This is a genomic window from Salinispora sp. H7-4 (assembly GCF_013416675.1).
GTDB classification, from domain to species: Bacteria; Actinomycetota; Actinomycetes; order Mycobacteriales; family Micromonosporaceae; genus Micromonospora; species Micromonospora vitiensis.
Genome location: NZ_JABZED010000027.1, coordinates 1 through 56,335 on the forward strand (window position 1 = coordinate 1; position 56,335 = coordinate 56,335).

Genomic DNA, 56,335 nt, shown 5'->3' on the forward strand with positions numbered 1-56,335 from the left:
CGTGGCCTCCATGGTCATCGTTGCTCAGCAACGTCGATCATGGACGCCCTCGCCTCTCTTCGCTGTCCCCGTACCCCTTGGAATAGATCGTCTAGCCGGTATGCGGAAGGGGTCTCGGTAGCCGCCACGGTTCGCCACCTCCTGCTTTGCCAGTCTGGCAAGGATGTTTGCGCGCTCACGTTCTACTGCCGGAGGGTGGCACTTCCGTGTGATCCGGTAATCGGCAGAGGAACCTGTGATGACTGACGTGGACGCCATCTTCAACGTTGACTACTGGGACCAGCGATACAGCGAGGCCAAGCCGGTGTGGAGCGGCGACCCCAACCCCGTGCTCGTCGAGGAGGTCGCCCCCCTTGCCCCCGGTACGGCCCTGGAGGTGGGCTGTGGCGAGGGCGCGGACGCCATCTGGCTGGCCCGACACGGCTGGGAGGTCACCGGCGTGGACTTCTCCGCGCAGGCCCTCGCCCGCGCCGCCGAGCAGGTACCCGCCTCCCTGGCCGGGCGACTGCGGTGGGAGCGGGCGGACATTCGCGACTGGCAGCCCGACGACGGCCCCCGGTATGACCTGGTAGCCGCGTCCTACCTGCACTTCCCCGGGACGCTGCGGCGGCGGGTGTTCGCCACGCTGGCTGCCCGGGTGGTCCCGGGCGGCCACCTGTTGATCGTCGGGCACCACCCCAGCGACCTGGACACCGCCGTGCGCCGACTACAGGAACCCGACCTGCTCTACACGGCCGACGAGTTGGCGCAGGACCTGCCCGCCGGGGACTGGGAGGTGCGTACCCGGGCCGCCCGCCCGCGCGCCGCCACCACCCCCGACGGCACGCCGGTGACCATCCACGACACCGTGCTCACCGCCCGCCGCACCCGCTGACGTCGATAGCGCCGGGCCGGTGCCCGACCCGGTGCCCGACCCGGTGCCGTTTCCGGACCGGTGCTCTCCGCCGACAGTGGTGCGTTCTGTGTTCACTCAGGCGATCCTCAGCTTTCCCCCCGTAGCGTGTGCCGCATGAGATCGCCGTCACCGGCCGCGTGGATCCGGCGCGCCCTGCCCACCCGTCGGCGTGCGCTGGCCGCGGCGGCGGTGGTCGTCGTCCTGCTCGCCGCCGGAGTCGCCGGGGTTCTCCGGCCCGCCGAGCCGGACCTGCGCACCGAGGCGGCGCTGATCACCGTCCGGTCCGGGCCGACCGGCGACGAGCCGGTCGAGCTGGACACCACGCTGTATCTGCCCCCCGCCGCGGCCGCCGACGCCCCGGTGCCGGCGGTGCTGCTCGGGCACGGCTTCGGCGGCACCAAGGAGTCGGTCCGCGCCGACGCCGAGGAGTTCGCCGGCCGCGGGTACGCGGTGCTGACCTGGACCGCGCGGGGCTTCGGCCGCAGCGGCGGGCAGATCCACCTGGACCACCCGGACTACGAGGTCCGCGACGCCCAGCGCCTGCTGGACTGGCTGGCCGCCCGGCCGGAGGTCGTCACCGACGCCGCCGGGGATCCGCGGGTGGGCGTGGTCGGTGGCTCCTACGGCGGTGCGCTGGCGCTGCTGCTCGCTGCGCAGGACCAGCGGGTCGACGCGATCGTGCCGATGATCACCTGGAACGACCTCGCCCGCTCCTTCCTGCCGGAGCAGAGCGGCGAGGGGCCGGAACAGGGGGTGTTCAAGAAGGGCTGGGCCGGGCTCTTCTTCGGCAGCGGCGGCAACTCCGGCCCCGCCTCGGTCGGTGGCTCCGGCCCGGCCGGCGGCCTCGCCCCCGGTAGCGGTTCCGTCCCGGGCGGCTCCCTCCCGGAGAATGCGGCCACCACGGCCGGCGCCGTTGACCCGTCCTGCGGGCGGTTCGCCGCCGACGTGTGCGCCGCGTACCTGCGGATCGCCACCACCGGGCGGGCCGACCCGGCCGCCGTCGCCCTGCTGCGCCGCTCCAGCCCGGCCGGGAAGCTCGACCGGATCGAGGCGCCGACGCTACTGGTGCAGGGGGCGGCCGACACCCTCTTCCCGCTCGCCGAGGCGGATGCGAACGCCCGGGAAATCGCCGCGACCGGCACCCCGGTCCAGGTGGCCTGGTTCACCGGCGGGCACGACGGCGGCGACGGCCCGAAGACCGACTCCGACCGGGTACGGCACCTGACCGCGCGGTGGCTCGACCACTACGTCAAGGGCGAGGGCGCGGCCCCCGCCGACGACTTCACCTTCTCCCGGATCGCCGGGTTCGACGCCCTCGACCGGGGTCTGGTCGCCAGCGGCTTCCGCGCCACCGGCTACCCGGGCGTCGACGGCACCGGCCAGCAGCCGGTGTCGGTGAGCGGTCCCGCGCAGTCCATCGCCAACCCGCCGGCCGGTAACCCGGCCGCGATCTCGTCGGTGCCCTTCGCCGGGGAGCTCTCGTCGCTGCTCGACGGGGTCGCCGGTGACATCCCCGGCCAGCACGCCCGGTTCGAGTCCGCACCGCTGCCGGCGGCGGTGGACGTGGTCGGCGCGCCGACCGTCTCCATCCGGGCCGCGTCCCCGACCGGCACGGCCGTACTCTTCGTCAAGCTCTACGACGTCGCCGGTGACGGGTCAGCGACCCTGCCGAGCGGGCTGGTCGCGCCGATCCGGCTGGCGGGGCTACCGGCGGCCGTCGAGGACGCCGAACCGGTCACCGTCACCCTGCCGGCGATCGTCCGCCGGGTCGAGGCCGGGCACCGGCTGCGGGTCGTGGTGGCGACCTCCGACCAGGCGTACGCCACCCCGGTCGAACCGGCCGTCTACAGCGTGGCCCTGGCGAGCGGGGCGGTCACCCTGCCCACGGTCGCCAGCGAGCCGATCCCCACCGACGCCGTGGTCTGGCGCTGGGTACTCGCCGGGCTGCTCGCCACGATCGTGGTCGGGCTCGTCGTGGTCGTCGCCGTCCTCCGCCGCCGGCACCGGCGTCGGGAGAGCCGGGTCCACCCGGCGTACGCGGGCGTCCCGCTCGCCGTCCGGGAACTGCGCAAGGAGTACGCGGACGGCTTCGTCGCCGTCTCCAACGTCGACTTCGAGGTGCATCCCGGGCAGGTGGTGGGCCTGCTCGGCCCGAACGGAGCGGGCAAGACCACCACGCTGCGGGTGCTGATGGGGCTGACCCAGCCGACCGCCGGCGAGGTCTACGTGTTCGGGCACCGGCTGGTGCCGGGCGCCCCGGTGCTGTCCCGGATCGGCGCCCTGGTGGAGGGCCCCGGCTTCCTGCCGCACCTGTCCGGGCTGGACAACCTGAAGGCGTACTGGCGGGCGACCGGGCGGCCGTGGGTCGACGCGCACTTCGACGAGGCGTTGGAGACCGCCGGGCTGGGCACCTCGGTGCACCGGAAGGTCCGGACCTACAGCCACGGCATGCGGCAACGGCTGGCGATCGCGCAGGCGATGCTCGGCCTGCCGGAACTGCTGGTGCTCGACGAGCCGACCGACGGCCTGGACCCGCCGCAGATCGCCGAGATGCGTCGGGTCCTGCGGCGGTACGCCACCGGCGGCCGGGCGGTGCTGGTCTCCAGCCACCTGCTCGCCGAGGTGGAGCAGACCTGCACCCACGCGGTGGTGGTGACCAAGGGGCAGATCGTCGCGTCCGGCCCGGTCGAGGAGATCGTCGGCGAGTCGCCGAGCGTCCTGTTGGAGGTCACCGACCCGGTGGCCGCGCGGGAGGTGCTGGACCGGCTGGCGGGCGTCTCGGTGCTGCCCGACGGCGACGGGCAGCTCGTGGTGGACACCAACGGCACCGCCCGCAGCGAGGTGGTCGCCGAGCTGGTGCGGGCCGGCATCGGGGTGGACCGGGTGGTGCCCCGGCGGCGCCTGGAGGACGCGTTCCTGGCCCTGGTCGGCGAGAACTCTCGGGGAAGCGGGGATCGATGATGGCGCAGACGACGGTCGAGCCCGGCGCGGGCGACTCCGGCGGCACCCCGTCCGGTGCGGCGGCGGGCTACCGGCCCTTCGCCACGCTGCCGTTCGGGGCCGAGTTTCGGCGCCAGGCGTCGCGGCGGCGGACCCAGCTCGCGCTGGGTTTCATGGTGCTGCTGCCGCTGATCATCCTGATCGCGTTCCAGTTTGACTCGGGCGACGACGACAACGGGCGCGGCGAGTTCGGCAGCCTGGTCGAGTTCGCCACCTCCGGCGGACTGAACTTCACCCTCTTCGCCCTCTTCGTCTCCGCGTCGTTCCTGCTGGTGGTCGTGGTGGCGCTGTTCTGCGGCGACACGGTGGCCAGCGAGGCGAGCTGGGGCAGCCTGCGCTACCTGCTCGCCGTGCCGGTGCCGCGGGCCCGACTGCTCGCGGTGAAGCTGCTGGTGGCGCTCACCTACTCGGCGCTGGCGCTGCTCCTGCTCGCCGGCACCGCGCTGCTGCTCGGCACCCTGCGGTACGGGTGGGGGCCGCTGCGCAGCACGGTCGCCGCCCAGCTGGAGCCGGGGGAGGGGCTGCTGCGGCTGCTCGCGGTGCTCGGCTACCTGGCCGTCGTACTGCTGGTGGTGGCGGGTCTGGCCGTGCTGCTGTCGGTGTCGACGGACGCCGCGTTGGGTGCGGTCGGCGGGGCGGTGCTGCTCTGGATCCTGTCCAGCATCCTCGACCAGATCACCGCCCTCGGCGTGCTGCGGGCCTTCCTGCCGACCCACTACAGCACCGCCTGGCTGGGGCTGCTGTCGACACCGATCCAGACCGACGACGTGGTCCGGGGAGCGATCTCGGCGATCAGCTACGCGACGCTCTTCTGGGGCCTGGCCTTCTGGCGCTTCACCCGCAAGGACGTCGTGTCCTAACGGCACGCGGGTGCGGTCGGTCCACCGCGCTCAACTCCCAGCGGCAGGCGGTTGCGGTCGGTCCACCGCGCTCAGCGGTGCCATCGGCTGTTCGGGGTGGTGGCGGGCTGGCAGTCGGCGTGTCGGGACTGCCACTGCCGCAGCGCCTGCCGGATCAGCTGACCCTCGGCGTGGGCGGTGGTCGCCTCCCGGGTGAGTCGTTCCAGCTCGTCGGCGACGCGGTCAAGATAGGCGTACACCTGCTCGGGGTCCAGGCCGCCGCGCCAACGACGTCGGGCGAAGGTCGCGGCGCGAACCTGGGATGAGAACAGGCGTCGGGCGCGGTAGATCATGGCGATCACGTCCTCTCGGGTCGGGGATTGGGGGCGGCGCCGAGGCGGGCGGGGGCGACCGGCGCGTCCGCGCGTGGCGTACCGGCCGGAGCCCGGCACCCGCCCCGGGCCCTTTCCCACGTCGCGCACGTTCGCGAGCGGGCGTCTCGCGTTTAGGGCGTCGGTGACCAGAGCCAGCACGTCTGCTCTACCTCACCGCTCCGCCCCAGCAGCGCGGTGGCGGAAGCAACACCGGGGTACGTCTCGATGGGTGCGCTGTCACCTGCTCGGTCGCCCAGCCGCCGCTGGTCGTCGGCCTGGGTAGGCACACTGTTACCCCACTTCTTATCGCCCGTGTTCAATCCGCAGCTGACAGTAGCACACTTTACAAGCAATGCTGGTAAAGACAAGGTTGTTGACCATGATCGAAAATGCGAGTGGTCAGATGAGGTTATGCCTCATGCCGTCCCGCTTTGGAGAGTCATCCGGGATGACCTTCGCGCTCGGATCAAGGCGGGCATCCTCAAGCCTGGTGACAAGTTGCCGAGCACGCGGGAACTTGCCGACCAATATGAGACGAGTCCGGTCACTGTTCGCAAAGCGGTCGATATCCTCATTGAGTCTGGCGAGTTACTGGGTAGGCAGGGGATGGGCGTCTTCGTGGCCATTCCGCCAGCGAGTGATCGTTGAGGTGTTAGGTTCGGGCGGACCTCTCACGGCTGTCCATGACAAGTTTCGCTGATCCCGGTCGCCGCAGGGGCCTGTCATTGAGGTGACCGGTCAAGGGTGTAGTTGCTGACATGACGCGTTCCCAGGGGCGGAGTCAGGGTCCAGGGTCGCGTGTAGTTGCTAGCGGAGAGTTACGACGCGAGGAGCGCCCCGCATGTTCCCGCCGTGCCGCTGACTACATTCGTGTCGTGGATTCGATCACTGCTCAGATTCGGGCGGGTGAGCTTGCGCCGGGAGAGAAGCTGCCGACCTACGCGCAGCTTGCCGACCACTTCAAGATCAGTGTCACCACTGCCCAAACTGCGCTGCGCATACTTCGGGAGCGTGGACTGGTCGAGGGGCACCAGGGCAAGGGAACGTACGTCTCGGAACGTCCAGAGCTGGGGTAGTGCGGTCAGGTAGCACGCGTGATGTGGCCCTGCCTCGGACATCGGGTGGATTTCTCCGGGGGCGGTAGCCGATTTATCCCGCGAGCGGTGCCGGCGGACAGCCGGCACCGCACCTGGGCGGGGAAAGCGGCAATCAGGTCCTCCGCGCGAACCCGACCCATCGTGGTGGCGAGCCGAAATCGGCTCGCCTACTGCCGCTATGGCATTACCTGTCAGCGATGCGGATGAGGCCACCGACGGCTCCGATGTACGCGGCGCCGTCTGGCCCGATGGAAATCGGGGCGTAGTGATTGTTGACAAGTGGTCCGGCTCCGGCCAGCCTGCTCCATACCCGTTCGCCGGACCGTACGTCGATCGCGGTGAGGTACCACGCGTCCGGATGTCCAAGCCAGCGGCCGCCCGGGCGGAACGCCAGTTCGTCGGCGGAGGGGTGGGTGTAGGTGTACAGCAGTCCGTTGGCCAGCGAGACCTTGCTGACCACACTCGGAATCCGCTCGACCGTGTTGGACCAGTCGACGGAGCAGCTTCGGCCGGGGTAGTCGACGTGTATCCGGGTCAGACCCGGCGCCGTGTCGGGCTGCCTGGCCCCGGCCAGCCCTTTGAGTAGCGCCCGCCCGTCGAACTGGTATCCGTAGTTGTTCTCGACGATGATGTCACCGCCGACGGCGACGAGGCTGTTCTCGGTGGCGCTGGTGCTGGCGGGAAAGACCGGGTAGGCGCAGATCTCGGTCGGTCCGTGCTTGCCGCGGGCGAACACGAGTACTCGCATGGCCGGATCGGCGTTGTCGGTGATGGCCACGTAGCCCCCATCTGGGCCAGACGCCGGGCCGATCAGGGTGGGGGTGGTACCGCTGCTGTGGCTGAACTGGCCGGGCTTCTGTCGGCTCCCCCGGTCATAGGGGGCGCGCCAGGTGACCTCGGGCCGGCTGCTTGGGGTGGCGTCGAACCGGTAGAGCGCGTGGTCGCTGACGACAAAGACTCCGCCGGACTCGTCCACCGCGATGCTGTTGGCGATCTGCTCACCATCGAGGTTGTGCGTTTCGATACGACCGTTCGCCATGTCAAGAGTGCCGACGGTTCCGTCCTTGGCTGCGAACCAGAGCAGCCCCGACCAATCCGGCAGGGCCGAAACGATGCCACTGGTGCCGATGGCGGGGGTGAGGTCGTAGCTGTGCTGGCGTACGAGGCGGTCTCCCTGGACGGCGACGACCAGGATCTCGCCGGTGTTGGTGGGGATGATCGCCTGGTCGTGGTTGTCGAGGTAGAAGTATGCGCCGCCGACGGCATCGGTGGGGCTGGTGCTGGCCGCGCCGGGCAGGCTCAGGGCGGTGATCGCCTCGAGGGTGTCCGGGTTCAGTAGGAGCAGCCGAGGTGCCTGGCCCGGGGTGATGCAGACCGTGACGATCCGGCCCTTGGAGTCGAAGGTGACCGAAGCGCACACTCCACCCTGCAATCGGCTGCTCACCATTAGATCGCGTCCGGAAGGGCCGGGATTGTGGTAGGTGTCGGTCTGGTAGGCGTCGCCATGCATGTTGCTGGTGCCGTTTGCGGCCATGAAGGGATGTTGCGGTACCTCCGCGGTGTCGATCGGGTGGGCCGTGGCCGGCTGACCCGTGAATGGCCGTAGGCCAACGCCGCGGGGATCGACGGGGATGGGCAGGGCGCGTCCAGCCAAACTGTCAACTGTGGTCGTACCAGGTAGAGCTAGGCCGATTGCCGTCATGACGGAGACTAGGGTGAGACCTCGCTTACTTACCTTCATGCCCCCGATTGTCGATGAACTTCGATAAAAGGTGAAGAGTGGCGGTGTGTGGACGTGCTCGACGCCGACCTGGGCCGGGCCGTCGGCGGTTACTACGCGATCTACAACGCGGTACAGGGGCTGGGTATGGCAGCAGCCGGCCTGCTCGATGACGCACTCAGCGGCGTCCGTGTCCTCCACGTGCGGGCCGTCGCACTCCTGGCCGTCGGCGCGGTCGCGTACTTGGGACTGCGCTCGGTCCTGCAGCGAAACCCCGCCCTCGGACGGCGTTCCACCATGGACTGTGGGTCGATTCAGGGGCGGCAGCCGAGCTGCGTGTGAGAGCTGGAATCGACCGGTGTCGCTACACGGCGCGTGGTGGTTGCACTGCTGATTGGTTGGGTAAGCAACGGCGAGGTGCGTTTCGTGTCGCTCCGCCGTTGCCTGAGCTGGCAACGGGCCACCTGCCTCGGTGTACCGGAGGCGGGTGGCCCATTGTCGGTTGCTTCACCTGGTCGTGTGGTTCGTTGGTCACGACTTCCCGGGGCGATATTGGGCCGGGTGTCGTGGAGCAGTTAGGTCAGGAAGCGAAGCGGGTACGGCGGCGGCGTCCGATCAGGTAGCCCGCGCCGCCGAGGAGCAGGAGCGCGCCGCCGATGCCGGCCACGGTCGTTGTGTTGGCGCCGGTTACGGGAAGTCCGCCTCCCTCGCCGCCGGGGGCGCCCTGGCTGGCGGAGGGGGCGGGGGTTGGTGCATCAGTGGCCGTGGCGCTCGGGGTCGGTGTGGGGGTCGTGGTGGCGCTCGGTGTCGGTGTGGCCTGAGCGGCGCAGTCAAGCTCACGTGCGACGTACAGACCGTCGTTCAGGAAAGCCAGGTAGACGTCTATGCTTGTGGTATCCAACGCCTCTTGCGCGGCCTCCTTCACGTTGTCGCCGCCGGCCGCCATTTTCTGGTTCACCTTGAGCCGCAGCTCCGTTGACCAGGTGGTATATATGCCCGTCTTGAGGAAGGCGCGGAGGTCATCCGCACTGCCACTCAGCGCCTCCTGTAATCTACGATCCGTATCGACAAGCGAGTCGTCTTCTGCCACCTTCAGGAGCCGGTACGCCAAGCGCCGCATCTGGGCGTAGTTGGCGGTGTCCGGATCAATGGTGACGAGCTCGCGGACGTCCTGGTATACCGTGCGCTCGACCAGTTGGCAGGTCTCGTCCAGCCCAAGTGGCGGGGTCTGGGCCGCCGCCGGTGTTGCCGGAATGAAAAAGGCCAGCGCCATCAGGGCGCCAGCCAGGATTTTCCCACGCATGTGGTTCCCTCCCGTGACGTAGAACGCAGGGATATTACCCCAATGGATGGGAAGGGTGGGGGCAGGATACCGTGGTAGTCAATTTGTTGGACTGGTGTCGTTTGGTGGCATTTGGGTGCGGCCAAGGACGGTCCATGGGTAGAGATCACCCCGCGGGGGCATCAATCCGAGTCTGGGCACAGACCTCTCCCACCTGCTCGCTGCACGTTTGCGCAGCTGCGGAAAAGGTCATTCCGGACCAGTAGACGGGGTAAAGGCTGACCGCCTCTCCGTCGTTCGCCCGTATCACCGGGAAGTCGGTTTCGTAGGTCGCGCCATCGACCCGCCTGCCCTGAACGCGTAAAACCAGATGCTCCGCGCGTGTGTCCGTGGCCGGGTACCGCTTGACGTCCACCACGAGCGGCATCTCGTCGTTCGGTAGTTTTCCCTCAGAGGTGGTGAATTCGAGAATTGACCTGCAATTCGACCGACTTCCGGCAGTCTGGCACAGGTCGGCGAACCTGCCGTCCCGTGCCAGGGCTACGGCCTCCGAAAGTAGCTCCTCGGCCTCACCTAGCTGAATTTGGCGGGGTTTTTCCTGGTTCGCATCTACCGTGCACGCAACCGTGGCCGAGAGGGTCAGGAGGGCTGCGGTGCCGCCAAGTGTTAACGAATAGGCGGTTGTTCTCCTCATCTGGGCTCCTCCGCTGGTAGCTCCATCGACTATTGGTCGGGATCGCGGGGCTGGCGGGCGGCGAGCGCTGCCGATGTCGCGGCGGCGGAGAGGCACAGTAGTGGGACGGTGATTGTCCAGCGGGGGTCGAGTTCGGGTAGGGGTCCGTTGCCGGCGGCGATGGCCAGCGGGGTGAGCCCCGCGAGCGCGGCGAGGAGGCCGAGCAGGATACCGATCGTGGTGGCGCCGGTTGCTTCGGTGATGACGAGTCGTCGTAGTTGGTGGCGGCTTCCGCCGATCATGCGGAGGGTGTGGCGTTGGTGGTGTCGGTCGCCCTGGGCCAGGCTGGCGGTGTTCGCGAGGGAGATGAGCGCGTACCCGGCTATCACCAGGGCGATGATCAGGATCGCGGCGTTGTCGGTGCTCTGCCGGGGTTGCAAGGTCGCCAGATAGGTCTGCCGGTCGAGTAGGCGTGCGCCGGGTGGGGGCTGCCAGGCGTGTTGGTCGTCGGTGAGTAGGAGCATGTCCAGGGTGGGGTCAGGGGTGTGGCTGATGGCGAGTTCGGCTGGTAGCAGGACGCCTGCGATTCCGAGTTCACGCTGGTAGGTGGCGATCAGGCGGAGGTGGCGCGACTGGCCGTCGGCCAGTTCCAGCTGGTATGAGCTGCCGGTCGACCACCCGTGCTGTTTGGCGGTGCCGGTCCCGGCGGCGAACGTGTCGGCGGTGAGTGCGGTGAGGTCGCCGTCGTTGATGCCCAGGTCGAGCAGGGTGGGCAGGACGGTGGGGTCGATGCCGGCGGCGGGTACGGCGACGGGACCCTCGTAGCGGGATTCGTTGCGGGGCAGCACCGTGGTGGTGATCATCGCGGCGGCCTGGTCGGCGGGCAGATTCGCCGTGGCGGACAGGGGTAACCCGGCCGTGCCGGCGGGCACCACCACCTGGGCGGCGAGCAGCCGTTGGTCGGCCTGTCGGGCGGCTCCTTCGTCGAGGGTTCGGGGTGCGCCGAGCAGCGCGGTGGTCAAACCGACGGCGAGTAACGCCGGTGCGGCGATGGCTGCGGTCCGCAGTGGGGAGTGCCGCAGGTTCGCGGCGGCGAGTCGACCGACGTCCCGGCCGGCCAGTCGGGCGAGCAGCCCGGCGACCGGTACGAACAGCGGCGCCAGCCAGGGGCTGAGCACGGTGAGCGCGGGTACCACGAACAGCACGCTGGCGGTGGCCCCGGCACCGAGGAGTACCGCCCCTTTGCCGGCGGTGGCCACCAGCGCCGCCGCGGCGAGGGCGAGCAGGGACAGCCCGGCCACCAGGCGGCCGACCGGGCGGGCCCGCTTCGCCTCGGAAGTACCCGCTCGCAGCGCCTCCGCGGCGTCGATCCGTCCGGCAGCGCGGACGGCCGTTGCACTGGCGGTCAGGGCGAGGAGCACGGTCAGCAGGGCCGCCGCGGCCAGGATCGCCACGCCCGCGCCGCTGGCCCGTACGGCGGGAGCATCCGGAGGCAGAATCCCGGTCTGGATCAGCGCCGTCCTGATCGCCCAGGCTGTCGGCACGGCACCTACCACCCCCACCACGGCCAGCGGGGCGACCACCATCGCCGCGTCCCCCAGGACAAGCAGCCGCAGCCGCAGCCGGGAGACACCGAGCGCCCGCAGGACCGCCAGTACGGGGCCGCGCTGGCTGATCCACAGCGACAGCGTGGTGCCGAGCACCATAGCCGCGGAGGTCACCAGGACGAACAACAGCAGCGCGAGCAGGTTGACGCTCGCCTCGACCTGCTGCTCGCTGGTCGACGCCGGCCCGGGGCTGAAATCCTCCGCGCTGATCGCCCGGTAGCCGTCACCGAGCCGGGCATCGAGGGCGGAGCGGATCCGCATCGGATCGCTGCCGGATGCGGCGGTAACCAGGAGCGCGTCGGCGCGCGTGCTGCCGGGCAGCCGCGCGACCTGGTCATCGGCGAGCAGCAGGGTGGGCTCGGCGTCGGCGGAGCCACCGGCCGGGGGCACCACCACCGCGGACAGGCGCCGGGACGTCCGCCCGGACCCGTCCAGGGTCTCGACCTGGTCGCCCGGCCGCAGCCCCAACTGGTCGGCCGTGTGCGGGTCGAGGACGAGGTCCGAACCGGTCGGTGCCGTACCGGCCTCGATCCGGTAGCCGGCCGCCTCCGCCGCCGACCAGTTCCAGGCCCAGGTCCCCGCCCGGTCCCGTCCGGCCACGAGCGCCCCGTCGGCCACCACGGAAAGAGTGCGCCCCCGAAACTCCACGACCCGCCGTACGTCGGGCACGTCAGTGAGACGGGCAGCAAGGTCAGGCGCAACCGCCGGTGCCACGGCCCCGCTGTCGCTCGTGCGGACCACCACCGCCGTGACCTCACCCAAGCCCAGCGGGGACACCTTGGGGCGTTCGAGCAGCACCGCGATCAGCAGGCCGTTCGCGCCGAGAATGGCGGCGGTGACGAGGCAGGCGACCGCCACCGCCAAGACCCGGCCCGGGCGAAGCCGGACGTCCGCGGCGGTCAACCGCAGGCGGGCGCTCACCGCCCCACCAGGACCCGGTCGGAGATCTCACCGACGGTGGCACCCCGCAACTCGTCGACGAGCACCCCGTCCAGCAACAGCAGCACCCGATCGGCGGCCGCCGCCGCAGCGGCATCGTGAGTGACCATGACGACGGTGGTGCCGCGCGCGGCACACAGGCCACGCAACAGCTCCAGTACCTCCGCACCCGCCGACTGGTCGAGCGCCCCGGTCGGTTCGTCGGCGAACAACACCGTCGGCCGGGTGATCAGCGCGCGGGCGATCGCCACCCGCTGCTGCTGCCCGCCGGACAACTGCGCCGGCCGGTGCCCGGTCCGCTCTGCCAGCCCAACCAGGTCGAGAAGTTCGAGCGCGTCACCGCTGCGCACCCGACGGCCGGCGAGCCGCGCCGGCAGCAGCACGTTCTCCAGGGCGGTGAGCGAGTCGATGAGTTGGAAGTGCTGAAAAACGAAGCTGATCCGGTCCCGCCGCAGCCGGGTCAACGCCGACTCTGAAGCGTTGTCGATGCGCTGGTCCGCAATCTGCACCACGCCGCTACTCGGTCGGGTCAGGCCGGCCGCGCACATCAGCAGCGTGGATTTACCCGAGCCCGAGGGACCCATCAGGGCGGTGAAACTACCAGCGGCAAAGTCAGCGGTGACCGCACGCAGCGCCACCGTCCCCGCCCTCGGGTCACCGAAAACCTTGGTGACCTGATGCAACCGCACCGCAGGCGAGAGTTCGCTGACCATCGGCATGTCTCGCTTCGCTTTCCTTCAGGACGGGCGGGTACCCGGGTCGCTACCCCTGCTGGCGGCTCGAGCTATCCCGAACGGTCGCACCCCCGCGAGCAAGGCGACTCGACCAATGCGCCTGTCCCGGCCGTGACAGCAGCGGACCGTGTCCGACGTGGATGATGCTGTCGACCCTATCCACATGGGTACGTTTCGTCAGCCCCACCACGACCGGACGTACCTCGGAGCAGGCCCGGGTAGTGACCGCTGTTTCGGTCTCAATGCTCGAGACCCGGTGCGGGTTGTTCACGCGTCGGGTCGCGAGGACAAGCCCTGCGTCGGTGATGAGCGCTTCGATCAACCGACGATCGGCGATGCCGGCTCGCCGGGCCGCCGCCTCCGGCACGAGACCGGGTGACACGGGTTCGCCGCCGTCCACTCGTCGACGGCTGCGCTCAGCGCGGACACCCAGGTCTTCCAGACGACACGGTCGAGCCAGTTGTCGCCGTTAAAGTCGGCTGGCAACCAGGTCGTTCGGCGTGCGACCAGCGGCTCAGCTGGTGTGTGGGTTCTGCATCAGCGCAACGACCGCGCCCGCAGGGTCCTTGATCAGTGCGAACCCGCCCGGGCCGGTGCCATTGGGCTGCCGTACGACCTCGCCACCTTTCTCAGTCACCCGGGCCAGGCTCGCGGAAAGGTCGCTGACCGCGATGTAGGTGATCCACTGCGGCGGCAGGTCAGCGTTGCTGCTTTTGGCGTGGCAGATGCCAGCGACCGGGTTGCCATCCTGCGCAAGCATCATGTAGTCGTCGTAGGCGCCCATACTCAGCGGCTCCGGCTTCCAGCCGACCACATCCGCGTAGAAGTCACGGACGCCGTCCGCGTTCTGCACGGTGAGGTCGAAGCCCGCGATTGTGCCTACCTTGTCTTGGCTCGTCATGTGTTCATTCCTCTGGCTGTTGTGGTACGCACGTCAGCGCGTGTGCCTGGCCCACCACGCTGACCATTGCTCGGAGACCTGACCGAACGCGGTGTCGTCGAGGTTGTAGGTGTTGAGAATGGCCGTCGCGGATCCCGCTGGATCGGTCTGCGATGGTGCGTTTCCCGCGAGCACCAGCAGCCCTGGTCCCCAGGCGTCGATGGTCAGTCCGAGTTGATGGGTCGACCGAAACCAGACGGTGCCCGTTGTCCTGCCGCCAACGACGGTGGCGGTGTAGGGGCTGCCGGCTGGTGTTGCCGCCACGCCGGTCAGGCCTAGCCGGTCAACGACAGTGCTGGAGTGGATGTGCTGGTTGGAGAAGAAGAGAGTACGTCGAGTGCCGCTGGTGTGGTGGCTGAGTACGAAGCGCAGCTGTTGGAGGAACGAGATCCACCCCTCGGTGATGTCGTCGTAGTAGGCGTCCCATTCCGGGTCTCCCGACAGTGGCGCACGGGTGAGTGTGACGCGCACTCCGTCGGGCTGCGGGTGCACCTCGAAGCGGTCGCCGCCGTTGGCGACGAGCACGCGTCTCTGGTCATCTACGGTGACGTCGGTGAAGTAGATAGATTGAATTTCCTCGGCGATCTCGTCGGTATCCCAGCCGTGCCATCGGCGGAGGGTCTCGGTGTCCCGCAATGCTTGCCAAGCAGCGTCGAGGGTGGTGTAAACCGTAATTTCGATCTTTGGGGTATTCATTGAATCGTTGGTGCCTCCGTTGCCGGTGCCGGGTATCCGGCAGCAACCACTCGGTACGGACGGCCGCCCTCAGTGTCGTATGTGGTCGCCATCTGTGTGATGAGCGTGGTGACTTCCTCGGTGAACTGGTGTGCCGCGGCGGGGTCGGCGAACCGGACGTGTGTCTCGATTGTGAACGTGAGCAGGCGTTTGCCGGACTCCGTCGCCCGGACCTGCATGCGGGCGACGTCGCGCACCGCGGCGGCCGCAACTCCGACCAGGTGTTCGGCCGAGTGTTGGTCGGCGAGCGCACCGTCAGGCTCGGGCACGTTCTCGTCCACACCCATCAGGGTCGGGTTGACCACGAGCACGCCCGGCTTGGCGCGCATGATCCGCTCCGTGCAGCCGCGTCGCTGTCGTTCCTCGACCAGCTCGACGAGGCCGATCGCCTCAAGCGCGCGCAGGTGGTAGTTCACCCGTTGGCGGGGGATGCGCAGGCTTGCCGCGAGTTGTGTCGCTGAGGCCGGTACCCGCAGTCTTCCGAGTAGCTGCCGGCGTAGTGGTGGTAGCGCGGCGGCGACGCGGTCCGGCTCGTCCAGGTAGTTGATGCCGCCGGTCATCGATCGATCGTCCATTGGAAAAATTAGATTGTCAATCACTGGCACTCGCAGTCGCGTGCCTGCCCGAGTGGTGAAACCGGGGATAGCAGGCGCACAGGTGGGGCAGCTCGACAGTGTGCGGAGCGAACTGGTCGCTGGTGCCCGGCCACCGCCAACCCACCGGGAACGTCAGGAAGCAACCCACCGGGAACGTCAGGAAACGACCCGGCCACCGCCCGAGAACGGTCCCGGGCGATGCCAGCGTTCACGACCGTCCCGGCCGTCACGGTGAGTAGTGCGGTGGCCGTCGTCGTGGCGGGCCGGGTCGAGCGGTGGCTCGCCGCTACTGCGGGGTGAATCACATTTCGCCACAGGGTGGGACCGAGTGGTCATCGGCCGTCGTCGCCGGCTTACACTCGGCCGCACAACTGAATGCCTCATCCAGAGGGGCTGAGGGACACGGCCCGAAGACGCCCCGGCAACCACCCCACCTGATCACCCAGAGTGACTGGCGGGGCAGGTGCCAATTCCGGCCCCGCCGCAGAGTGCGACGCGGGGGCAGATGAGAGGAATCTCGAGATGACGTCCACCCTCGCCCCGTTCGGGATCGACCCCGCCGCCAGCCCGGCCCGCGCCCTGGTCTGCCGCGCCTGTTCGGCCCGGTACCCGCTCATCGCCCAGCACGCCTGTTACGAGTGCTTCGGCCCGCTGGAGGTCGACCACGACCCCGCCGCGCTGGCCGCCATCACCCGCGAGCAGATCGAGGCCGGCCCGCGCAACATCTGGAGGTACGCGCCGCTGCTGCCGGTCGGTCAGGACCCGTCCACCCGGGTCACCCTCGACCCGGGCTTCACTCCGCTGGTCGCGGCCCCGCGGCTGGCCGCCGAGGTGGGCCTCACCGCGCCGCTCTGGGTCAAGGACGACAGCGCCAACCCGACCCACTCGTTCAAGGACCGGGTGGTGTCGGTGGCGCTGACCGCCGCCCGGTCGTTGGGCTTCACCCGGTTCGCCTGCGCCTCCACCGGGAACCTGGCCAACTCGGTCGCCGCGCACGCCGCCCGCGCCGGCGCCCCGTCGGTGGTGTTCATCCCCAGTGACCTGGAGCAGGGCAAGGTGCTCACCACCGCCGTGTACGGCGGGGACCTGGTCGCGATCGACGGGTCGTACGACGACGTGAACCGGCTCTGCGGCGAACTGGTGGAGACCGACGAGTTCGAGGACACCGCCTTCGTCAACGTCAACGTGCGGCCCTACTACGCCGAGGGCTCGAAGACGCTCGGCTACGAGGTGGCCGAGCAGCTCGGCTGGCGGATCCCCGCCCAGGTGGTGATTCCGATGGCCTCCGGTGAGCTGCTGACGAAGGTCGACAAGGCGTTCGCCGAGCTGGTCGAGATTGGCCTGGTCGAGGCGCCGGCCGGCGGTTGGCGGGTGTTCGGGGCGCAGTCGGCGGGCTGTAGCCCGATTGCCGCCGCACTGCACGCCGACAGTGACACCATCAACCCGGTCAAGCCGACCGGCATCGCCAAGTCGTTGAACATCGGTGACCCGGCGGCCGGCCCGTACGCCCTGGAGTCGGTCCGCCGTACCGGCGGTTGGATGGCGGCGGCCGACGACGACGAGATCCGGGCCGGGATCCGACTGCTCGCCCGTACCGCCGGGGTCTTCGCCGAGACCGCCGGCGGGGTGACCGTGGCGGTGCTGCGAAAGCTCGTCGAGTCCGGCCGGCTCGACCCGACCGCCGAGACGGTGATTTTCAATACCGGTGAGGGGCTCAAGACCCTGGACGCGGTGGCGGATCAGGCGGGCCCGAGCCACCGGATCAAGGCGTCGCTGCGGGCGGCCCGGGACGCCGGACTGATGGGTTGATACGTCATCTACTGATTGATGAGGCCCGGACTGCGTGAAACCTGCCCGTGCGGGCTTGACGTCCGGTTTTTCATGGCGAAAAATAGCTAATGCGGGAGGGCTCTCGCCGGAGACTTGTTCTTTCGACCCAGCGCCAGCGGCGCTGTGTGGGAGTCCCTCCCGACCACCCCAAATTTCTGCTGCGGCAGCCCTGGATTCCTGCCTGGTTGCGAAGATCCGATCCGTCGATAAATGGCTGGACCGGCTAACGCCTCGTGGTGGAGGCTGCGGGCATGGGCATCACCATCACCCCCTTCGGCCCCGCCGACGACCGGGCGATCGCCGCGGCGGTCCAGATCGAGGCGGCCGCATCCGCCGTTGATCTGCCTGACTTTCCGCTCTTCTGCCCGCAGCGGTTCATCGGGTCCGTGCGGCATCCGATGCCGGGCGACGCGCCGGTGCACCTGCTGGCCCACCTCGACGGTACGGCCGCCGGCCTGGTCACCCTGGAGTTGCCGCAGCTGGACAACACCGAGAACGTCTTCGTCGACCTGACGGTGCATCCGGCCGCTCGGCGCCGGGGCGTCGGGCGGGCACTCTTCGACCGCGCGGTCGAGGTGGCCCGGGAACACCGGCGCAAGCGGCTGACCGCGATGACCCTGGACACGGTGGCGGCCGGTGCCGCCTTCGCCCGGACGCTCGGGGCGGACTCCGTGCTGGCCGACGTCCGCCGCCGGCTGGACCTCGACCAGCTCGACCCCGCGGCGCTGGCCCGCCTGCTGGCTGAGGCCCAGGACCGGGCCACCGACTACCAGCTGGTGTTCTGGCGGGGTCACACCCCGGCGGAGTACCAGGCCGATGTCGCCTACCTCGAGGGGCGCCTCATCGCCGACGCGCCGATGGGGGACCTGGCGTGGGAGCCGGAGCGGTACGACGTCGAGCGGGTCCGGGCCACCGACGTCGCCCTGGACGCGCGCGGCAAACGTCGCTACCACACCGGAGTACGGCACCGGGCTTCCGGCCGGCTCGTCGGGTGGACCATGCTCGACGTGGCGGCCACCGTCGACTGGCACGCGCTCCAGCAGATCACGATCGTGGACCCGGAGCACCGGGGGCACCGCCTCGGCCTGCTCGTCAAGCTCGAGAACCTGCGGTACCTGCGGTCCCACGAACCGGCGGTGCGGGTTATCAACACCTTCAACGCCGCCGCCAACGACCACATGATCGCCATCAACGAGCAGCTCGGGTTCCGGGTCGCGGACCACTGGACCAACTGGCAGTTGACGATCTGATCTGTGACGCGGCCCTACTGATCGTGCTGACATCTGTTGCATGATGTCGGGCATGACGGAGACCCCGCACCCCCTGTACGACAGGCACGCCGAGACCCTCGACCGGGCGCTGACCGCCATCTCGCAGCGCGGGTACTGGTCCGCCTACCCGGAGTCGCCCAGCCCGCGGGTGTACGGCGAGACCGCCGCCGACGACGGCAAGGCGGCCTTCGAGGCGTACCTCGGTCGTGACTTTCCCCTGGACCAGGCCGGCGCCGGGAGCACGGTCCAGACCGAGGTCAGCCCCTTCGGCGTCGACCTGGGAGTCGGCTACCCGCACGCGAGCGCCGACCACCTCACCGCCGCCGCCACCACGGCGCTGCCGTCGTGGCGGGACGCCGGGCCCCAGGCCCGGGTGGGCGTCTGTCTGGAGATCCTGGATCGGCTGCACCGCAACGTCTTCGAGCTGGCCAACGCGGTGCAGTTCACCAGCGGGCAGGCGTTCGTGATGGCCTTCCAGGCGGGCGGTGCGCACGCGCTGGACCGGGCGTTGGAGGCGCTCGCCTACGCGTACGCGGAGATGACCCGGCACCCGGGCACGGCCGGCTGGGAGAAGGCGGCGGGCAAGGGCGACCCGCTGCGGATGACCAAGACCTTCCACGTGGTGCCGCGGGGCGTCGCGCTGGTGATCGGCTGCAACACCTTCCCGACCTGGAACTCGTACCCGGGGCTCTTCGCCTCGCTGGTCACCGGCAACCCGGTGATCGTCAAGCCGCACCCGCGCGCGGTGCTGCCGCTCGCGATCACGGTGCGGTACGCCCGCCAGGTGCTCGCCGAGGCCGGTTTCGACCCGAACCTGGTGCAGCTCGCCCCCGAGGCACCGGGCGAGAAGCTCGCCTCCACGCTGGCCCAGCATCCGGCGGTACGGATCGTCGACTTCACCGGCTCCTCCGAGTACGGCGACTGGCTGGAGGCCAACGCCCGGCAGGCGCAGGTCTACACCGAGAAGGCCGGCTTGAACGCGGTGGTCATCGACTCCACCGACGACTTCGGCGGGATGTGCCGCAACCTGGGCTTCACGCTGACCCTCTACAGCGGCCAGATGTGCACCACCTCGCAGAACATCCTGATTCCCCGGGACGGCATCGAGACCGACCAGGGGCACAAGAGCTTCGCCGAGGTGGCGGCCGGTATCGCGGCGGCGGTAGGCAAGCTCACCGCCGATCCGGCGCGCAGCGTGGAGTTGACCGGCGCGATCGTCAACGACGGGGTGTTGGAGCGGCTGGACGAGGTGACCAAGGTCGGTGAGTCGGTGCTGGAGTCCCGTACCGTCACCCACCCGGCCTTCCCCGGTGCGGTGGTCCGGACGCCGACCATCGTCCGACTGCACGCCGACGACACCGCCACCTACACCCGGGAGTGGTTCGGCCCGATCTCGTTCGTGATCGGGACCGACTCGACCGAGCACAGCCTGGAGCTCCTGCGCACCACGGTGGGTGAGCAGGGCGCGTTGACCGCGGCGGTCTACTCGACTGAGGACGCGGTGCTGGACGCGGCCGAGGCGGCGGCGGTCGAGGTCGGGGTGCACCTGTCGGCGAACCTGACCGGAAGCGTCTTCGTGAACCAGTCGGCGGCCTTCTCCGACTTCCATGGCAGCGGCGCGAACCCGGCGGCCAACGCGGCTCTCACCGACGGTGCCTACGTCGCCAACCGGTTCCGCATTGTGCAGAGCCGTCGCCACGTCTGAGTAAGACCCACCCCTCGGGGCTGCGGGGCGCGCAGGCCCGGCTCCGGCCGGACGGCCCGGATCTGCACCAGCGGGCACTTCCGGGCGGACGACTCCTTCGCGGCGTTGTCCGCCCGGCAGCCCGGCAGCCCGGCAGCCCGGCAGCCCGGCAGCCCGGCGCTCCGACGCGACCTCAGCGGCGAAGGAGCTAGGGCTTGCGAGCGATGCCGGCCCAGTAGTAGGCGGCGTGCGGGTCGGTGGGCGGGCCGTCGTCGGGATGCCAGGCCGCCACCGGGACGATTCCCGGCTCCACCAGCTCCCAACCCGCGAAGAATCGGGCCACCTCGTCGCGGCTGCGGGGCACGAGGGTCATGCCGCTGTCAACGACAGCGTCCATGGCCGTCTTGACGGCTTCCGGGTTGAAGTCGCCGGTCGGGTGGGTGATCGCCACGTAGCTACCGGACGGCAGGGCGTCCATCAGTACGCGGATCTTGCGCCACGGGTCCTCGGCGTCCTCGAGCAGCATCAGGATCGCGATAACCGTCAGGGCGACTGGCCGGTTGAGGTCAAGTACCTCGCGTAGTTTCCGGTGGTTGACAATCAACTCCGGCTCACGCAGGTCGGCGTGGATGTACTCGCTGCGCCCCTGCTCAGTGCTGATCATCAGGGCTCGGGCGTGGGCCAGGACGATGGGGTCATTGTCGACATAGACCACCCGGGTATCCGGAGCGATCTCCTGGGCTACCTCGTGCAGATTCGGACTGGTGGGGATGCCGGTGCCGACGTCCAGGAACTGCCGCACGCCGGCCTGTCCGACCAGGTAGCGGGCCACCCGGTGGACAAATCGACGGTTCTCGGCGGCCATGGACCGCACGGTCGGGATCGCCGATATCAGGGCCTCGGCGACGGCCCGGTCAGCGGCGAAGTTGTCCTTACCCCCGAGCCAGTAGTCGTAGATCCGGGCGGAATGTGGCACACCGTTGTCTATCGCGGATGAATGGGGCTGCTGTTGATCTTCCGTAGCCGGGTTACTGCTGGGCACGGTCACCTCCTACTAAGGACGCTCGTGGAGCGGGCGGCGTTCAGCCTAGCCGGACATCGACGCCAGCGACATTCCCGGAGACCAGTGCGGCTGCGGTCCGGGCGGCACCGGGTGCACCCCCTGGCCGGGCCCGCCGATCGGTGTTCGGGTCGGTGGCCCGGACCCGTTCGGGGTCGTACCGGACCCGTTCGGGGTCGTACCGGACCCGTTCGGGGTCGTACCGGACCCGTTCGGGGTCATACCGCACGCGTTCGGTGTCGTACCGCGTCGTTCAGGCCGGGCGGCGCATCTGCAGCTCGGTGAGGGTCGGGATCGTCGGGTGCGGAAGGCGGCGGCCGGTGTCGACGAACCCCAACCGGCGGTACGCCCGGTAGGCCCGCTCGTTGCCGACCACGACCTCCAGCATCAGCTCCGGACGACCGCAGGCGCGGGACCAGTCGGCCACCGCGTCGATCAGGTCGGGGAGCAGTCCGCTGCGCCGCCAGGACGGGGTGATGTAAACGGCGAAGATGACGGTGAGCCCCGGTTCGTCCGGAGTCGCCGTGCCCCCGGCATGTCCGACCAGCCGGCCGCTCGGGTCCGCGACGAACTGCGCGTTGGTGCTGCCCGTCGCGGTGTACGCGATGCGCGCCGCGTAGTCGGCGTGGGGGCGGGCCGCCGCGTCGGCAAGCGTCTCCAGGAAGGCCAGCGGTGCGTCGGCGAGCATCTCCAGCCGCAGCGCCCGCATTCGGGCGGCGTCGGCTGGCCGGACCCGACGGACCCGCGCCCGCCGGGTCGATGCCGGCCCCGGGGCGGGATCGCTCGTCATGTCGGTTATCTATCATAACGATGCTCGACGATGGAACTCGCTCGCCGCATGTCCGATTTGTGGTCGTGCGCCGTCGTCACGCCTCGTGTAGCGTGCGATTTCGGTCACCGGTTCAGCGGCCGTCGCCGATCGTCGAACCGGTGCCACCCGCCGGCCGGCGTGCCGGCTCGGCCGGGGTGAGTGGAGTCGCGCAGAGTTAGGAAGTGCACCGTGGCACAGGGCACCGTGAAGTGGTTCAACGCCGAAAAGGGCTACGGCTTCATCGCCGTTGACGGGGGGCAGGACGTCTTCGTTCATTTCTCTGCTATCGAGATGGACGGCTACAAGGCGCTGGACGATGGCCAGCGGGTGGAGTTCGAGATCGCCCAGGGTCAGAAGGGCCCGCAGGCCGAACGGGTGCGCGTCGTCGCCTGAGCGGCCGGCGCTGCCTCGGGGGCGACCGGCGTAACGGTCGTCCCTCATATTGTCGCCGCCCAGCCGATCGGCTCGGGCTGGCGCGGCCCGCGTGTGGCTGGGTGACGTTGCTCCGCCGTGCGTGCCGCCCGCCGGCCCGCTGTGCCTGCCCGCCTGCCGCCCGTTGGGCCCCGGCTGCTGTTCGTTCGTGCCCGGCTCTCGCCGCACTGTCACCTTCCGAGCCCTACCTGAGGAAGAACGAGCCCTACCTGAGGAAGCAGGTGGGGCTCGTTGCCGTTGCTGCCGCATGGTCGGTGTACGAGGGGCTGGTGAGGGTCGTTCGGCGGCCGGTGGAAGTCGACTGCCCTGGGCGATCGTGCTTGCACTCGGCAAGGGGGAGTGCTAAACAGGTCATTGGCACTCGCATACCGTGAGTGCCAATGGTCGGGGCGGGAGGGCCACGGTTGCAGCGGCGTCGCAGGACGCGGGTGCGGCAGTTGGCCGGTCGTCGCGGGCTATCCGGCCCGGCCGACGGACGTCGCCGTCGCCAGGTGGCGACGTCTGAAGGTGCGTAACCAGGCGGCCCATCCGGGACACTCTCTCGGGTGGCCCGCGAGTGTCCAGGAGGACAACGCCGTATGGCCAAGATGATCGCGTTCGACGAGGAAGCTCGCCGCGGCCTCGAGCGGGGCATGAACCAGCTCGCTGACGCTGTGAAGGTGACCCTCGGCCCCAAGGGCCGTAACGTCGTGCTCGAGAAGAAGTGGGGCGCTCCCACCATCACCAACGATGGTGTGAGCATCGCCAAGGAGATCGAGCTCGAGGACCCGTACGAGAAGATCGGCGCTGAGCTGGTCAAGGAGGTCGCGAAGAAGACCGACGACGTCGCCGGTGACGGCACGACGACGGCGACCGTCCTGGCCCAGGCCATGGTCCGTGAGGGCCTGCGTAACGTGGCCGCCGGCGCCAACCCGATGGCCCTGAAGCGGGGCATCGAGACCGCGGTCGCCAGCGTCTCGGAGGAGCTGCTGAAGCTCGCCAAGGACGTCGAGACCAAGGAGCAGATCGCCTCCACCGCCTCCATCTCCGCTGGTGACCCCAGCGTCGGCGAGATCATCGCCGAGGCGATGGACAAGGTCGGCAAGGAAGGCGTCATCACCGTCGAGGAGAGCAACACCTTCGGCCTGGAGCTCGAGCTCACCGAGGGTATGCGCTTCGACAAGGGCTACATCTCCGCGTACTTCATGACCGACCCGGAGCGGATGGAGGCCGTCTTTGACGACCCCTACATCCTGATCGTCAACAGCAAGATCTCCTCGGTCAAGGACCTGCTCCCGATCCTGGAGAAGGTCATGCAGTCGGGCAAGCCGCTGCTGATCATCGCCGAGGACATCGAGGGCGAGGCCCTGGCGACCCTGGTCGTCAACAAGGTCCGGGGCACCTTCAAGTCCGTCGCCGTCAAGGCCCCGGGCTTCGGTGACCGCCGCAAGGCCATGCTCGGTGACATCGCCATCCTCACCGGTGGCCAGGTCATCAGCGAGGAGGTCGGCCTCAAGCTGGACGCCGTCAGCCTCGACATGGTGGGTCGTGCCCGCAAGGTCGTGGTGACCAAGGACGAGACCACGATCGTCGACGGTGCCGGCGACGCCGAGCAGATCCAGGGCCGGGTCAACCAGATCCGGGCCGAGATCGACAAGAGCGACTCCGACTACGACCGGGAGAAGCTGCAGGAGCGGCTGGCCAAGCTGGCCGGCGGCGTTGCGGTGATCAAGGTTGGCGCGGCCACCGAGGTCGAGCTGAAGGAGCGCAAGCACCGCATCGAGGACGCCGTTCGCAACGCGAAGGCTGCCGTCGAGGAGGGCATCGTCCCGGGTGGTGGCGTCGCGCTGGTGCAGGCCGGCAAGACCGCCTTCGACAAGCTCGACCTGACCGGTGACGAGGCGACCGGCGCCCAGATCGTCAAGATCGCGCTGGACGGCCCGCTGCGGCAGATCGCCGTCAACGCCGGCCTTGAGGGTGGCGTCGTCGTCGAGCACGTCCGTGGCATCGAGGCCGGCCACGGCCTGAACGCCGCGACCGGTGGCTACGTGGACCTGATGGCCGCGGGCATCATCGACCCGGCCAAGGTGACCCGTTCGGCGCTGCAGAACGCGTCGTCGATCGCGGCGCTCTTCCTCACCACCGAGGCCGTTGTGGCGGACAAGCCGGAGAAGACCCCGGCTGCCCCGGCTGGCCCGGGCGGCGGGGAAATGGACTTCTGAGTCCAGTTTCGCGAGACCGGAGGGGCGGGCCGCTCAGCGGCCCGCCCCTTTGCGCGGCTACGTTGGCAACGGCCGTTGGTTGCGCCGCTTCTGCGTCTGGTCGTACGGCTGGGGTGCCGGGACCGGCTCGTCCACGACCGGCACCGGTTCGTCGGCGGGCGGCTCATCGGCGCCGTCCATCTCCGCCTGCTGCTCGGCATCGCCGACGTCGAGGCGGTCATAGGGCAACGGCGGCCCGGGCTGTTCGTCGTCCGTCGTCATGTGGGCCTCCTCCACCGAAACGGTAGGGGCCGTTGCCGGCTAATGGGGGCGAATGACGCTATCGGATGATCTATCCCATTCGTCGGTTATTGCTCCCCGAGGCTCCGCCGGTACCCGAAGAAGACCCGCTCGATCCAGGCACCTGCGCTGCCCGAGTAGAACCGAACCGGCCCCACCCAGCCGATCTGCGCCTGGATGATCCCCGCGGCCCGTTGATCGGCGAGGCAGCGACGCAGCAGCACCCCACCGATCCCGGACCCGGCCGCGGCCGGCGCGGTGCCCATCGGGCCGAACCAACCCGGCCGGGATGAACCCCAGGCGGCGAAGCCGAGAAGGTCGCCGTCGCGTTCGGCGAGGTGGCAGCCGGCCCGGTCCCGGCCGATCGACTCGGCCACCTCCGCGGCCCAGGTGCCGTCGAAGGTCCCCGACACGAACGCCGTCAGCGCCGGCAGATCCGCCGGCTCCGCCCGCCGTACCGTCACCCCCAGACCGGCCAGCCGCTGCTCCGCCGGTGCCGTCGTCCGTAGCGCCGGGCTCTCGGCGCCGCAGAGGTCGGCGGTCATGTTCCAGGCCGTACTGTCCCGGGCGTACCCGAGCGCCTCCGCCGCACAGATCGCCGGCGTGTAGCGCACATCAATACCGGGCCAGGCATAGTACGGCGGGTTGCCCGCCAGCCGTACCTCCCTCGCCCCGAGCCCGGCGAACTGTTGCTCGGCGCGCGACACCAGCGCCCGCGCCACCCCCCGCCGGCGGTGCGCCGGCCCCACCGCGACCAGGTCCACATGCGCGGCCGGGCTGCCCGGCGTGGAGAGCGAGCCGAGCAGTACGCCGATGAGCCGGTCCTCCCGGTAGGCGCCCAGCGCGACGACGGGGCGGCTGGTAACCGCCCGCGGCCAGAGCGTCGCCACGATGGCCCCCGCCTCGGCGGCGTCGTCCGGCAGATCCAGGGACCGGCCGCACAGCTCGATCACGGTCGGCAGCTGCTCCGGCGTCAGCTCGGTGACCAACAGATCCATGGACGCTGACCCTAGGCCACCGGAACACTGTTGTTAAGAAAGTTCCCCGCCGCCCGCCCGCCCGCCGACGCGACCCGCCTGCCGCCGCGACCCGCCTTCGCCTACCGGGCGGCCGGAGCGGGCCGGCCCAGCCGTCAGAAGCCCCGGCCTACGTACGACGCTCAGCCGCGGGCGGCGCGGACCGCGGCGTACGCGTCCACCAGGCCGGCGCCTGCGACATGCGCCTCGTCGCCGCACCGGTCGCCACTGACCCGGACCGCGGTGGCGGTCTCGGTCAGGATCTGGCGCGTCCGAGGTAGATCGCCGATCAACGCCGGATTCGCCGACCACATCAGCGCCGCCACCCCGGCCACCTGCGGAGTCGCCATCGACGTGCCGCTGAGCGCGCCGTACCCGCCACCCGGCAGCGCGCTGAGCACGTCGGCGCCCGGGGCGACCAGGTCCGGTTTGGCGACACCGCCGGGCCCCGGGCCGCGCGAGGAGAAGTCGGCCACCCGTCGCCGCTGGTCAACCGCGCCGACAGTCAGGACATCCGGGTGGAAAGCCGGGGAATCCTCGATTGAGCGGCAGCGGGGCCCGGTGTTGCCGGCGGCGACCACCATGAGGATCCCCGCAGCGGACAGGGCGGCAACGGCCGGCTGCAGCGCCCCGGAATCACAGCCCTCCAGCGCGGGGCAGCCCCATGAATTGGTGAGGATCTCCGGCGCGCGGTGTGGGCGACCGTCGCGGAACGGATCCCCGCCGATAGGGAAGGGCGCCAGCATGAACTGGAGGCAGTCCAGATAGAGCGCGGGGTTGCCGAGGTTACGGTCCAGATTGACGCAGCCGGTCCAGGTGGCGCCGGGGGCGACCCCGGCCCCGTCCCGCCCCACCGCGCTGCCGAGGGTGTGGGTGCCGTGCCCGCCCCGGTCCCGCGGGGCCGAGGTGGCGTTCCAGGGGTCGAACCACGAGTCGTCCCCGCCGCGGAAGCCGGCCGCCAGCCCCGGATGGGTGCCATCCACCCCCGAGTCGGAGCTGCCCACGGTCACCCCCGTACCGGTGATCCCCAGCTCCGACCAGACCCGGTCGGCGCCGATCAGCCGGATGTTCCAGGCCACGCCCGGCGGCGGCGCGGCGTCTCCCCGGGTGATGGGGGCGGGCGCGGGCAGGGGGCGGACCCGCTGGCTGACCAGCACCCGATCCACCTCGGAACGGCCTGCCAGCCAGGCCCGCACCAGCGGCCCGCCGTCGACCTCGATCGCGTTGACCAGGTAGTAGGGCGTGTGGTCCAGCCGGAAGCGGCGCAGCTCCCGGCGCAGGCCGGCCTGCGTCCGCTCGGCGGTCTCCACCAGCCGCCGGTAGACCTCGGCGGCCCGGCGATCACGACCGGCCCGCCCGGTGGCGGCGGGTACGTCGCTCAGGTCGGCCTGCTCCCGGAGCACCACGAAGAGCCGTTCACCGTGCAGCCCGGGCTGCCCTGGCCCGACGGCCACCGCCCCGGTCGCCACCAGCAGGGTGGCCGCCGCCACCCCGGCCACCGTCCGACTGGGTCGGGCGCCCGGACGTCGGACGAGCACCACCCCGTACCCGAGGGCGAGCAGGACCGCGACGGTGCAGCCGGCACCGGCAGCGACCGCCACCCAGAAGGGCACGTCCCGGGCGGTGGCCAGCACCAGGCTGACCTCCTCCGGGTCGGCCCAGGCGAGCGGGCCGAAGACGCTCAGCCCCACCAACCCCGCGGTGGCGGGCCCGACGCCGGTCGCGCTCCGCCGGGCGGCGGCGGCCAACGCCGCCAGCGCGAACCCGGCCGGCGGCAGCGTCAGCAGCAGCGGCAGCTGGGCGCCGGACTGCCCGACTCCCGCCCCGAGCAGCAGCAGAACGACGCCGGCCACCAGACCGTCTACCAGCACCAGCCGGCCCGGTCGGTGCGGAGTGTCGGCGCTGCGGCGGGACCAGAACGCGGCGGGCAGGAGCGCGGCTGCCAACCCACCGACGGCCGCGGCGGCGAGCGCGGCGAGCAGCGTCTCCAGCAGCCCACCGAGCGCACCAACCCAGACCCACGGCAACAGCAGGGCCAGCCCGCCCGTGAGCCCCAGCAGCGTCACCGGGGTGGGGCGTGGGGCGCGCCGTCGGTGCCAGCCCGGCTCGCCCTCCGGGCCCCTCGGCGCGATCCGGTGACTGACCAGCCGGTGGATGACCAGGGCGGCCAGCCCGGCCGTGCCGGCGAGCGTCGCCAGATACGCCTCGTGCTGCACCGGTGGCAGCACCCGCGGCAGGCTCAGCGCGCCGAACACCAGCAGCCCCACCAGCCAGAGCTGGCCGACGGTGCGAACCACCCGGGAGCGGGGCAGCAGGGCGAGCAGCAGGGTGGGGATGCCGGCCAGGACCACCACCGCGACGGTGGTCACCGGCCAGAGCCAGACCAGCCGGTCCACGCCGACCAGGAGGAGGAGTTGGTCGGTCAACCAGCCGCCGAGTTGGGTGACCACGGTGAGGCCGACGATCCACAGGCCGAGGAAGACGGCGGCGACCACCGGCACCGGGCTGCCCCGCGGTGGGCCGGCCGGGCTCGGGAGGGGGTGGGCTGGCCAGGGTCCGGGCTGCACCGGCACACCGTACGACGGTGAACCACCGTCGGTCGGCGGTGGGACGGAGTGTCCCGGAATGCGCTACTGCCCTGGCCGAGACGGGGAGGGCTACCGTGGAGGCGTGCGAGACCCGAATGTGTCCCGAGCGACGGCCAGCCAGCTCTCTCCGCAACGGCGCACCGCCGACCTGCGCAGCCTGGCGGTCGAGCACTTCGATGTCCTGATCATTGGCGGCGGAGTCACCGGCGCTGGCGCCGCTCTGGACGCCGCCTCCCGTGGCCTGAAGGTCGCCCTCGTCGAGGCGCGCGACTACGCGGCCGGCACCTCCAGCCGGTCCAGCAAGCTGATCCACGGTGGCCTGCGCTACCTCGAACAGCTCGAGTTCGGCCTGGTCCACGAGGCGCTCACCGAGCGGGGCCTGCTGGCCACCCGGCTCGCGCCGCACCTGGTCCGCCCGGTGCCGTTTCTGGTCCCGCTGCCCGGCGGCGGGCTCCGGGACCTGCCGGCCCGGATGCTGCGCCGCTCCTACTACGGCGCGGGGGTGGCGGCGTACGACGCCTTCGCCGGTGTCTTCGGCGGCGGCCGAGGCATGCCGCTGCACCGGCACCTGACCCGGGAGGGGGCCCGCCGGACCTTCCCGAGCCTCAAGGCGGAGGAGCTGGCCGGCGCGATCCGCTACTACGACGGCCAGGTCGACGACGCCCGGCTGGTGGTCACCCTCGCCCGGACCGCGGCCAGCCTCGGCGCGACCGTGGTTAACAGCGCCCGCGCCGTCGGTCTGATCCGGCAGGCCCGCGAGGTGACCGGGGTTCGGGTTCGGGACCTGGAGGCGCCGGCCGACTCCCCGGACGCCGAGTTCGAGGTACGGGCCCGCACCGTGATCGCGGCGACCGGGGTGTGGAGCGACGACATGTCGCGGATGCTCGACGATGTCGGGCTACGCCCCCGGGTTCGGGTCCGGGCCTCGAAAGGCGTGCACCTGGTGGTGCCCCGATCGGCGATCACCGGCGAGACCGGGCTGATCCTGCGGACCGCCACCAGCGTGCTCTTCGTCATTCCCTGGGGTGGGCACTGGATCATCGGTACGACCGACACCGACTGGCGGCTGGACCGCTCCCACCCCGCGGCCTCCGCCCGGGACATCGAGTACCTGCTGGCACAGGTCAACACCATCCTGGACCGGCCGCTGACCACCGCCGACATCGAAGGCGTGTACGCGGGTCTGCGACCGTTGCTGGCCGGCGAGGCGGACTCCACCTCCAAGCTGTCCCGGGAACACGCGGTGATCGAGCCGATGCTCGGGCTGCTGCTGGTCGCCGGGGGCAAGTACACGACGTACCGGGTGATGGCCGCGGACGTGGTGAACCGGGCGGCCCGCCGGCTCGGCGCGGCGCCGCGGTCGCGTACGGCCGACCTGCCGTTGCTCGGTGCCGACGGCTACTCGGCGATGTGGCGGGACCGGGCGGACCTGGCCCGCCGGCACGGGGCGCCGGTCGGCGTGGTCGAGCATCTGCTGGAGCGGTACGGCAGCCTCGCCCTGGAGCTGTTGGCCCTGATTGACGCCGATCCGTTGCTCGGCTCGCCGTTGGCCGGCGCGCCGGAGTACCTGGCCGCCGAGGTGACCTACGCGACCCGGGCCGAGGGGGCGCTGCACCTGGAGGATGTGCTGGACCGGCGGACCCGGATCTCCATCGAGACCGCGCACCGTGGTCTGGAGTCGGCCGAGCACACGGCGGAACTGATGGGCGCGGTGCTGGGCTGGGACGCCGCGACCCGGGCCCGGGAGGTGGCGCACTACCGGGCGCGGGTGGCGGCGGAGCGCAACTCGCAGCTGATGCCGGATGACGCGACGGCCGACACGGCCCGGCTCGGTGCACCCGATGTCCGTGGCTTCGCCGCCGACCGGGGGGATGGGGACCCGGTGGAGCGCGCCGCCCCCTCCCCGTAGCCAGGGCGCGGGGTCCGCGCACCTTGCCCGGGTTTGCGCAGGCACGTCGGGTCAGAGCACCTTGCCCGGGTTGAGCAGGCCCGTCGGGTCCAGCGCCGCCTTGATCGCCTGGTGTACCCGGATCCCGACCGGACCGACCTCCTCGGCCAGCCATTCGCGTTTGAGGAGGCCGACTCCGTGTTCGCCGGTGCAGGTGCCTCCCAGCTCGAGCCCCAACCGCATGATCTCGTCGAATGCGCGTCGTCCCCGGTCGAGGCTCGCCGGGTCCGCCCGGTCGACCACGATGTTCGGGTGCAGGTTGCCGTCCCCGGCATGCCCCACCACACCGATTGGTACGTCGCACCCGGCGGCGATCCGCGCCACCCCGTCGAGCATGGCGGCCAACGATCCGCGTGGCACCGCCACATCGTCAATGACCAGGCCGCCGTTACCGTCCGGGTACGTGTCAGCGGCGAACCGTTCCATCGCCGGGTGCGCCAGTCGTCGTGCCTGTAGCAGCGCCGCTGCCTCGGCCGCGTCGGTGGCCGCGTACACCTCGTCGGCGCCGGCCGCCGTGCAGACCGCCGTGAGCGCGGCCAGGTCGTCGGCGGCGCGCGCGCCGGTGTCAACGGCGGCCAGTAGCAGCGCGGCCGCATCCTGGCGCAGGCCCATCGGCCGGTACGCCTCGATGGCGCGCAGGTGCGTCTGGTCGAGCAGTTCCAGCAGGCTGGGGGAGAGACCCTGGGCGGCGATCTTCGCCACCGCGGCCCCCGCGGCGGTGGTGCTCGGGAAGACCGCCACCATGGTCAGCGACTCCGCCGGAGCGGGCCGCAGCGCGACGGTCACCTCGGTGAGCACCCCGAGGGTGCCCTCGGAGCCGACGAAGAGGCGGGTCAGGTCATACCCGGCCACCCCCTTCGCGGTACGCCGTCCGGTGCGCAGCACCTCGCCGGAGGCGAGCACCACCTCGAGGCCGAGCACGTACTCGGTGGTCACGCCGTACTTCACGCAGCACATGCCACCGGCGTTGGTGGCCACGTTGCCGCCGATGGTGGACGACTCCCAGGAGCCGGGGTCCGGCGGGTACCACAGCCCGTGTTCGGCGACCGCGGCGCCGAGAGCCGCGTTGACCACTCCCGGTTGTACCACCGCGATTCGGCTGACCGGATCGATCTCCAGGATGGTGGTCAGGGCCGAGGTGCTGATCACGACGGCGCCCGCCACCGCGTTCGCCGCACCCGCCAGCCCGGTCCGGGCGCCCTGCGGCACCACCGGCGCCCCGTGCCGCGCCGCGGCGCGTACCACCGCCGACACCTGGGCGGTGTCCCGGGGGCGGGTGACCACGAGTGGCGTGCCGGCGGCACAGAGATCTGCCTCGTCCCGTTGGTGCGTCCGGAGCAGATCCGGGTCGGTCAACACCGCGTCGGCACCGAGCACGGCACGCAGCTCGTCGAGGAGGGGACCCATGAGCCGAGGCTACGACCCGCGTGCCTCTGATCCCACCCCGCCCTCCGGTGCCCGTCCGTTTCGTTCCGGGCGCGCGATACGGAACTGCCGCGGAGAGGATTCGACCGGGGGCGGGGTGGGTAGTACCCGCCGTGGCCTGGGACGAGCGACCTGCACTGGGGTAGCGACTCGGCCGCGGGATGGCGGTGGGATGGACATCGACGGCGCCCGGATCGCGGCGACGGCACGGCGGCTGCGCCGTCGTGGCCGGGCGACTCTCAATGATCGGGTGTCCCGGGTCCGCGCGACGTTGGTGCTCTCCGTGCAGGCCGGACTCGCCGCCGGTATCTCCTGGCTGGTGGCGCATGAACTGCTGGGCAGCCCGCAGCCCGTCTTCGCGCCGATCTCGGCGGTCGGTACCCTCGCCGTCTCGGTCGGGCAGCGCTTCCGTCGCACGGTGGAGCTGATCGTCGGGGTGGCGGTCGGGGTGGCGGTCGGCGACCTCTTGATCTTTCTGCTGGGCACCGGACCGTGGCAGCTCTGTCTCGTGGTGACCTCGGCGATTCTCCTGACCGTCTTCGCGGGCGGGAGCGTAGCTATCCTGATCCAGGCGGCGGCGACAGCTGTCCTGATCGTCACGCTCAGCCCGGCCGGGCACAACCTGGAGATCCCGCGGTTCCTCGACGCGTTGATCGGTGGTAGTGCCGCGTTACTGGTGACCGCGCTGCTGTTACCACTGAATCCGGTACGGGTGCTCAACCGGGCTGCCCAGCCGGCCTTGGACCTGCTCGCCAACCAGCTCGACGCGACCGCTGAGGGGCTGCGAAAACGGGACCGGGACAAGGCGCAACGCTCGCTGGAGAAGCTCCGCGACCACAAGGAACAACTGGCGTCGTTCGACGAGGCGATCCAGGGCGCGAAGGAGACCGCCACGCTGTCCCCCGCGCGTTGGCACCGCCGCGACGAGTTGACCCACTACGCGGAGGCGGCCGACCCGGTGGAACGGGCGATCCGAAACAGCACCACGCTGGCCCGGCGTGCCATCACCCTGATCGAGGACGCGGAGCCGATCCCTGACGCGATGCCGGCCTCGATGGTTCACCTCGCTGAGTCGGTGCGGTTGCTCCGGCACGAGTTCGCTGTCGGCGAGGAGCCGGAGCGGGCCCGCGAGCGGTCGCTGCGCGCGGTCAGCGAGGCCGCGCGGGCGTACACCGAGGGCGTGGGTTTCTCCGGCAGCGTGGTGGTTGCCCAGGTGCGTACCGTCGCCAGCGACCTCCTGGTCGCCTCCGGTGTCACCCAGGAGGAGGCGAACCGCCTGGTTCGCGAGGCCTTCGGTGACCTGAAGAAGAACAAGCGCACGGGGAAGTCGGAGCAGTCCGCCAGGAAGCCGGAGCGGTCCGAGCAGAAGCCGGAGCAGTCCGAGGGGAAGTCGGAGCAGTCCGAGGGGAAGTCGGAGCAGTCCGAGGGGAAGTCGGAGCAGTCCGAGGGGAAGTCGGAGCCCCCGCCCGCGATGGGCTGATCCGGCGGGTTGGGGTCATGGCCTCCGCCGCCGTTCCGACAGCCGTCGCGAAACCGCCGGTCACTCGAGCGTGGCGAGGGCAGCCAGCAGGTGGTCCACGTGCTCCCGGGTGCTACCCAGCCCGATACTCGCCCGTAGCGCGGTCGCCGGCAGGTCCCGCCGACCGCTGCGGGCGGACGCCTCCGAAAGTAACCGCCGGGCGAACGGGTGGGCGCAGAACAGCCCATCGCGTACCCCGATCCGGTGCCGGCGGGCCAGGTGCGCGGCGACCTCGGCCGAGTCCCGGCCGGCCAGCACGAACGAGACGATCCCCACCCGCGCCGCGGCCGGCCCGAAGGCGTGCAGCTCGACCGCGTGCGGCAACTCGGCGAGGCCCGCCCGCAGCCGGTCCAACAGCCGCTGCTCGGCGTCGTGCAGCGCAGCCCGGTCGGCGCTGGCGAGGGCGTCACACACCGCGGCGAGCGCTACCGCGCCGAGCAGGTTCGGCGTGCCGGCCTCGTGCCGTGCCGGCCCGTCCACCCACCGGACGTCGTGGGTTGCGCCGCCGACGTGGCTGGTCGCGCCACCACCGGCCAGGTACGGCGGGGCCGCGTCCAGCCAGTCGGCCCGCCCGACGAGTGCTCCCGCGCCGAACGGTGCATACAGCTTGTGACCGGAGACAGCCAGATAGTCCAGCTCGAGGGCACGGACGTCAACGGGGGCGTGCGGGGCGAGCTGCGCCGCGTCCACCGCGATCCGGGCCCGGTGCCGCCGGGCCACCTGCGCCAGCTCGGCCACGGGCCACCGCTCGCCCGTCACATTGCTCGCGCCGGTCACCGCGACCAGCACCGGCGGCTCGCGGTCGGCGCCGCGGCGCAGCTCGCCGAGGGCGGCGTCGAGCGCGCGGACCGCGCCGGCGGGGTGCTCTGGCATGGGCAGCCGGACCGGTCCGCGCGGCCAGGGGAGCAGGTTGGCGTGGTGCTCGCCGCCGAACGTCACCACCGTGGTGCCGGTGGGCAGCGCGCGGGCCAGCAGGTTGAGCGCGTCGGTCGTGTTCCGGGTGAAGACGACGTGGTCGTCGGCGCGGGCGCCGAAGAAGTCACCGACCGTCTGTCGGGCCTGCTCGTAGGCGAGGGTGCAGCGCTGCGACAGGGCCCCGGCGCCCCGGTGCACACTCGCGTACCAGGGCAGCAGCGCGGTCACGGCGTCCGCCGCGGCCTGCGCGCACGGTGCGCTGGCCGCGTAGTCCAGGTTGATCTGACCGGGGACGCCGAGCACGGCGAGTGGGCCGGCGACGGTCGGCGACGGGGTGAGGGCGCAGGTCATCAGGGTGGCTTCTCCGGAGTCAGGGACCCCGGGCGGGTGGGCGGGGTCCGCGCTTGCCCGACGCGCGCCGCGCCCGGCCCGGTCATCACCCGGGGCACCCCACCGCGAACCTCGACGAGGGTTGCCGGCCAGCAAGCCGGGGCTTGTCGCTGGCGCTCGTGACCTGCTCCGAAGTCTAGCGGGCAGCGGTGTGGCCGGCCGGGCGGGTCGGTGGTGACTACGCTGACGGAATGGCCGACACCCCGCCCGGCGCGCCCCCGCCGTCGCCGACCAGCGCCGCACCGACGGCTGCCCCGCAGATGCCGTCCCGCCGCGGGAACCAGCGTCGTCTACTCGTTCTTGCCGGGGTGATCCTGCTGATCGCGGCCTCCGCCGTGTTCATGCTGTGGAGACTTGGCGAGAGCCTCGGTAGGGACGCGCTGCTGATCGGCGTGATCGCGGCGATTCTTCCGGTCCCGGTGCTGGTCGCCTGCTTCCTCTGGCTCGATCGGTACGAGCCGGAGCCGCTGCGGTACCTGGTTTTCTGCTTCGCCTGGGGTGCGTTCGTCTCCACCGCGGTGTCATCGACGGTCAACGGCTTCTCCGCAGACCGGTTCGAGGCGGCGGGTCTACCGACCGCGCTCACGGCGGTGTTGGTCGCGCCTTTTATTGAGGAACTGACCAAGGCGCTGGGGCCGATCCTGCTGCTGATCTTCCGGCGGCGGGAGATCTCCGGGATCACCGACGCCCTGGTCTACTGCGGGCTCTCCGCGATCGGCTTCGCCATGGTGGAGAACATCCTCTACATCGGCGGGCTCGGATATCGAGTGGGTGCGGAGGAGTACGGCCCGGCGACCGGTACGCAGCAGGTTATCGCGATCTTCATTCTCCGGATCCTGCTCTTCGGGTTCGCCCACCCGCTGTTCACCGCCATGACCGGGGTGGGGCTGGGAATCGCCGCCCGTAGTGCCGACCGGCGGGTGCGGGTGCTGGCCCCCGCGGCCGGCCTGCTGCTGGCGATGATGTTGCACGGTGCCTGGAACCTGCTGCCGACGTTGGCCCAGGCCACCGGGGAGCTGTTGATTCAGCTCTACGGCCTCATCGGCGTGATGGTGCCGATCTTCTTCGGCATGGTGGGGCTGGCGGTCTGGCTGCGATCCTGGGAGGGGCGGCTCACCGAGCGGATCCTGCCCGCCTACGTCCGCTCCGGTTGGCTCACCCCGCCGGAGGTGGCGACGTTGAGCAGTCTCGGCCGGCGACACGCCGCCCGGGTGTGGGCGAAGCGGGTCGGTGGCGACCAGGGGCGGAAGGCGATGGCCGGCTACCAGTTCGCCGCCACCCGGCTCGCGCTGCTGCGCGACGGGATGCGTCGTGGGTTGGATGACCGCCCGGCGGAGCGAGAGCGGGCGCTGGCCGAGGAGCGGTACCTGCTGGAGCTGATCAGCGGCTATCGGGCGTTCTTCGTCGGCCGGGATCCGCGCGTCCCGGTTGGTGTGTGGGACGGGCACCGCTACCACCTGCGGTTCCCGGACGGGGCACAGCGTGCGGTGGCGGCGCCGGAGGAGCCGGTGGTACCGATCCCGATCGTGCTTGCGCCGCCTTCGCCGTCCGGCCATCCCGTTCCGCCCGGCTATCCACCACCGCCCGGATATCCGCCACCGCCCGGTTGGTACGGGCCGCCGGCCTCCGGTCCCCGTGGGCAGTTCTGACCCCGGTCCTGCCGGACGCCCGAACGGCGGCCGGCAGGATCGAAGCGGTCACGTCATCAGGCTGGTGAGGAAGTCGCCGAGGCCCTGTGCCAACGCCATCAGCACACCCCCGATCGCTTTGACCATTTCCGCCGCGCCATCGGGTCGGAACGCCATGAAGTAGATCAGGAACGCGATGAAGCCCCAGAACAGCAACTTCTTGAGCAGTACCGGCATCGTCCCTCCCCAGGGCACCTGGTGCGGCTAACTTCCCCGGGAAGGAGCGGAGCAAACGGCTACCGGTAGCGGCCGGTGGGGCGCTGGGGCTACAGGTAGAGGCCGGTGGAGTCTGGTTCGACGCGTTCGGCCGCGACCGCATGCACATCCCGCTCGCGCAGCAGCACGTACCCGCGGCCGTGTAGCTCGACCTCGGAGCGGTCGTCCGGGTCGAACAGCACTCGGTCCCCGGAGACGATGGAACGGACGTTCGGCCCCACCGCCACCGCGGCTGCCCAGGCCAACCGCTTGCCGACGGCAGCTGTCGCCGGAATCACGATGCCGGCAGTGGAGCGACGCTCACCTTCACTGCCCTCCATCCGGACCAGCACCCGATCGTGCAGCAGCCGGATCGGCAGGCCGGAGTCGAGATTCTCGTCGTTGGTCACGGGGCCAGAGGCTACCGTGTCCCGCTCCGCCGTCCGGCCGTGGTTCCCCGGTGGTGACCGTGGGCATCCGGTGGCGCATTAGCCCCACGATGATTGGATTGACGGCGTATCCTGTCCGACCTACCGGTGAAGCCGGAACGCCTGACGCTAGGAGGTGCGCTTGAGCCGATTCGAGCGGATGCGTGGGGGGCTTCGGCACGCGTACGAGTCGTATCGGTCCCGGCGGCGATCGGCGGGCCTGCGCGCCGGGACGCCCGGTACCACCTCGGCGGATGTGGCCAGCCTGGCACCAGTCCCGCCGCCACCACCGGCGGCCAGCGGCGTGGCGGTATCCCCGCCGCTGCACAGCTCGACCACCAGCCGGGACGACGCGGATGTGCCGCACGCGCTCCGGATCGGGGCCGCCTGGTCCTGGCGCCTGCTCGCGATCGGTATCGTCGCCTGGGCCCTGCTGCGGATCGTGGGTCAGATCCGGATCGTGGTCATTCCGCTGGCCATCGCGCTGTTGCTGTCGGCGTTGCTGGCCCCGGCCGTTGGTTGGCTGCTTCGGGCCCGGTTCCCGCGCTCGCTGGCGACCGCCGTGGTGTTGGTGGGCGGGCTGGCGGCGGTGATCGGCACGCTGACCCGCGTGGTCAACGAGTTCATCCAGGGTGTGCCGGAGCTGAGTGAGAAGTCGTCCCAAGGCGTACGCCAGATCCAGAACTGGCTGCAAACCGGCCCGCTGGGCCTGAACGACCAGCAGCTGGACAGGTACGTCGACGAGGCCGAAGCGTGGCTCAACGAGAACATCGATGGGCTGACCAGCGGGGCGCTCTCCACCGCGGCCACCCTGGCCGAGGTGTTGACGGGCACGATCCTGGTGCTCTTCGCGACGTTCTTCTTCCTGCGTGACGGCGGCCGGATCTGGCGCTTCCTGGTCCGGTTGGTGCCGGTGAACGCCCGGTGGAAGGTCGATGACGCCGGCCAGGCGGCCTGGCGGACGCTCGGCGCGTACGTACGGGCCACCGTGTTGGTGGCCTTCATCGACGCGCTCGGCATCGGCATCTTCCTGGTGATCTTCGAAATCCCGTTCGCGTTTCCGCTCGCCGCGCTGATCTTCCTCGCCTCGTTCATTCCGATCATTGGTGCGACCTTGTCCGGCGGGGTCGCGGTGCTCATCGCCCTGGTGGACAGCGGACCGATCACCGCGTTGATCATCTTGGGTGTGGTGATCGGTGTGCAGCAGCTTGAGGGGCACGTACTCCAGCCATTGATCATGGGGCGGGCGGTGGCCATCCACCCGCTCGCAGTGATCGTTGGTATCGCCGCCGGCGTGGTACTCGCCGGGATCACCGGGGCGCTGATCGCGGTGCCGCTGATAGCGGTGCTCAACACGGCCGTACGCCGCCTCGCCACCCGTACTGTTCCGGAGACCCCGTCGGACGCTGTCGTCGTGGCGAGTAAGGCGCCCTGACCCGTCCCACTGGGGTGGGGTTACCCGGTCGCGCCCTTCGCCAGGCGTTGGAGGGCGCCGCGGGCCACGTCGGGGCGGGTCGTGTACCAGAACGGCGGAAGCGACCGGCGGAGGAAGGGGCCGTATCCCCGGGCGGTCTCCAGCCGGGAGTCGAGCACCGCGACCACCCCCCGGTCGCCGGTGGCGCGGATCAGCCGGCCCACGCCCTGGGCCAGCCGGACGGCCGCGATCGGCACGCTGACCGCGGCGAACCCCGATCCCCCGTCGGCGTCAACGGCGGCAGCACGGGCGGCGGCGAGCGGCTCGTCCGGCCGCGGGAAGGGCAGCCGGTCAACGACCACCAGCTGACAGGCGTCGCCCGGCACGTCCACCCCCTGCCAGAGCGACATCACCCCGAACAGGCAGCTCGCCTGTTCTTCGCGGAATCGGCGGACCAGCAGTGGCAGCGCCTGCTCGCCCTGGAGTAGCACGGGCAGGTCGGTGCGTTCCCGGAACAGCTCCGCCGCCTGCTGCGCAGCCCGCCGGGACGAGAAGAGCCCGAGCGTCCGTCCGCCGAGCGCATCGACCAGTTCGAGAAGCTCCGCGCCGGCCGCATCGGGCAGCCCGGAGGCGCTGGGCCGGGGCAGGTGCGCGGCGACGTAGAGGATCCCCTGCCGGGCATAGTCGAACGGAGAGCCGACGTCGAGCGACTGCCAGTCCGGACCGGAGGTGACCGGTGCCTCCGTCGTGGCAGCCGGAACCTCCAGGCCCAGCGCCCGGGCAACGGTGTCGAAGCGGCCCCCCAGGGCCAGGGTGGCCGAGGTGGCGACGACGGTGCGCTCTTCGTAGAGGTGGGTGGCGAGGGTGCCGGCCACCGAGAGCGGGGCGACCACCAGCGCCCGTCGCCCGGTGGAGTCGTTGCGTTCCACCCAGGCCACGTCGTGGTCGGCCTCCTCCAGCAGCCGTTGCGCAGTGCCGGACAGCTCGTCGAGTACCGCCTTGGCCTGCTGTTTGCGGACCGGGTCCGGGTCGTCGGACTTGACCTCACCGATCGCGTCGAGCGCCGCGCGGGTCGCGGCGTCGAGCAGCGTGCACGCCTCCTGCAGCGGGCTCGGCAGACCGGTGGTGAGCCGACCTGCGGGGGCCTCGGCGAGCCCGACGGCCAGGGCATCACCGGCCGCGGTGAGCGCCTCGGCCGTCTCCGGGCGGAGTAGTGGGCGGGCCTGACGGGTGGACCGGTCGATTGACTCCGGCACCAACTCGGCCTGTGCGGCGGAGGAGACCCGATCGGCTAGCTCGTGCGCCTCGTCCACGATGAGCAGCTGGTGTGGGGGGACGATGTGTCGCCCGGCGAGCATGTCCACGGCGAGCAGGCTGTGGTTGGTCACCACGACATCGGCCTCGCGGGCTCGGGCCCGGGAGGCGTCGGCGAAGCACTCGGCGCCGAACGGGCAACGGGCCGCGCCGACACACTCCCGCGCCGGCATGGACACCAGGCGCCAGGCCTGCTCGTCAACGCCGGGATCAAGCTCGTCCCGGTCGCCGGTGTCAGTCTTCTCGGCCCAGTCGCGGAGCCGTTGGACCTGTCGGCCGAGGCGGCCGGCCTCGCCGAGCCACGTCGTGCCGCCCGGCCTCGGCGCGTCGAAGAGGGTGTCGCCGGGCTCCTCCTCGGTGGCATTGTCGAGCCGGGCCAGGCAGAGGTAGTGGTGCCGCCCCTTGAGCACCGCGAAGGTGGGCCGCCGGCCGAGCAGCGGCTCCACCGCGTCGGCCAGCCGGGGGAGGTCGTGGTCAACCAGTTGGGACTGGAGCGCGAGGGTGGCGGTGGAGACCACCACCGGGCCGTCAACGGTGAGCGCGGGCGCCAGGTACGCCAGGGATTTGCCGGTGCCGGTGCCGGCCTGCACCAGCAGGTGCTCGCGGGCGGTTACGGCTGCCTCAATCGCTGTTGTCATCTCCTGCTGACCCGGGCGTGCTGCGCCTCCGGGGACCGCCTCGACCGCCGCAGCGAGTAGGTCGGCGCCGGTCACCCCACCGCCGGAGCGTCGGCCGCCGGCTCGGGACTTTGGGCTGGCGGAGTCGGTGGCGGTGTGGGGAGGGGGCACCGTGTGACGGTACCGGTCGGCACCGACTGCCGGCTCCCGGCGGGCGGCGCGGCGTTGTCACGGTCCGACATCTGACCGGTGGCGTCCGGTTATCTCCCTGCTACGTCGGATCGTCGGAATCGGCTAGGGTGCCAGTCATGCCGAGCGACACGGTCCGCGTGATCTACCGCAAGTACGACGGCAGCGCCCATCGCGACTACCCGGCTCGCCGGCTTGCCGAGGACGACCTTGGCGTCTGGCTCGGCGTGCCGGTCGGCACGCCCTCGGTCTATCACGGCCGCCCCTCCGTCGAACAGATCCCGTTCGTGCTCCTGGTGCCGCATCACGCGTGGTGGACCGGCATGTTCAACCCGCCGCCGCGGACCAGCGAGGTCTACTGCGACATCGCCAGTCCCGCCCGCTGGGAGAACCACGACACCGTGCATCTCTTCGACCTGGACCTGGACGTGGTGCGCCGGCGTGGCTCCGGTCTGGTGGAGCTGCTGGACGAGGATGAGTTCGCCGAGCACCGTAAGCGGTTCGGCTACCCGGACGAGGTGGTCACCGAGGCGCACACCGCAGCCCACTGGCTGTTCGCTGCGTTGGGCGACGGCACCGAACCGTTTGCCACGTCGTTCCGAAAGTGGCTGGCGCTGGTCATCTGAACGGGCTGCGGTGGGACCGGGCGTCCGACGTCGCCGTGATGGTCCGCCGGGCCAGCCGCATCTCTGCCGTATCAGTGTGAGGTAAATCGCTGCCTTCGCCTGTGAGTGCAGCTCGACAGTGTGCATAACCGCATGTTCATGCCCCCGTGGGGTGATGGGGTCGTGGAGCATGTTCGGCTTCGGATGCCGGGGGTAACCGCTGCCTGCCGGCCCACCTGCCGGATCGGCACCCGGACCGGCAGGCTCCAACCGATGAAGGTGAACAGATGGTTAACTGAGTGTGAATGTGGATAGGCTAGTGGTGGGCCGGTTCATTTGGCATTTCGGCGGCACCTAGCATTCCCACTCGTGGCCACCCGCGAGGTGGCTGCCACCACCCCCCGCCGACACGACGAGGTCCGTCCTGTGAAGTTTTCCTTCCGCCCGAACGAGGGTGCCTTCTACGAGCTCTTCACCAGGGCCGCGCAGAACTTGGTGCGGGGTACCGAACTCCTCAACGAGCTGGCCCTGCCCGGCGTGGTGGTGCAGTCGGTCAGCGAGCGGCTCACCGAGGTGGAGCACGACAGCGACCAGATCACCCACGAGCTGTACAAGAAGATCAACTCTACTTTCATCACGCCGTTTGACCGCGAGGACATCTACCGGCTCGGCTCGCTGCTCGACGACGTCATGGACCACCTGGAGGCGGTCGGCAACCTGCTCTACCTGTACGGCCTGACCGAGCTGCCGTCGCTGCCGCGGGAGATGCACGAGCTGGTCAACGTCTTGGACCAGCAGGCGAGGCTGACCGCTGAGGCGATGCCCCGACTCAGGTCGATGCGGGACCTCGAGGACTACTGGATCGAGTGCAACCGCCTGGAGAACGACGGCGACCAGGCGTACCGGATGCTCCTGGTCCGACTCTTCTCCGGCGAGTACGACGCGTTGACCGTGCTGAAGATGAAGGAGGTCGCCGACGAGCTCGAGGCCGCCTGCGACGCCTTCGAGCACGTGGCGAACACAGTCGAGACAATCGCGGTCAAGGAGTCCTGATCCGTGACCCCTGAACTCATCGCCGTGCTGGCGGTGATCGCAGTCGCGTTGGTCTTCGACTACACGAACGGCTTCCACGACGCCGCCAACGCGATCGCGACCAGCATCTCCACCCGGGCGCTGACCCCCCGGGTCGCCCTGGGCATGGCGGCGATCGGCAACTTCATCGGTGCGCACTTCGGTGCGGAGGTCGCCAAGACCGTCGGCAGCGGCCTGGTGGAGCTTCCCACCGGTACAGCCAGCCTGGCGATCGTCTTCGCCGGCGTGGTCGGTGCCATCGTCTGGAACCTCATCACCTGGTACTTCGGCCTGCCGTCGTCCTCGTCGCACGCCCTGATCGGGGGCCTGGTCGGCTCCACGGTGGCGGCGTCCGGCACGGTGCTGTGGAGCGGCATCGGTCAGAAGGTCATCGTTCCGATGATCCTGTCGCCGATGGTCGGTCTCCTGCTCGGTTACTTTGTGATGGTCGCGGTGCAGTGGATCTTCCGGCGGGGGCACCCGGGCAAGCTCAACCGGGGCTTCCGTTGGGCCCAGAGCGCCTCGGCCGCGGCCATGTCGGTCGGCCACGGCATGCAGGACGCGGCGAAGACGATCGGTATCGTGGTGCTCGCCCTCTTCGTGGGTGGCTTCCAGGACAGTCCGTCGCACATCCCGGAGTGGGCCTTCTGGACCTCTGCCGCGGTGCTCGCCGCCGGCACGTACGCCGGTGGGTGGCGGATCATCCGGACCCTGGGCCGGAAGATCATCGACCTGCGGCCGCCGGAGGGCTTCGCCGCCGAGACCGTGGCCAGCTCGGTGCTCTACTTCAACGCGCTGGTGCTGGGCGCGCCGATCTCCACCACCCACACGATCACGTCGGCGATCATGGGTGTCGGCGCCACCAAACGGCTCTCCGCTGTTCGGTGGGGGGTCGCCGGCAACATCGTGGGCGCCTGGATTCTCACCTTCCCGGCGGCCGGCGGCATCGGCGCCCTCACGTACTTCCTGGTTCGTCCGTTGTTCAGCTGAGGTGCGGGCAGGGGCACTGGGCGTTCCGCCGGCCGGGATCTAGGCTCGCTCCATGACGAGCGACGGTGATGGTTTCCCTGCCCCATCGGCGCTGGTGGAGCATGCCCGCCGGTTCCGCGAGCAGGGGAGCACCCCGGCAGCACCCCGGGTGGCGGCCACCGTCCTGCTGCTTCGCCCCGCCGCCCCGCCGTCCGCCGGCCGGGACGGCTTCGAGGCGTACCTGATCCGCCGGGTCGCGGCGATGGCCTTCGGCGGCGTGTACGCCTTCCCGGGCGGCGGCGTGGACCCCTCGGATTCGGCGGCCCACGTCGACTGGGCCGGTCCGACCCCGGCGCAGTGGGGAACCCGGCTGGGGCTGGCGCCGACGGCGGCGCAGGCGGTTGTCTGCGCCGCCACGCGGGAGGTGTTCGAGGAGGCCGGTGTCCTGCTCGCCGGCCCGGACGCCGACACGGTCGTCGGCGACGTGGCCGGCGGTGACTGGGAGGCGGCCCGGGTAGCTCTGGAACGGCGGGAGGTGGGCTTCGCCGACCTGCTTGCCCAGCGAGGGCTCACCCTCCGCTCGGATCTGCTGCTGCCGTGGAGCCGGTGGATCACACCCGAGTTCGAGCCGCGCCGGTTCGACACGTACTTCTTCGTCGCCCGGCTACCGGTGGGGCAGCGTACCCGGGATGTCTCCGGTGAGGCGGACCGCACGCTCTGGATCTCCCCGGCCGACGCCTGCGCCACCGGGGAGCTGACGATGCTCCCGCCCACCCTGGTCACCCTCGGGCAGGTGGCAGCCTGTCGGGACCTGGCCGGTGTCATCGCCGCCGCGGCGACCCGTGATCCGGCGACTCCGGTGCTGCCTCGGCTGGAGGACTCCGGCGCCGGCCCGCCGCGGTTTCTCCTGCGCTGACTGGTCAGTCAGGTTGCCCTGCCCAGTGCCGGTGCCGGATTCGGCCGATTCGGGCCACAGCCGGTAGGTTGCTGTCTATGCGATGTGGCTGACTCGTGGTTCGCCAAGGCGTACCCGCCCTCGGGACGACGGCGGAGCCGCGAGGCGAGCAGGTGGAGGCGCGATGGTCCGGAGCGGCTACGACGAGCAGCTTGATCGGTTGACTGGCGCCCTGGCGGTGATGAGTCGGGAGGCCGCGGCGGCGATCCGGGGTGCGGGTACCGCGCTGCTGAATGTGGACCGGGAGGCGGCCGAGCAGGTCGTTCGGAATGACGCGGTCCTCGATCAGCTTCGTTGGGACATCGAGGCGGCCGTTCCGGAGCTGCTCGCCCGGCAACAGCCGGTCGCCTCGGACCTGCGCCTGGTGCTCTGCGCCATCCGGATCGCGGCCGACCTTGAGCGGATGGGTGACCTTGCCGTTCACATTGCCAAGGTCGTGCAGATGCGGTACCCGGTCATGGTCGTCCCGCCGCCGGCGGCTGCCGTGGTGACGGAGATGGCCGAAGCGGCGGCGCGGATCGCGGAGAAGGCCTCGACCGTGCTCACCACCCGTGATCCGCTGACCGCCATGCAGATCGGGCTCGACGACGACGAGGTCGACACCGCCCAGTCGCGCCTGTTGTCGCTCCTGTTGGCCAGTTGGCAGTACGGGGTGGAGAGCGCCATCGACCTCGCCCTGGTCGGTCGCTACTACGAGCGGTACGCGGACCACGCGGTCAACGTGGCGCGGCAGGTTGTCTACCTGGTCACCGGCACGATTCGGCTCTAGGCCGGTCGCGTCGGCGCCGGCACCGCAGACCCGGGGCGGGGCGCCCGACGCGACCCCGGAGTTCGGGCTGCGATTGGGATATCTGGGCAGTCAGTAGTCGGAAAGTCACAAAGCTGAGGTTCCCGGCCACGATTTTCGTCGTGGAGTTCACTTTTCGTTCACTTAGCGCCGGTCGCGCGGCTACCTGGGCCTTCTACCTTGACTTCTCGTACGGCCCGGACGGGCTGGCACACCCCGATAGAGAGGCTTTCTGGTGAACCGCAACGTGCTTTCGCGGCGCGTCCTCGCCGGCACCGCGCTCGCCGCGCTCGCGCTTACCGGCTGCAGCAGCAACAACGAAAGCGCCGATGGTGGCGAGAAGCTTTCGGGTGAGGTCAAGGTCAACGGCTCCAGCACCGTCGCTCCGCTGAGCGAGGCCGCGGCCACCTTCTACCGGGAGGTCCAGAACAACGTCAACGTCTCCGTCGGCACCTCCGGCACCGGCGGCGGCTTCGAGCGGTTCTGCAAGGGGGAGACCGACATCTCGGACGCCTCCCGTCCGATCAAGGAGTCGGAGATCGAGGCCTGTGAGGCGGCCGGGATCCAGTTCAAGGAACTGGTCGTCGCCAACGACGCCCTCACGGTGGTCGTCAGCAAGGACAACGACTGGGCCGACTGCCTCACGGTCGACCAGCTCAAGGCGATCTGGGAGCCGAACTCCAAGGTCGCCAACTGGAACCAGGTCGACCCCAGCTTCCCGGACGAGCCGCTGAAGCTCTTCGGCCCGGGCACCGACTCCGGCACCTTCGACTACTTCACCGACGAGATCAACGGTGAGGAGGGCGCCAGCCGCACCGACTACACCGCGTCGGAGAACGACAACGTCGTGGTGCAGGGCGTCGCCGGCACCAAGGGCGGCCTGGGCTACTTCGGCTTCACCTACTTCGAGGAGAACGCGGACAAGCTCAAGGCGCTCAAGGTCGACGGTGGCTCCGGCTGCGTCGAGCCAAGCCTGAAGACCGCGCAGGAGAACACCTACCAGCCGCTCTCCCGGCCGCTGTTCATCTATGTCAGCGACACCGCTGTCAAGAAGGAGCAGGTCGCGGACTTCGTCAACTTCTACATCGAGGAGATCGACGACATCGTCCTGGAGGCGAAGTACGTCCCGCTCACCGAGGAGCAGAAGAGCACCCTCCAGTCTGAGTTCGACGCCCTGAAGGCTGCGGCCTGACGTGTCCACCAGTACCTCGAACGCCGGTTCCGCCGCGGGCAGCGCCCTGCGGCGGGGCCGGCGTCGCCCCGTTGACAGCACCGTCAAGGTCCTGCTCGTCGCTGCCGCGTTGGTCTCGGTCGCCACCACGATCGGGATCGTCATCGCGCTGGTGCAGCCGACGATCGGGTTCTTCCAGCAGGTCAGCGTCGTTGAGTTCATCACCGGCACGAGCTGGACGCCGACCTTCGCGCAGAAGGCATACGGCGTCCTGCCGCTCGTCGCCGCCACGCTGACGGTGACCGGCGTCGCGCTGACCATCGCCGTTCCGCTCGGCCTCGGCTCGGCGATCTACCTCTCGGAGTACGCCAACCCGCGTACCCGCAAGGTACTCAAGCCGATCATCGAACTGCTCGCCGGCGTGCCGACGGTCGTGTACGGCTTCGTCGCGCTCTTCGCGCTCAACCCGCTGCTGCAGAAGTGGTGGCCGACCGACAACGGGCCGGCTTTCCAGAACCTACTCATCGCGGGTATCGCGATGGGCATCATGATCGTGCCGACCATCGCCAGCATCTCCGAGGACTCGATGGCCGCCGTTCCGCGCAGCCTGCGCGAGGGCGCGTACGCGCTGGCCTCCACGAAGATGCAGGTGTCCACCCGGGTGGTGGTGCCGGCGGCGATGTCCGGCATCGTCGCCGCGGTTGTCCTGGGTATCTCCCGCGCGGTGGGGGAAACCATGATCGTTACGATCGCGGGTGGCCTCACCTCTGACCGGATCGTCCTCAATCCGCTGGAGGGGGCGGCGACCATGACCGCCTTCATCGCCAACATCTCCTCGGGCGACATCCCGGTCGGGTCGCTCGACTACGACTCGGTCTTCGCCGTCGGTGCGCTGCTGTTCCTCATCACCTTCGCGCTGAACGCGGTGTCGATCCGGATGGTCCGTCGTTTCCGGGAGGTCTACGAGTGAGCACCCCCACCGTCACCACCGAGACCCGACCGGATCCGTCCGCGTCGGGTAACGCGCTGACCCAGCGCCGTAGCCGGCCGGGTGAGGTCGCGTTCCGGCTGGCGATGCAGGCCTGCCTGTTGATCGCCTTCGGCGTACTCGCCGCCCTGCTGACCTGGGTGCTCGTCAAGGGCTGGAACCGGCTGGACTCCCGGCTGTGGACCGAGATGCCCACCGGTCTGGTGAGCCGGCTGGACAGTGCTGGTGTGCAGTCCGCGCTGGTCGGCACGCTTTGGATCATCTCGTTGGTCGCGCTGATCTGCCTGCCGATCGGCATCCTGTCCGCGATCTACCTGGAGGAGTACGCGGACAACACCCGCTGGTACAACCGGCTGCTGGAACTCAACATCCAGAACCTCGCCGGCGTGCCATCGATTATCTTCGGTATCCTCGGCCTGGGGATCATCGCCCGGGCGCTCGGCCTCGGGTTCACGGTCATCACCGCGGCGATCGTGCTGTCGCTGCTGGTCCTGCCGGTGGTCATCATCGCCACCCGGGAGGCCATCCGGGCGGTACCGCAGTCGATCCGGCACGCCTCCTACGCCCTTGGTGCGACCAAGTGGCAGACCGTGTCGCGGCAGGTGCTGCCGTCGGCGGTTCCGGGGATCGCCACCGGATCGATCCTGGCCCTGTCTCGCGCGATCGGGGAGGCCGCCCCGCTGATCGTCCTGGGCGCGGTCACCTTCATCACCTTCAACCCGGATGGGCTGGACAGCGGCTACACCGCGCTGCCGATCCAGATCTACACCTTCATCACCCGCTCGCAGTCGGAGTACACGGAGCTCGCTGCCGGTGCCATCGTCCTGCTGCTGGCGATTGTGCTCGCGATGAACTCGATCGCGATTTTCGTACGTAACCGGTTCGAGAAGCGCTGGTAAGTAGTCCGATGACGGATCACCGCCGCCACCGTCCCACCCACCCCATCCAGAGGTGAGCACCGTGAACCCCACCGACACCACCAACCGGCCCGGCGTCAGCATCGCCGGCGTTGGCGCCCAATCGACCGGAACCCCCAAGCCTGACGCGGCGGACCCGGTGATGGAGCTCTCCGGCGTCAGCGTGTACTACGGCGCCTACGAGGCTGTACGGGACACGTCGATGCCGATCCAGGAGAAGCAGATCACGGCGATGATCGGCCCTTCCGGGTGTGGCAAGTCGACCATCCTGCGGTCGTTGAACCGAATGAACGACCTCATCCCCGGAGCCCGCGTCTCCGGCGCGGTGACGTACCACGGCCAGGACCTGTACGCCAAGGACGTTGACCCGATCGAGGTCCGGCGCCGCATCGGCATGGTCTTCCAGAAGCCGAACCCGTTCCCCAAGTCGATCTACGACAATGTGGCCTACGGGCCGCGGGTCACCGGCATGAAGGTCGCCAGCATGGACGACCTGGTGGAGAAGGCGCTGCGCGACGCCGCCCTCTGGGACGAGGTCAAGGACAAGCTCAAGACCAGCGGTCTGGCCCTCTCCGGTGGTCAGCAGCAGCGGCTCTGCATCGCCCGGACGATCGCCGTCCGGCCCGAGATCATCCTCATGGACGAGCCCTGCTCGGCGCTCGACCCGATCGCCACGGCGAAGATCGAGGACCTGATGTCGGAGCTGTCGAATGACTACACGATCGTCATCGTCACCCACAACATGCAGCAGGCGGCCCGGGTAAGCCACCACACGGCCTTCTTCACTGCCGAGGTGGACGAGCGGCAGGAGCGGCATGGTCGGCTGGTCGAGTTCAGCCAGACAGGCAAGCTCTTCACCAACCCAGGGGACAAGCGCACGGAAGACTACATCACCGGCCGCTTCGGCTGACCCCGCGGCCGGTGTCGATGAATAACGTCGTCGAGAACACCAGGGGTGACTACCGAGCGGAGGGACACTTTCAACTACTTGTGGTGGATGATGACAAGGTCGCCGGCCCAGAGCTGGTGACGGAGTTGTCCGCCCTCCGGGTGCAGGGGCGCTACTTCCCGCACGCCGCCGAGGCGCTGCTGGCCGCTGGCGCCCTGCAACCGGACGCGGCTGTCGTGTCGGCGGGGCTCACCACCATGGCCAGCACCGAGTTGGTCCGACTGCTGGTCGGGCAGGCCGGCATCCCCACCCTGGTCGGGGTGGGGGATGACGACGGGTCGGTGGTCGTCGGGGCGCTCCGGGCCGGCGCCACCGCCTGCGTCCGACGGCCGTACCGGGTGGACGAGGTGGTGCCGATCCTGCGCGGGATCCGACCGGAGACCGCCGGCAGTCTGGATCCGCCGGTCGAGCTGGGCGGTCTCCGGATGGAGCCGGCCACCTATGAGGTGACGCTGCACGGCCGGCCGGTGTCGCTGCCGTTGAAGGAGTTCCGGCTCCTGTACTTCTTCATGACGCATGCCGATCGGACGGTCAGCCGGGAGCAGCTGTTGTCGGCGGTGTGGGACGGGTCGACCGGGGAGAGCTCGAACACCCTCACGGTGCACATCAAGCGGCTCCGCAGGCGGCTGGAGGCGGAGGGGGAGCAGCAGCCGCTCATCATCACGGTGCGAGGGCTCGGCTACCGTTTCACCCCGCCGGAGCGTTAGCCCAGTTGGTAGTTGACGTGCGCCGACCAGCGGGCGAAGCCGAGCCGCTCGTAGAGGGCCACCGCCGCGGTGTTGGACTCGTCCACATAGAGCATCACCCGGTCCAGGCCCCGCTGGTCCCGTAGGTATGCCAGCCCGGCCGCGGTGAGCGCTTTGCCGAGCCCTCCGCCGTGGGCGGTCGGGTCCACACCCACCACGTACACCTCGCCGATGCGGGCGGAGCCGGGCCGGTCGTGGACCTTGGTCCAGTGGAAGCCGAGTAGCTGTCCCGCCGGGTCGACGGCGAGGAGGAAACCGGCCGCGTCGAACCACGGCTCGGCGCGGCGGGCCCGCAGGTCGGCGGCGGTCCACCGGCCCTGTTCCGGGTGGTCGGCGAAGGCTTTGGCGTTGAGTGCCAGCCAGGCGTCGTCGTCGGCCCCGGGCCGGTACGCGCGCAGTGTCACCCCGTCCGGCAGGGGCGGCTCCGGGATCGGGGCGGTGAGGGGCCGGCGGAGCTGCCAGAGCACCCGGGCCCGCCGGTAGTCCAGGTCCACGGCGAGCGCCGCCGCGGAGGGGTGGTCGCCGTGCGCCCAGGCGCGGAGCGGGTCGGTGACAGCCGCGCGTACGGCCTGGGCCAGGGCCCGTCCGGTTCCCCGGCGTCGGTACGCGGGGTGGACCGCCAGCTCCACCCCGGCGCCGGTGGCCGGGTCGGTGGTGTCCAGGTGCGCGTACCCGGTCAATGTGCCGTCGGCGGTGCGGGCGGTGAGGTGGCAGGTCGGTGCGTGCGGGTCGCGGAGCCGGAGCAGGGTGTGCTCGTCGAAGGGGTCCGCGCCGTCGGCATCTCCCGCGGCTCGGGCGAGCGCCAGTACGTCGGTGATCTCCGGTGGGTGGAGCCGGTCGGTCCGGGTCACCCGGTCGCTGGCGGGTTCGGTGCTGTTCATCCGGTCACGGTAGCCCGGACACCGGTCAGGTGATGCCGGGTGCAAGCCCCGTTACCAGGAACCGGGCGGTGAGCTCGGGCAGGATTCGGTTGAGGGCTGCCACGGTGTCCTGCCTGGGCCCACCCGCATCATGCAGTAGCACGATCGAGCCGGGTTCCACCCCATCCAGCACCGTCGTCGTGATGTGATCTGCGCCGGGGCTCTCCCAGTCCCGCGGGTCGATTGTCCAGTGCAGCGGGGTCATTCCCAGCTCCTCGGCCGCGGACACGATCGAGTAGGTCCAGGCGCCGCCGGGCTGGCGGTAGTACGCGATGGGGGCGTCGGGGACGGCGGCGTGGATCGCGTTGCTGGTCTGGATCAGGTCTGCCCGGATCTCGGCCGGTGACCGGGAGCCGAGGGCGATGTCGTGGTTCCAGGTGTGGTTGCACAGGGTGTGCCCGTCGGCCACGATCGCTTGGACCAGCTCCGGGTAGGCGCTGGCGTTCTCGCCGGTCAGGCAGAAGGTGGCGGTGACCCCGTACGCCCGCAGGGACCTGAGGACCTGTGGGGTGTACTGGGGGTCCGGCCCGTCGTCGAAGGTCAGGGCCACGGCCGAGGTTTCGGTGGTGCGCTGGGTGCCTTCGTCGTAATAGTCGCTGCTCGGGGTCGGGCTTGGGCTGGCTGCGGTGTCGCCGTCGCGCTCCCACGGTGTCGTGGCGTTGTCGTCGGGTGCCCCGGACGGGGCGGGCTGGTCGGGCGAGCGCGGTGTGGTGGCATTGCTGGTGATCGGGTCTCCCGCCGGCGCTAAGCCGCGCCCGATCGCGAACGCGGAGCCGAGCAGCGCGATCACGACGACTGCCGCGATGGCGAAGGAACGGGTGGCGGGGGTGAGCTGTCTCAGCCCGCCCATCCGGGTGGGATCGCCGCCTTTCAACTGCACCGTATGTACCCCCGTACTTACCGGTAAGCGGTTCTAGAACATGAGGATAGTCCCGATTATCGGTAATAATCGGGCAAATCGTTAATAGCGGATCAGACGGGAATCGGGGCGGGCTCCGACTCCGGTAGCGCCCGGGCGGGCGGAACAACGAACTTGTAGCCGACCTGGCGGACGGTGCCGATCATCGACTCGTACTCGGAGCCGAGCTTGGCGCGCAGCCGTCGGACGTGCACGTCCACGGTGCGGGTCCCGCCGAAGTAGTCGTAGCCCCACACCTCGCGCAGCAGTTGGTCCCGGGTGAAGACCCGCCCCGGATGCTGCGCCAGGAACTTGAGCAGTTCGAACTCCTTGTATGTCAGGTCGAGGGGGCGGCCCTTCAGCTTCGCGGCGTAGGTGTCCGGATCGATGGTCAACTCGCCGGCCCGAATCGAACTGTCGGCCCCCGTGGTGGTGTCCGTCAACCGGCCGATCACTAAGCGTAACCGGGCCTCGACCTCAGCGGGGCCGGCTGAGGCGAGGATTACATCGTCGACGCCCCAGTCGGCGTTGAGTGCGATCAGCCCGGCCTCGGTGACGACCGCGAGCAGGGGCGCGTTGAGCCCGGTGGCGTGCAGCATGCGGCAGGTGTCCCGGGCCTCGCTCAGCTCGGAGCGGGCGTCGATCACCACGACGTCTGGGCTGGGGCCGGCGACCAGGGTGCGTACGTCGCGGGGGGCGGTGCGGACCGAGTGGGGTAGTAGGTCGAGCGCTGGCAGCACAGCGGATGGTTCACCTGCGCGTGCCGTTACCAGAAGCAGGATCTCCACGATCATCTCCGTCCCGGCGGCGCGGTGGCCGCGCGTGACCCAGCGCACGCTCCGCACTGAGGGCACTGAGGGCACTGGGGTACTGCGGGGTCCCGGCGTCACTGACGGGCGGGTAAACAGGTTGAGCCTAACCGATCGCCCTGCGTCAACCTTCGGTGCAAATCCGTTTTGTCCGTTATACCCACAACTGGGGGGTAGGTTTTAACGTCGCCGAAACCGTGCGCCCGCGGCGCCGGTGCGGTCTGGCACGATCGGTGGGTGCTTCCCACCAGCAGGCCCGAGACCGGCCGTGAGCCCTGGCCCGAACAGCCTTCCAGCGGTCCGCCCGCGCTGCGGGCCGGAGGTGACGACGGGCGGCCGGAGCGCGGCGGCCCACGCCGAGCCCGGCGGGACGGAGACCCGGGCCGCCGGGCTCCGGGCGATTCCGATGACGGCCAGGACCAGGACGCGGAGGAGACCCCGCCGGTCGCGGTGCGTCGGTCCGTCGCGTTGGCCGTCGCCGGCTTCGCGGCGCTGCTCGGGATGGGTCTGGTGCTGGCGGCGCAGACCAGCGGCCCGGGGCACCGGATCCCGTTCACGGCCGTCATCTTCGGCGTCCAGGCGCTCTCGGTGCTGGCCTGGACGATGGCGTTTCGCCCACCGGCGCTGATGACGGTGGCCGGGGTGGGTGCCGCCGCCGCGATCGTCGCCGACACCGTCGCCGTCCGCAGTGATCCGGCCCGGCTGATGCCGTTGGTGCAGGTCCTGCTGGTCGGCCTGGTCGCTGCGGTCGTGGGGCAGTTCGTCCGGCGGGTGGACCGGGCGCAGGTTCTCGAATCGCTGCGTGGCACCGTGCTCATCGTCGCCGGGTCCGTTGCCCTCCCCACCATGATCGTGCTCACCCGGATCCCGATGGGAACCCAGGTCCTCACGGTCTGCCTGGTCGCGGCCGGGGTCGCGCTCGCCATAGCCCGGATCACCGACGCGTTCGCCGCCTGGCCCCGGCTGGCCCCCCAGGTGCCACGGGGCGCGGTCGGCGTGGTTGGCGGCGCCATGGTCGGCACCATGGTCAGCGCGGTCCTGGGCAGCTACCTCGTCACTCCGTTCACCCCGACCCGGGCTGCGATCATGGGACTCGTCGCGGCGGTCGTCGCCGTCCTGGCGGACCTCGCCGTCGGGTTTGCCGAGGTGGGTCGGGAAATGGCCGGTGAGCCGACACCCGGGTGGGCGATTCAGCACATCCAGGGTCCACTCACCGGCTTCGCCCTCGCCGCGCCGGCCGCGTACGTCCTGTGCAAGCTGGTCCTCTGAGCGGTCGGAGCGCCACGGGTCCGGGTAGCCTCGCCGCAGCGACGGCGGTGCCGGGGAGGACCACAGCGGTGCCGAGAGAGCGACGGCGGTGCCGGGGAGGACGACGGCGGTGACAGAAGCGATGGCGGTGCCAGGAGGAGCTGTGACGACCGAGGAACGCCCGTACCAGGACGAACGCCCCCGATCCCGGCGTGGGCGGCGCGTACTCGTCGTGCTCCTGGTCCTGCTTCTGGGCCTGGTCGGGCTGGTGGTGGTGGCCGACCGGGTGGCAGCGGGGGTCGCCGAACGCGCACTGACCGAACAGGTCCGCGAGGAGCTCGCCAAGGAGGGTGTTCAGGCCGGGCCACCCGAGGTCGAGATCGGCGGTTTTCCCTTCGCCACCCAGGTCCTCGACGGCCACTACGAGCGCATCTCCATCCGGCTGACTGAGGTCCGGGGATCAGTCCAGGGCGACGTGCTGGCCCTGCCGACCCTCGACATCGACGCCTACGACGTGACCGCCCCGCTGGACACCCTTCGTTCCGGACGGGGCGGGGTGACCGCCGGGAGCGTCACCGGCACCGGCACCATCAGCTACGACAGCCTCGCCGCCCGGCTCGACCAGGAGGGGCTGCAGCTGGGGGAGCGGGACGGCCGACTCGCGGTGACCGCCCCGGTGGAGCTCCTCGGGCAGCGGGTGCCGGTCAGCGGCACCGCCGACATCACCGTTGACCAGGGCCAGGTGTCGCTGCGGTTCACCGACCTGACCGCCGAGGGCATGCCGAACGGGTCGCTGGTCCGGGCGTTGCTGAGTACCTTCGCCGAGGGCATCTCCGTTGACCTGCCCTTGCCGGTGCTCCCGTTCGACCTCACCGTCAGTGAGGTCCGGCCGCTACCCGAAGGGCTCCAGGTCACCGCGGAGGCGGCCGAGGTGCCGATCCACGCGGCGAGCTGAGTCGAGTACGCGTCCCGGATGGTGGTTGAGCCGTGGCGCACGGCGACATCGCTGGTAGTCTCGCTGCCCATGGGGATGTTCCTCACCAAACGGCGCGCGGTCGACCTGTGCCGTGTGGCCACCTGCCTGTGTCGCCCTGTCCGGTTGACGGCGGGGCTGTTCTCGGCCGCCTGACGCGGCCTCCCAGCGCCCAGGGCCTGCGCACCTGACCGGTGCCCCCTCCTGCGCCAGCCAGCGGCGCCGTCGCACGAACCCGTGAACCCGATCCGAGCCATGGGTCCCGCGCGTGGTGGACCACTGACGCACCATGACCCCCGCGCGCTGGCTCACCATCCATCCTCACCAGGAGTGATCTGATGAGTCGTGACACCGCACTCGTCTCGGCCGACTGGGCCGAGAAGAACCTCGAAACCCCGGGTGTCGTCTTCGTCGAGGTCGACGAGGACACCTCGGCCTACGACACCGGCCACCTGCCCGGTGCGATCAAACTGGACTGGAAGACCGATCTACAGGACCAGGTCCGCCGGGACTTCGTGAACAAGGACCAGTTCGCGGCGCTGCTCTCCGAGCGCGGCATCGCCAACGACGACACCGTCGTCCTCTACGGCGGCAACAACAACTGGTTCGCCGCGTACGCGTACTGGTATTTCGCGCTCTACGGCCACCGCGAGGTCCGGCTGCTCGACGGCGGTCGCAAGAAGTGGGAGTTGGACGCCCGCCCGCTGCCCACCGAGGTGGTGTCCCGCCCGCCGACCCGGTACGTGGCGCAGGAGCCGGACCACACCATCCGGGCGTTCCGCGACGAGGTGGTCGCCGCCATCGGTACGAAGAACCTGGTCGACGTGCGCAGCCCGGACGAGTACGCGGGCCGCCTGCTCGCCCCCGCCCACCTCCCGCAGGAGCAGGCGCAGCGCGCGGGCCACGTGCCCACCGCCATCAGCGTGCCGTGGTCCAGGGCGGCCAACGAGGACGGCACGTTCAAGTCCGACCAGGAGCTACGCGAGATCTACACCGCGGCCGGGCTGGACGACAGCCGGGAGACCATCGCCTACTGCCGGATCGGTGAGCGCTCCTCGCACACCTGGTTCGTGCTCCAGGAGCTGCTCGGCCACCGGAACGTGAAGAACTACGACGGCTCCTGGACCGAGTACGGCTCGCTGGTCGGCGTGCCGGTGGCGCTCGGCGACCAGCCGGGGAAGGAGTGAACGTCGTGACTGCTTCGACCACGGCCGGGTGCGCCGCCCCGGATCAGGCCGCCCCGCTGCCGGCCAGCCTCGACCTGGAGAAGGAGACTGTCATCACCGGCCTTGTCCGCGACGCCGCGGGTGAGCCGGTGGCCGGGGCGTACGTCCGCCTGCTCGACTCCACCGACGAGTTCACCGCCGAGGTGGTCACCTCACCGGTGGGGCAGTTCCGCTTCTTCGCGGCGCCGGGCACGTGGCGACTGCGGGCGCTGTCCCGGCACGGCAACGGCGACCTCGTCATCACCGCCCGCCGGGGCATCAACGAGACGACCGTCCCGGTCGCCCTCGACTGACACCCTGCGCTGTCTGACTGCGGCCCGCTACCTCTGGTGGCGGGCCGCAGCCGTCCGGTCGCGTCGGGCGCGGCCGGCGATGGGCTGGAGGAACCGTCGGGAACAGCCGCCGTCGTGCTCGGGCCGCAGCCGGCAGCGCCAGCCGTGTTCCAGCAGCCGGTCACA

At 70.4% G+C, this 56,335-nt stretch carries 54 protein-coding genes and 2 riboswitches (1 of these 56 cut by a window edge); of the genes, 30 read left to right on the forward strand and 24 right to left on the reverse strand.

Annotation, left to right across the window (positions count from 1 at the left end; all coding sequences use genetic code 11):
* Positions 1–238 precede the first annotated feature (238 nt).
* The 3 genes from H0524_RS13780 (at position 239) to H0524_RS13790 (ending at position 4,755) form a co-directional block, all read left to right on the forward strand.
* Entirely contained in the window at positions 239–874 is a 636-nt protein-coding gene (locus H0524_RS13780) for a bifunctional 2-polyprenyl-6-hydroxyphenol methylase/3-demethylubiquinol 3-O-methyltransferase UbiG (protein ID WP_180198996.1), read from the forward strand.
* Positions 875–1,009: 135 nt separating this feature from the next.
* Positions 1,010–3,856, forward strand: a complete 2,847-nt coding sequence (locus tag H0524_RS13785) for an alpha/beta fold hydrolase (RefSeq protein ID WP_180198997.1) — start codon at positions 1,010–1,012, stop codon at positions 3,854–3,856.
* Entirely contained in the window at positions 3,856–4,755 is a 900-nt protein-coding gene (locus H0524_RS13790; RefSeq protein WP_180198998.1) for an ABC transporter permease, read from the forward strand. The genes H0524_RS13785 and H0524_RS13790 overlap by 1 nt, the downstream gene beginning before the upstream one ends.
* 71 nt (positions 4,756–4,826) lie before the next feature.
* On the opposite strand, the gene H0524_RS13795 is transcribed toward H0524_RS13790, so the two are convergent.
* Complete coding sequence (locus H0524_RS13795; RefSeq protein ID WP_309225103.1) at positions 4,827–5,096, reverse strand: DivIVA domain-containing protein; 270 nt, start codon at positions 5,094–5,096, stop codon at positions 4,827–4,829.
* Between the two features lie 423 nt (positions 5,097–5,519).
* On the opposite strand from H0524_RS13795, the gene H0524_RS13800 reads away from it, so the two are divergent.
* Together H0524_RS13800 and H0524_RS13805 are read left to right on the forward strand one after the other, a co-directional pair.
* Positions 5,520–5,756, forward strand: coding sequence for a GntR family transcriptional regulator (locus H0524_RS13800; protein WP_011904180.1), 237 nt, complete (start codon positions 5,520–5,522; stop codon positions 5,754–5,756).
* A gap of 227 nt (positions 5,757–5,983) precedes the next feature.
* Positions 5,984–6,184: a winged helix-turn-helix domain-containing protein gene (locus H0524_RS13805; RefSeq protein WP_375372003.1), complete on the forward strand. Its 201-nt coding sequence runs from the start codon at positions 5,984–5,986 to the stop codon at positions 6,182–6,184.
* A gap of 205 nt (positions 6,185–6,389) precedes the next feature.
* Here the strand turns inward: H0524_RS13805 and H0524_RS13810 are convergent, their stop codons facing one another.
* The gene (locus tag H0524_RS13810) at positions 6,390–7,946 is read right to left on the reverse strand and encodes a hypothetical protein (protein WP_180198999.1); all 1,557 of its coding nucleotides are present in this window, start codon (positions 7,944–7,946) and stop codon (positions 6,390–6,392) included.
* A gap of 48 nt (positions 7,947–7,994) precedes the next feature.
* Here H0524_RS13810 and H0524_RS13815 point away from each other — a divergent pair, with 48 nt between their 5' ends.
* Positions 7,995–8,267: a hypothetical protein gene (locus tag H0524_RS13815; RefSeq protein WP_180199000.1), complete on the forward strand. Its 273-nt coding sequence runs from the start codon at positions 7,995–7,997 to the stop codon at positions 8,265–8,267.
* A 238-nt stretch (positions 8,268–8,505) separates the two neighbouring features.
* Here the strand turns inward: H0524_RS13815 and H0524_RS13820 are convergent, their stop codons facing one another.
* From H0524_RS13820 to H0524_RS13850, 7 genes are all read right to left on the reverse strand, one after another.
* Positions 8,506–9,228, reverse strand: coding sequence for an ALF repeat-containing protein (locus H0524_RS13820; protein WP_180199001.1), 723 nt, complete (start codon positions 9,226–9,228; stop codon positions 8,506–8,508).
* Positions 9,229–9,373: 145 nt separating this feature from the next.
* Complete coding sequence (locus tag H0524_RS13825; protein ID WP_255435949.1) at positions 9,374–9,901, reverse strand: hypothetical protein; 528 nt, start codon at positions 9,899–9,901, stop codon at positions 9,374–9,376.
* A gap of 29 nt (positions 9,902–9,930) precedes the next feature.
* The gene (locus H0524_RS13830) at positions 9,931–12,408 is read right to left on the reverse strand and encodes an FtsX-like permease family protein (RefSeq protein WP_180199002.1); all 2,478 of its coding nucleotides are present in this window, start codon (positions 12,406–12,408) and stop codon (positions 9,931–9,933) included.
* Complete coding sequence (locus tag H0524_RS13835; protein WP_180199003.1) at positions 12,405–13,145, reverse strand: ABC transporter ATP-binding protein; 741 nt, start codon at positions 13,143–13,145, stop codon at positions 12,405–12,407. Before H0524_RS13835 ends, H0524_RS13830 begins: the two co-directional genes overlap by 4 nt.
* A 529-nt stretch (positions 13,146–13,674) precedes the next feature.
* Positions 13,675–14,061 (reverse strand): VOC family protein, encoded by a 387-nt coding sequence (locus H0524_RS13840; RefSeq protein WP_018726375.1) that lies wholly within the window; start codon positions 14,059–14,061, stop codon positions 13,675–13,677.
* Between the two features lie 33 nt (positions 14,062–14,094).
* Positions 14,095–14,796 carry a hypothetical protein gene (locus tag H0524_RS13845; RefSeq protein ID WP_180199004.1) on the reverse strand — a complete coding sequence of 234 codons (702 nt, stop codon included), beginning with the start codon at positions 14,794–14,796 and terminating at the stop codon, positions 14,095–14,097.
* On the reverse strand, positions 14,793–15,395 hold the full coding sequence (locus tag H0524_RS13850; protein ID WP_180199054.1) for a helix-turn-helix domain-containing protein: 603 nt from the start codon (positions 15,393–15,395) through the stop codon (positions 14,793–14,795). The genes H0524_RS13845 and H0524_RS13850 overlap by 4 nt, the downstream gene beginning before the upstream one ends.
* Positions 15,396–15,808: 413 nt before the next feature.
* A riboswitch (SAM riboswitch) is annotated at positions 15,809–15,943 on the forward strand.
* 10 nt (positions 15,944–15,953) lie between these two features.
* Between H0524_RS13850 and thrC the strand changes: the two genes are divergently transcribed.
* From thrC to paaN, 3 genes are all read left to right on the forward strand, one after another.
* Positions 15,954–17,240, forward strand: a complete 1,287-nt coding sequence (thrC, locus tag H0524_RS13855) for a threonine synthase (RefSeq protein ID WP_180199005.1) — start codon at positions 15,954–15,956, stop codon at positions 17,238–17,240.
* 272 nt (positions 17,241–17,512) lie between these two features.
* On the forward strand, positions 17,513–18,511 hold the full coding sequence (locus tag H0524_RS13860) for a GNAT family N-acetyltransferase (protein WP_180199006.1): 999 nt from the start codon (positions 17,513–17,515) through the stop codon (positions 18,509–18,511).
* A 52-nt stretch (positions 18,512–18,563) separates the two neighbouring features.
* Entirely contained in the window at positions 18,564–20,237 is a 1,674-nt protein-coding gene (gene paaN / locus H0524_RS13865; protein WP_180199007.1) for a phenylacetic acid degradation protein PaaN, read from the forward strand.
* 187 nt (positions 20,238–20,424) lie between these two features.
* On the opposite strand, the gene H0524_RS13870 is transcribed toward paaN, so the two are convergent.
* From H0524_RS13870 to H0524_RS13880, 3 genes are read right to left on the reverse strand one after another with little or no spacing between them, the layout of a single operon-like run.
* Entirely contained in the window at positions 20,425–21,264 is an 840-nt protein-coding gene (locus H0524_RS13870) for an SAM-dependent methyltransferase (protein ID WP_309225104.1), read from the reverse strand.
* Between the two features lie 34 nt (positions 21,265–21,298).
* Entirely contained in the window at positions 21,299–21,505 is a 207-nt protein-coding gene (locus tag H0524_RS13875; RefSeq protein ID WP_180199008.1) for a hypothetical protein, read from the reverse strand.
* A 24-nt stretch (positions 21,506–21,529) separates the two neighbouring features.
* A complete protein-coding gene (locus H0524_RS13880; protein ID WP_180199009.1) occupies positions 21,530–22,066 on the reverse strand; it encodes a GNAT family N-acetyltransferase in 537 nt (178 codons plus the stop codon).
* A gap of 210 nt (positions 22,067–22,276) precedes the next feature.
* Between H0524_RS13880 and H0524_RS13885 the strand changes: the two genes are divergently transcribed.
* Both H0524_RS13885 and groL read left to right on the forward strand, forming a co-directional pair.
* Complete coding sequence (locus H0524_RS13885; protein WP_007073263.1) at positions 22,277–22,480, forward strand: cold-shock protein; 204 nt, start codon at positions 22,277–22,279, stop codon at positions 22,478–22,480.
* 617 nt (positions 22,481–23,097) lie between these two features.
* Positions 23,098–24,720, forward strand: a complete 1,623-nt coding sequence (gene groL, locus H0524_RS13890; protein ID WP_018221617.1) for a chaperonin GroEL — start codon at positions 23,098–23,100, stop codon at positions 24,718–24,720.
* Positions 24,721–24,777: 57 nt separating this feature from the next.
* Here the strand turns inward: groL and H0524_RS13895 are convergent, their stop codons facing one another.
* From H0524_RS13895 to H0524_RS13905, 3 genes are all read right to left on the reverse strand, one after another.
* The gene (locus tag H0524_RS13895) at positions 24,778–24,981 is read right to left on the reverse strand and encodes a hypothetical protein (protein WP_026322565.1); all 204 of its coding nucleotides are present in this window, start codon (positions 24,979–24,981) and stop codon (positions 24,778–24,780) included.
* An 86-nt stretch (positions 24,982–25,067) separates the two neighbouring features.
* Positions 25,068–25,997: a GNAT family N-acetyltransferase gene (locus H0524_RS13900; protein ID WP_180199010.1), complete on the reverse strand. Its 930-nt coding sequence runs from the start codon at positions 25,995–25,997 to the stop codon at positions 25,068–25,070.
* A gap of 161 nt (positions 25,998–26,158) precedes the next feature.
* On the reverse strand, positions 26,159–28,588 hold the full coding sequence (locus tag H0524_RS13905; protein ID WP_180199011.1) for a S8 family serine peptidase: 2,430 nt from the start codon (positions 28,586–28,588) through the stop codon (positions 26,159–26,161).
* A 112-nt stretch (positions 28,589–28,700) separates the two neighbouring features.
* Between H0524_RS13905 and H0524_RS13910 the strand changes: the two genes are divergently transcribed.
* A complete protein-coding gene (locus tag H0524_RS13910) occupies positions 28,701–30,512 on the forward strand; it encodes a glycerol-3-phosphate dehydrogenase/oxidase (RefSeq protein ID WP_180199056.1) in 1,812 nt (603 codons plus the stop codon).
* Between the two features lie 51 nt (positions 30,513–30,563).
* On the opposite strand, the gene H0524_RS13915 is transcribed toward H0524_RS13910, so the two are convergent.
* Complete coding sequence (locus tag H0524_RS13915; RefSeq protein WP_180199012.1) at positions 30,564–31,958, reverse strand: FAD-binding oxidoreductase; 1,395 nt, start codon at positions 31,956–31,958, stop codon at positions 30,564–30,566.
* Between the two features lie 190 nt (positions 31,959–32,148).
* Between H0524_RS13915 and H0524_RS13920 the strand changes: the two genes are divergently transcribed.
* Positions 32,149–33,456, forward strand: a complete 1,308-nt coding sequence (locus H0524_RS13920) for an aromatic acid exporter family protein (protein ID WP_180199013.1) — start codon at positions 32,149–32,151, stop codon at positions 33,454–33,456.
* 60 nt (positions 33,457–33,516) lie between these two features.
* Here H0524_RS13920 and H0524_RS13925 read toward each other — a convergent pair whose 3' ends face one another.
* Positions 33,517–34,761 (reverse strand): aminotransferase class V-fold PLP-dependent enzyme, encoded by a 1,245-nt coding sequence (locus tag H0524_RS13925; RefSeq protein ID WP_180199014.1) that lies wholly within the window; start codon positions 34,759–34,761, stop codon positions 33,517–33,519.
* A gap of 44 nt (positions 34,762–34,805) precedes the next feature.
* Positions 34,806–34,925: riboswitch (SAM riboswitch) on the reverse strand.
* 24 nt (positions 34,926–34,949) lie between these two features.
* Here H0524_RS13925 and H0524_RS13930 point away from each other — a divergent pair.
* Positions 34,950–36,449 (forward strand): PrsW family intramembrane metalloprotease, encoded by a 1,500-nt coding sequence (locus tag H0524_RS13930; RefSeq protein WP_180199015.1) that lies wholly within the window; start codon positions 34,950–34,952, stop codon positions 36,447–36,449.
* 48 nt (positions 36,450–36,497) lie between these two features.
* Here H0524_RS13930 and H0524_RS13935 read toward each other — a convergent pair whose 3' ends face one another.
* Both H0524_RS13935 and H0524_RS13940 read right to left on the reverse strand, forming a co-directional pair.
* Positions 36,498–36,665 (reverse strand): hypothetical protein, encoded by a 168-nt coding sequence (locus tag H0524_RS13935; protein WP_018218073.1) that lies wholly within the window; start codon positions 36,663–36,665, stop codon positions 36,498–36,500.
* A gap of 89 nt (positions 36,666–36,754) precedes the next feature.
* Positions 36,755–37,093 carry a co-chaperone GroES gene (locus tag H0524_RS13940; RefSeq protein ID WP_018221608.1) on the reverse strand — a complete coding sequence of 113 codons (339 nt, stop codon included), beginning with the start codon at positions 37,091–37,093 and terminating at the stop codon, positions 36,755–36,757.
* Between the two features lie 178 nt (positions 37,094–37,271).
* On the opposite strand from H0524_RS13940, the gene H0524_RS13945 reads away from it, so the two are divergent.
* A complete protein-coding gene (locus tag H0524_RS13945) occupies positions 37,272–38,546 on the forward strand; it encodes an AI-2E family transporter (RefSeq protein ID WP_180199057.1) in 1,275 nt (424 codons plus the stop codon).
* Between the two features lie 20 nt (positions 38,547–38,566).
* Here H0524_RS13945 and H0524_RS13950 read toward each other — a convergent pair whose 3' ends face one another.
* On the reverse strand, positions 38,567–40,627 hold the full coding sequence (locus H0524_RS13950) for an ATP-dependent DNA helicase (RefSeq protein ID WP_309225105.1): 2,061 nt from the start codon (positions 40,625–40,627) through the stop codon (positions 38,567–38,569).
* A 137-nt stretch (positions 40,628–40,764) separates the two neighbouring features.
* Here H0524_RS13950 and H0524_RS13955 point away from each other — a divergent pair, with 137 nt between their 5' ends.
* The 10 genes from H0524_RS13955 (at position 40,765) to H0524_RS14000 (ending at position 49,764) form a co-directional block, all read left to right on the forward strand.
* Positions 40,765–41,271, forward strand: coding sequence for a DUF402 domain-containing protein (locus H0524_RS13955; RefSeq protein WP_180199016.1), 507 nt, complete (start codon positions 40,765–40,767; stop codon positions 41,269–41,271).
* Between the two features lie 405 nt (positions 41,272–41,676).
* On the forward strand, positions 41,677–42,303 hold the full coding sequence (locus tag H0524_RS13960; RefSeq protein WP_018218078.1) for a DUF47 domain-containing protein: 627 nt from the start codon (positions 41,677–41,679) through the stop codon (positions 42,301–42,303).
* Positions 42,304–42,306: 3 nt separating this feature from the next.
* Positions 42,307–43,311: an inorganic phosphate transporter gene (locus H0524_RS13965; RefSeq protein ID WP_180199017.1), complete on the forward strand. Its 1,005-nt coding sequence runs from the start codon at positions 42,307–42,309 to the stop codon at positions 43,309–43,311.
* A gap of 52 nt (positions 43,312–43,363) precedes the next feature.
* Positions 43,364–44,206, forward strand: coding sequence for an NUDIX hydrolase (locus tag H0524_RS13970; RefSeq protein WP_180199018.1), 843 nt, complete (start codon positions 43,364–43,366; stop codon positions 44,204–44,206).
* Between the two features lie 163 nt (positions 44,207–44,369).
* A complete protein-coding gene (gene phoU / locus H0524_RS13975) occupies positions 44,370–45,014 on the forward strand; it encodes a phosphate signaling complex protein PhoU (RefSeq protein WP_180199019.1) in 645 nt (214 codons plus the stop codon).
* Between the two features lie 253 nt (positions 45,015–45,267).
* On the forward strand, positions 45,268–46,224 hold the full coding sequence (locus tag H0524_RS13980) for a PstS family phosphate ABC transporter substrate-binding protein (RefSeq protein WP_180199020.1): 957 nt from the start codon (positions 45,268–45,270) through the stop codon (positions 46,222–46,224).
* Between the two features lies 1 nt (position 46,225).
* Positions 46,226–47,173, forward strand: coding sequence for a phosphate ABC transporter permease subunit PstC (gene pstC / locus H0524_RS13985; protein ID WP_018221599.1), 948 nt, complete (start codon positions 46,226–46,228; stop codon positions 47,171–47,173).
* Positions 47,170–48,090, forward strand: coding sequence for a phosphate ABC transporter permease PstA (pstA, locus tag H0524_RS13990; RefSeq protein ID WP_180199021.1), 921 nt, complete (start codon positions 47,170–47,172; stop codon positions 48,088–48,090). The genes pstC and pstA overlap by 4 nt, the downstream gene beginning before the upstream one ends.
* A 61-nt stretch (positions 48,091–48,151) precedes the next feature.
* Positions 48,152–49,018, forward strand: a complete 867-nt coding sequence (gene pstB / locus H0524_RS13995) for a phosphate ABC transporter ATP-binding protein PstB (RefSeq protein WP_180199022.1) — start codon at positions 48,152–48,154, stop codon at positions 49,016–49,018.
* Positions 49,019–49,035: 17 nt separating this feature from the next.
* Positions 49,036–49,764 (forward strand): response regulator transcription factor, encoded by a 729-nt coding sequence (locus H0524_RS14000; protein ID WP_018726402.1) that lies wholly within the window; start codon positions 49,036–49,038, stop codon positions 49,762–49,764.
* Here the strand turns inward: H0524_RS14000 and mshD are convergent.
* From mshD to H0524_RS14015, 3 genes are all read right to left on the reverse strand, one after another.
* Positions 49,761–50,684, reverse strand: a complete 924-nt coding sequence (gene mshD, locus H0524_RS14005) for a mycothiol synthase (RefSeq protein ID WP_180199023.1) — start codon at positions 50,682–50,684, stop codon at positions 49,761–49,763. The two genes, H0524_RS14000 and mshD, sit on opposite strands and share 4 nt — an antisense overlap.
* Positions 50,685–50,709: 25 nt before the next feature.
* A complete protein-coding gene (locus H0524_RS14010) occupies positions 50,710–51,573 on the reverse strand; it encodes a polysaccharide deacetylase family protein (protein ID WP_180199059.1) in 864 nt (287 codons plus the stop codon).
* A 122-nt stretch (positions 51,574–51,695) separates the two neighbouring features.
* Positions 51,696–52,415 carry a response regulator transcription factor gene (locus H0524_RS14015; RefSeq protein ID WP_026322569.1) on the reverse strand — a complete coding sequence of 240 codons (720 nt, stop codon included), beginning with the start codon at positions 52,413–52,415 and terminating at the stop codon, positions 51,696–51,698.
* Between the two features lie 252 nt (positions 52,416–52,667).
* Here H0524_RS14015 and H0524_RS14020 point away from each other — a divergent pair, with 252 nt between their 5' ends.
* The 5 genes from H0524_RS14020 to H0524_RS14035 all read left to right on the forward strand — a co-directional run bounded on the left by H0524_RS14020 (position 52,668) and on the right by H0524_RS14035 (position 56,170).
* A complete protein-coding gene (locus H0524_RS14020; RefSeq protein WP_180199024.1) occupies positions 52,668–53,699 on the forward strand; it encodes a hypothetical protein in 1,032 nt (343 codons plus the stop codon).
* A gap of 142 nt (positions 53,700–53,841) precedes the next feature.
* Positions 53,842–54,633: a DUF2993 domain-containing protein gene (locus tag H0524_RS14025; protein ID WP_180199025.1), complete on the forward strand. Its 792-nt coding sequence runs from the start codon at positions 53,842–53,844 to the stop codon at positions 54,631–54,633.
* An 18-nt stretch (positions 54,634–54,651) separates the two neighbouring features.
* Positions 54,652–54,807 (forward strand): Ms5788A family Cys-rich leader peptide, encoded by a 156-nt coding sequence (locus H0524_RS25620; RefSeq protein WP_375372004.1) that lies wholly within the window; start codon positions 54,652–54,654, stop codon positions 54,805–54,807.
* Positions 54,808–54,989: 182 nt separating this feature from the next.
* Positions 54,990–55,838: a sulfurtransferase gene (locus H0524_RS14030; protein WP_180199026.1), complete on the forward strand. Its 849-nt coding sequence runs from the start codon at positions 54,990–54,992 to the stop codon at positions 55,836–55,838.
* Positions 55,835–56,170, forward strand: coding sequence for a DUF1416 domain-containing protein (locus H0524_RS14035; RefSeq protein WP_180199027.1), 336 nt, complete (start codon positions 55,835–55,837; stop codon positions 56,168–56,170). The genes H0524_RS14030 and H0524_RS14035 overlap by 4 nt, the downstream gene beginning before the upstream one ends.
* Before the next feature lie 27 nt (positions 56,171–56,197).
* Here the strand turns inward: H0524_RS14035 and H0524_RS14040 are convergent, their stop codons facing one another.
* Positions 56,198–56,335: the 3' portion of a hypothetical protein gene (locus tag H0524_RS14040; protein WP_180199028.1), read on the reverse strand. The gene runs 189 nt beyond the window's last position; only the last 138 of its 327 coding nucleotides appear in the window; the start codon falls outside the window, past its right edge — the gene reads right to left on this strand; the stop codon is at positions 56,198–56,200.

Excerpts from the sequence above, each read along its gene's own strand:
- H0524_RS13780 (WP_180198996.1), top strand. The coding sequence starts at position 239 with ATGACTGACGTGGACGCCATCTTCAACGTTGACTACTGGGACCAGCGA.
- H0524_RS13785 (WP_180198997.1), top strand. The coding sequence starts at position 1,010 with ATGAGATCGCCGTCACCGGCCGCGTGGATCCGGCGCGCCCTGCCCACC.
- H0524_RS13790 (WP_180198998.1), top strand. The coding sequence starts at position 3,856 with ATGGCGCAGACGACGGTCGAGCCCGGCGCGGGCGACTCCGGCGGCACC.
- H0524_RS13800 (WP_011904180.1), top strand. The coding sequence starts at position 5,520 with ATGCCTCATGCCGTCCCGCTTTGGAGAGTCATCCGGGATGACCTTCGC.
- H0524_RS13810 (WP_180198999.1), bottom strand. The coding sequence starts at position 7,946 with ATGAAGGTAAGTAAGCGAGGTCTCACCCTAGTCTCCGTCATGACGGCA.
- H0524_RS13820 (WP_180199001.1), bottom strand. The coding sequence starts at position 9,228 with ATGCGTGGGAAAATCCTGGCTGGCGCCCTGATGGCGCTGGCCTTTTTC.
- H0524_RS13825 (WP_255435949.1), bottom strand. The coding sequence starts at position 9,901 with ATGAGGAGAACAACCGCCTATTCGTTAACACTTGGCGGCACCGCAGCC.
- H0524_RS13835 (WP_180199003.1), bottom strand. The coding sequence starts at position 13,145 with ATGCCGATGGTCAGCGAACTCTCGCCTGCGGTGCGGTTGCATCAGGTC.
- H0524_RS13840 (WP_018726375.1), bottom strand. The coding sequence starts at position 14,061 with ATGACGAGCCAAGACAAGGTAGGCACAATCGCGGGCTTCGACCTCACC.
- H0524_RS13845 (WP_180199004.1), bottom strand. The coding sequence starts at position 14,796 with ATGAATACCCCAAAGATCGAAATTACGGTTTACACCACCCTCGACGCT.
- H0524_RS13850 (WP_180199054.1), bottom strand. The coding sequence starts at position 15,395 with ATGACCGGCGGCATCAACTACCTGGACGAGCCGGACCGCGTCGCCGCC.
- thrC (WP_180199005.1), top strand. The coding sequence starts at position 15,954 with ATGACGTCCACCCTCGCCCCGTTCGGGATCGACCCCGCCGCCAGCCCG.
- H0524_RS13860 (WP_180199006.1), top strand. The coding sequence starts at position 17,513 with ATGGGCATCACCATCACCCCCTTCGGCCCCGCCGACGACCGGGCGATC.
- paaN (WP_180199007.1), top strand. The coding sequence starts at position 18,564 with ATGACGGAGACCCCGCACCCCCTGTACGACAGGCACGCCGAGACCCTC.
- H0524_RS13880 (WP_180199009.1), bottom strand. The coding sequence starts at position 22,066 with ATGACGAGCGATCCCGCCCCGGGGCCGGCATCGACCCGGCGGGCGCGG.
- groL (WP_018221617.1), top strand. The coding sequence starts at position 23,098 with ATGGCCAAGATGATCGCGTTCGACGAGGAAGCTCGCCGCGGCCTCGAG.
- H0524_RS13895 (WP_026322565.1), bottom strand. The coding sequence starts at position 24,981 with ATGACGACGGACGACGAACAGCCCGGGCCGCCGTTGCCCTATGACCGC.
- H0524_RS13900 (WP_180199010.1), bottom strand. The coding sequence starts at position 25,997 with ATGGATCTGTTGGTCACCGAGCTGACGCCGGAGCAGCTGCCGACCGTG.
- H0524_RS13915 (WP_180199012.1), bottom strand. The coding sequence starts at position 31,958 with ATGGGTCCCCTCCTCGACGAGCTGCGTGCCGTGCTCGGTGCCGACGCG.
- H0524_RS13920 (WP_180199013.1), top strand. The coding sequence starts at position 32,149 with ATGGACATCGACGGCGCCCGGATCGCGGCGACGGCACGGCGGCTGCGC.
- H0524_RS13925 (WP_180199014.1), bottom strand. The coding sequence starts at position 34,761 with ATGACCTGCGCCCTCACCCCGTCGCCGACCGTCGCCGGCCCACTCGCC.
- H0524_RS13935 (WP_018218073.1), bottom strand. The coding sequence starts at position 36,665 with ATGCCGGTACTGCTCAAGAAGTTGCTGTTCTGGGGCTTCATCGCGTTC.
- H0524_RS13945 (WP_180199057.1), top strand. The coding sequence starts at position 37,272 with ATGCGTGGGGGGCTTCGGCACGCGTACGAGTCGTATCGGTCCCGGCGG.
- H0524_RS13955 (WP_180199016.1), top strand. The coding sequence starts at position 40,765 with ATGCCGAGCGACACGGTCCGCGTGATCTACCGCAAGTACGACGGCAGC.
- H0524_RS13970 (WP_180199018.1), top strand. The coding sequence starts at position 43,364 with ATGACGAGCGACGGTGATGGTTTCCCTGCCCCATCGGCGCTGGTGGAG.
- phoU (WP_180199019.1), top strand. The coding sequence starts at position 44,370 with ATGGTCCGGAGCGGCTACGACGAGCAGCTTGATCGGTTGACTGGCGCC.
- H0524_RS14000 (WP_018726402.1), top strand. The coding sequence starts at position 49,036 with ATGAATAACGTCGTCGAGAACACCAGGGGTGACTACCGAGCGGAGGGA.
- mshD (WP_180199023.1), bottom strand. The coding sequence starts at position 50,684 with ATGAACAGCACCGAACCCGCCAGCGACCGGGTGACCCGGACCGACCGG.
- H0524_RS14010 (WP_180199059.1), bottom strand. The coding sequence starts at position 51,573 with ATGGGCGGGCTGAGACAGCTCACCCCCGCCACCCGTTCCTTCGCCATC.
- H0524_RS14015 (WP_026322569.1), bottom strand. The coding sequence starts at position 52,415 with ATGATCGTGGAGATCCTGCTTCTGGTAACGGCACGCGCAGGTGAACCA.
- H0524_RS25620 (WP_375372004.1), top strand. The coding sequence starts at position 54,652 with ATGGTGGTTGAGCCGTGGCGCACGGCGACATCGCTGGTAGTCTCGCTG.
- H0524_RS14030 (WP_180199026.1), top strand. The coding sequence starts at position 54,990 with ATGAGTCGTGACACCGCACTCGTCTCGGCCGACTGGGCCGAGAAGAAC.